This window comes from Hymenobacter segetis, assembly GCF_038448715.1.
GTDB classification, from domain to species: domain Bacteria; phylum Bacteroidota; class Bacteroidia; order Cytophagales; family Hymenobacteraceae; genus Hymenobacter; species Hymenobacter segetis.
On record NZ_JBCEVZ010000024.1, the window covers coordinates 1 to 56,367 of the forward strand.

50 protein-coding genes (1 of these 50 only partly in view) are annotated in these 56,367 nt (G+C 61.7%); 28 read left to right on the forward strand and 22 right to left on the reverse strand.

Annotated features, from left to right (window positions below):
- The 3 genes from AAFH49_RS11470 to AAFH49_RS11480 form a co-directional block, all read right to left on the reverse strand.
- The coding region (locus AAFH49_RS11470) for a hypothetical protein (RefSeq protein WP_342298223.1) at positions 1-257 on the reverse strand (257 nt) is incomplete at its 3' end.
- Between the two features lie 82 nt (positions 258-339).
- On the reverse strand, positions 340-570 hold the full coding sequence (locus AAFH49_RS11475; protein WP_342298224.1) for a hypothetical protein: 231 nt from the start codon (positions 568-570) through the stop codon (positions 340-342).
- 89 nt (positions 571-659) lie between these two features.
- Positions 660-2,078, reverse strand: a complete 1,419-nt coding sequence (locus AAFH49_RS11480) for a BON domain-containing protein (RefSeq protein WP_342298225.1) — start codon at positions 2,076-2,078, stop codon at positions 660-662.
- A gap of 462 nt (positions 2,079-2,540) precedes the next feature.
- On the opposite strand from AAFH49_RS11480, the gene AAFH49_RS11485 reads away from it, so the two are divergent.
- From AAFH49_RS11485 to AAFH49_RS11510, 6 genes are all read left to right on the forward strand, one after another.
- Positions 2,541-3,389 carry a hypothetical protein gene (locus tag AAFH49_RS11485; protein WP_342298226.1) on the forward strand — a complete coding sequence of 283 codons (849 nt, stop codon included), beginning with the start codon at positions 2,541-2,543 and terminating at the stop codon, positions 3,387-3,389.
- 253 nt (positions 3,390-3,642) lie between these two features.
- Positions 3,643-4,050, forward strand: coding sequence for a GlcG/HbpS family heme-binding protein (locus tag AAFH49_RS11490; RefSeq protein ID WP_342298227.1), 408 nt, complete (start codon positions 3,643-3,645; stop codon positions 4,048-4,050).
- A gap of 95 nt (positions 4,051-4,145) precedes the next feature.
- Entirely contained in the window at positions 4,146-4,490 is a 345-nt protein-coding gene (locus AAFH49_RS11495; protein WP_342298228.1) for an SMI1/KNR4 family protein, read from the forward strand.
- 75 nt (positions 4,491-4,565) lie between these two features.
- Entirely contained in the window at positions 4,566-7,985 is a 3,420-nt protein-coding gene (locus tag AAFH49_RS11500; RefSeq protein WP_342298229.1) for a methylmalonyl-CoA mutase family protein, read from the forward strand.
- Positions 7,986-8,088: 103 nt separating this feature from the next.
- Complete coding sequence (locus tag AAFH49_RS11505) at positions 8,089-8,802, forward strand: TRADD-N-associated membrane domain-containing protein (RefSeq protein ID WP_342298230.1); 714 nt, start codon at positions 8,089-8,091, stop codon at positions 8,800-8,802.
- Positions 8,803-9,101: 299 nt separating this feature from the next.
- Positions 9,102-10,103, forward strand: coding sequence for an NADP-dependent oxidoreductase (locus tag AAFH49_RS11510; RefSeq protein WP_342298232.1), 1,002 nt, complete (start codon positions 9,102-9,104; stop codon positions 10,101-10,103).
- Positions 10,104-10,373: 270 nt separating this feature from the next.
- Here AAFH49_RS11510 and AAFH49_RS11515 read toward each other — a convergent pair whose 3' ends face one another.
- Positions 10,374-10,892: an SgcJ/EcaC family oxidoreductase gene (locus tag AAFH49_RS11515; RefSeq protein WP_342298233.1), complete on the reverse strand. Its 519-nt coding sequence runs from the start codon at positions 10,890-10,892 to the stop codon at positions 10,374-10,376.
- Positions 10,893-11,722: 830 nt separating this feature from the next.
- Positions 11,723-12,637 (reverse strand): outer membrane beta-barrel protein, encoded by a 915-nt coding sequence (locus AAFH49_RS11520; protein ID WP_342298234.1) that lies wholly within the window; start codon positions 12,635-12,637, stop codon positions 11,723-11,725.
- 201 nt (positions 12,638-12,838) lie between these two features.
- On the opposite strand from AAFH49_RS11520, the gene AAFH49_RS11525 reads away from it, so the two are divergent.
- Positions 12,839-14,773, forward strand: a complete 1,935-nt coding sequence (locus AAFH49_RS11525) for an acyl-CoA synthetase (RefSeq protein ID WP_342298236.1) — start codon at positions 12,839-12,841, stop codon at positions 14,771-14,773.
- 89 nt (positions 14,774-14,862) lie between these two features.
- On the opposite strand, the gene AAFH49_RS11530 is transcribed toward AAFH49_RS11525, so the two are convergent.
- Positions 14,863-15,300, reverse strand: coding sequence for a hypothetical protein (locus AAFH49_RS11530; RefSeq protein ID WP_342298238.1), 438 nt, complete (start codon positions 15,298-15,300; stop codon positions 14,863-14,865).
- A gap of 70 nt (positions 15,301-15,370) precedes the next feature.
- A complete protein-coding gene (locus tag AAFH49_RS11535) occupies positions 15,371-16,459 on the reverse strand; it encodes an adenylate/guanylate cyclase domain-containing protein (RefSeq protein WP_342298240.1) in 1,089 nt (362 codons plus the stop codon).
- A gap of 214 nt (positions 16,460-16,673) precedes the next feature.
- Here AAFH49_RS11535 and AAFH49_RS11540 point away from each other — a divergent pair, with 214 nt between their 5' ends.
- The 7 genes from AAFH49_RS11540 to AAFH49_RS11570 all read left to right on the forward strand — a co-directional run bounded on the left by AAFH49_RS11540 (position 16,674) and on the right by AAFH49_RS11570 (position 23,446).
- Positions 16,674-17,549: an aldo/keto reductase gene (locus tag AAFH49_RS11540; RefSeq protein ID WP_342298242.1), complete on the forward strand. Its 876-nt coding sequence runs from the start codon at positions 16,674-16,676 to the stop codon at positions 17,547-17,549.
- A 178-nt stretch (positions 17,550-17,727) separates the two neighbouring features.
- Entirely contained in the window at positions 17,728-18,804 is a 1,077-nt protein-coding gene (locus AAFH49_RS11545) for an OmpA family protein (RefSeq protein ID WP_342298243.1), read from the forward strand.
- Positions 18,805-18,897: 93 nt separating this feature from the next.
- Entirely contained in the window at positions 18,898-19,461 is a 564-nt protein-coding gene (locus AAFH49_RS11550; RefSeq protein ID WP_342298244.1) for a pseudouridine synthase, read from the forward strand.
- A gap of 120 nt (positions 19,462-19,581) precedes the next feature.
- On the forward strand, positions 19,582-19,716 hold the full coding sequence (locus tag AAFH49_RS11555) for a hypothetical protein (RefSeq protein ID WP_262905905.1): 135 nt from the start codon (positions 19,582-19,584) through the stop codon (positions 19,714-19,716).
- A 237-nt stretch (positions 19,717-19,953) separates the two neighbouring features.
- Positions 19,954-20,586 (forward strand): BamJ family beta-barrel-assembly machinery protein, encoded by a 633-nt coding sequence (gene bamJ / locus AAFH49_RS11560; RefSeq protein ID WP_342298246.1) that lies wholly within the window; start codon positions 19,954-19,956, stop codon positions 20,584-20,586.
- 96 nt (positions 20,587-20,682) lie between these two features.
- Positions 20,683-21,372, forward strand: coding sequence for a hypothetical protein (locus AAFH49_RS11565; protein WP_342298247.1), 690 nt, complete (start codon positions 20,683-20,685; stop codon positions 21,370-21,372).
- A gap of 109 nt (positions 21,373-21,481) precedes the next feature.
- Complete coding sequence (locus AAFH49_RS11570) at positions 21,482-23,446, forward strand: KUP/HAK/KT family potassium transporter (RefSeq protein ID WP_342298248.1); 1,965 nt, start codon at positions 21,482-21,484, stop codon at positions 23,444-23,446.
- Positions 23,447-23,548: 102 nt separating this feature from the next.
- On the opposite strand, the gene AAFH49_RS11575 is transcribed toward AAFH49_RS11570, so the two are convergent.
- A complete protein-coding gene (locus tag AAFH49_RS11575; protein WP_342298249.1) occupies positions 23,549-25,363 on the reverse strand; it encodes a M61 family metallopeptidase in 1,815 nt (604 codons plus the stop codon).
- A 135-nt stretch (positions 25,364-25,498) separates the two neighbouring features.
- On the opposite strand from AAFH49_RS11575, the gene AAFH49_RS11580 reads away from it, so the two are divergent.
- From AAFH49_RS11580 to AAFH49_RS11590, 3 genes are all read left to right on the forward strand, one after another.
- Complete coding sequence (locus AAFH49_RS11580; protein WP_342298250.1) at positions 25,499-26,395, forward strand: C40 family peptidase; 897 nt, start codon at positions 25,499-25,501, stop codon at positions 26,393-26,395.
- 612 nt (positions 26,396-27,007) lie between these two features.
- Positions 27,008-27,448, forward strand: a complete 441-nt coding sequence (locus tag AAFH49_RS11585) for a DUF2147 domain-containing protein (protein WP_342298251.1) — start codon at positions 27,008-27,010, stop codon at positions 27,446-27,448.
- Positions 27,449-27,643: 195 nt separating this feature from the next.
- Positions 27,644-28,279 carry a hypothetical protein gene (locus tag AAFH49_RS11590; RefSeq protein WP_342298252.1) on the forward strand — a complete coding sequence of 212 codons (636 nt, stop codon included), beginning with the start codon at positions 27,644-27,646 and terminating at the stop codon, positions 28,277-28,279.
- A gap of 79 nt (positions 28,280-28,358) precedes the next feature.
- On the opposite strand, the gene AAFH49_RS11595 is transcribed toward AAFH49_RS11590, so the two are convergent.
- Complete coding sequence (locus tag AAFH49_RS11595; protein WP_342298253.1) at positions 28,359-30,431, reverse strand: M1 family aminopeptidase; 2,073 nt, start codon at positions 30,429-30,431, stop codon at positions 28,359-28,361.
- Between the two features lie 188 nt (positions 30,432-30,619).
- Between AAFH49_RS11595 and AAFH49_RS11600 the strand changes: the two genes are divergently transcribed.
- The gene (locus tag AAFH49_RS11600) at positions 30,620-32,914 is read left to right on the forward strand and encodes a T9SS type B sorting domain-containing protein (protein WP_342298254.1); all 2,295 of its coding nucleotides are present in this window, start codon (positions 30,620-30,622) and stop codon (positions 32,912-32,914) included.
- Between the two features lie 99 nt (positions 32,915-33,013).
- Here the strand turns inward: AAFH49_RS11600 and AAFH49_RS11605 are convergent, their stop codons facing one another.
- From AAFH49_RS11605 to AAFH49_RS11615, 3 genes are all read right to left on the reverse strand, one after another.
- Positions 33,014-33,667: a cytochrome c oxidase subunit 3 gene (locus AAFH49_RS11605; RefSeq protein ID WP_342298255.1), complete on the reverse strand. Its 654-nt coding sequence runs from the start codon at positions 33,665-33,667 to the stop codon at positions 33,014-33,016.
- An 85-nt stretch (positions 33,668-33,752) separates the two neighbouring features.
- Entirely contained in the window at positions 33,753-34,091 is a 339-nt protein-coding gene (locus AAFH49_RS11610) for a hypothetical protein (RefSeq protein WP_198068216.1), read from the reverse strand.
- Positions 34,084-34,329, reverse strand: coding sequence for a hypothetical protein (locus AAFH49_RS11615; protein WP_342298258.1), 246 nt, complete (start codon positions 34,327-34,329; stop codon positions 34,084-34,086). Before AAFH49_RS11615 ends, AAFH49_RS11610 begins: the two co-directional genes overlap by 8 nt.
- 180 nt (positions 34,330-34,509) lie before the next feature.
- Between AAFH49_RS11615 and AAFH49_RS11620 the strand changes: the two genes are divergently transcribed.
- The 4 genes from AAFH49_RS11620 (at position 34,510) to AAFH49_RS11635 (ending at position 38,027) form a co-directional block, all read left to right on the forward strand.
- Positions 34,510-35,043: a TapB family protein gene (locus tag AAFH49_RS11620; RefSeq protein ID WP_342298260.1), complete on the forward strand. Its 534-nt coding sequence runs from the start codon at positions 34,510-34,512 to the stop codon at positions 35,041-35,043.
- Between the two features lie 72 nt (positions 35,044-35,115).
- Positions 35,116-35,967: a hydroxymethylglutaryl-CoA lyase gene (locus tag AAFH49_RS11625; RefSeq protein ID WP_342298261.1), complete on the forward strand. Its 852-nt coding sequence runs from the start codon at positions 35,116-35,118 to the stop codon at positions 35,965-35,967.
- A gap of 12 nt (positions 35,968-35,979) precedes the next feature.
- Complete coding sequence (locus tag AAFH49_RS11630; protein WP_342298262.1) at positions 35,980-36,723, forward strand: (Fe-S)-binding protein; 744 nt, start codon at positions 35,980-35,982, stop codon at positions 36,721-36,723.
- A gap of 44 nt (positions 36,724-36,767) precedes the next feature.
- Entirely contained in the window at positions 36,768-38,027 is a 1,260-nt protein-coding gene (locus AAFH49_RS11635; protein WP_342298263.1) for an O-antigen ligase family protein, read from the forward strand.
- A 335-nt stretch (positions 38,028-38,362) separates the two neighbouring features.
- Here AAFH49_RS11635 and dapA read toward each other — a convergent pair whose 3' ends face one another.
- Complete coding sequence (dapA, locus tag AAFH49_RS11640) at positions 38,363-39,247, reverse strand: 4-hydroxy-tetrahydrodipicolinate synthase (protein WP_342298264.1); 885 nt, start codon at positions 39,245-39,247, stop codon at positions 38,363-38,365.
- Between the two features lie 238 nt (positions 39,248-39,485).
- On the opposite strand from dapA, the gene AAFH49_RS11645 reads away from it, so the two are divergent.
- Positions 39,486-40,421, forward strand: coding sequence for a polysaccharide deacetylase family protein (locus tag AAFH49_RS11645; RefSeq protein WP_342298266.1), 936 nt, complete (start codon positions 39,486-39,488; stop codon positions 40,419-40,421).
- A 163-nt stretch (positions 40,422-40,584) separates the two neighbouring features.
- Here AAFH49_RS11645 and AAFH49_RS11650 read toward each other — a convergent pair whose 3' ends face one another.
- The 6 genes from AAFH49_RS11650 to AAFH49_RS11675 all read right to left on the reverse strand — a co-directional run bounded on the left by AAFH49_RS11650 (position 40,585) and on the right by AAFH49_RS11675 (position 47,627).
- A complete protein-coding gene (locus AAFH49_RS11650) occupies positions 40,585-41,106 on the reverse strand; it encodes a hypothetical protein (RefSeq protein WP_342298268.1) in 522 nt (173 codons plus the stop codon).
- Positions 41,107-41,244: 138 nt separating this feature from the next.
- A complete protein-coding gene (ligA, locus tag AAFH49_RS11655; protein ID WP_342298270.1) occupies positions 41,245-43,368 on the reverse strand; it encodes an NAD-dependent DNA ligase LigA in 2,124 nt (707 codons plus the stop codon).
- A gap of 143 nt (positions 43,369-43,511) precedes the next feature.
- Positions 43,512-44,123, reverse strand: a complete 612-nt coding sequence (locus AAFH49_RS11660; protein WP_342298271.1) for a DUF4920 domain-containing protein — start codon at positions 44,121-44,123, stop codon at positions 43,512-43,514.
- A 91-nt stretch (positions 44,124-44,214) separates the two neighbouring features.
- Entirely contained in the window at positions 44,215-44,835 is a 621-nt protein-coding gene (locus AAFH49_RS11665; protein WP_342298272.1) for a hypothetical protein, read from the reverse strand.
- A gap of 243 nt (positions 44,836-45,078) precedes the next feature.
- Positions 45,079-45,771 carry a hypothetical protein gene (locus AAFH49_RS11670; protein WP_342298274.1) on the reverse strand — a complete coding sequence of 231 codons (693 nt, stop codon included), beginning with the start codon at positions 45,769-45,771 and terminating at the stop codon, positions 45,079-45,081.
- A gap of 59 nt (positions 45,772-45,830) precedes the next feature.
- Positions 45,831-47,627 (reverse strand): S8 family serine peptidase, encoded by a 1,797-nt coding sequence (locus AAFH49_RS11675; protein WP_342298276.1) that lies wholly within the window; start codon positions 47,625-47,627, stop codon positions 45,831-45,833.
- 164 nt (positions 47,628-47,791) lie between these two features.
- Between AAFH49_RS11675 and AAFH49_RS11680 the strand changes: the two genes are divergently transcribed.
- Positions 47,792-48,634 carry an OmpA family protein gene (locus tag AAFH49_RS11680; RefSeq protein WP_342298278.1) on the forward strand — a complete coding sequence of 281 codons (843 nt, stop codon included), beginning with the start codon at positions 47,792-47,794 and terminating at the stop codon, positions 48,632-48,634.
- Between the two features lie 80 nt (positions 48,635-48,714).
- Here AAFH49_RS11680 and AAFH49_RS11685 read toward each other — a convergent pair whose 3' ends face one another.
- Both AAFH49_RS11685 and AAFH49_RS11690 read right to left on the reverse strand, forming a co-directional pair.
- Positions 48,715-50,136, reverse strand: coding sequence for a M28 family peptidase (locus AAFH49_RS11685; RefSeq protein WP_342298279.1), 1,422 nt, complete (start codon positions 50,134-50,136; stop codon positions 48,715-48,717).
- 235 nt (positions 50,137-50,371) lie between these two features.
- Positions 50,372-50,992, reverse strand: a complete 621-nt coding sequence (locus tag AAFH49_RS11690) for a phosphoglycerate mutase family protein (protein WP_342298281.1) — start codon at positions 50,990-50,992, stop codon at positions 50,372-50,374.
- A 186-nt stretch (positions 50,993-51,178) separates the two neighbouring features.
- Between AAFH49_RS11690 and AAFH49_RS11695 the strand changes: the two genes are divergently transcribed.
- The 3 genes from AAFH49_RS11695 (at position 51,179) to AAFH49_RS11705 (ending at position 53,715) form a co-directional block, all read left to right on the forward strand.
- A complete protein-coding gene (locus AAFH49_RS11695) occupies positions 51,179-51,859 on the forward strand; it encodes a response regulator transcription factor (protein WP_198068200.1) in 681 nt (226 codons plus the stop codon).
- A gap of 185 nt (positions 51,860-52,044) precedes the next feature.
- Complete coding sequence (locus AAFH49_RS11700) at positions 52,045-53,424, forward strand: sensor histidine kinase (protein WP_342298283.1); 1,380 nt, start codon at positions 52,045-52,047, stop codon at positions 53,422-53,424.
- A gap of 36 nt (positions 53,425-53,460) precedes the next feature.
- Positions 53,461-53,715, forward strand: a complete 255-nt coding sequence (locus AAFH49_RS11705; protein WP_342298284.1) for a hypothetical protein — start codon at positions 53,461-53,463, stop codon at positions 53,713-53,715.
- A 30-nt stretch (positions 53,716-53,745) separates the two neighbouring features.
- Here AAFH49_RS11705 and surE read toward each other — a convergent pair whose 3' ends face one another.
- The gene (gene surE, locus AAFH49_RS11710; RefSeq protein WP_342298285.1) at positions 53,746-54,612 is read right to left on the reverse strand and encodes a 5'/3'-nucleotidase SurE; all 867 of its coding nucleotides are present in this window, start codon (positions 54,610-54,612) and stop codon (positions 53,746-53,748) included.
- Between the two features lie 299 nt (positions 54,613-54,911).
- Here surE and AAFH49_RS11715 point away from each other — a divergent pair, with 299 nt between their 5' ends.
- On the forward strand, positions 54,912-56,367 hold the 5' portion of the coding sequence (locus AAFH49_RS11715) for a M14 family metallopeptidase (RefSeq protein ID WP_342298286.1). 278 nt of this gene lie beyond the right edge of the window; the window shows 1,456 of its 1,734 coding nt (coding positions 1-1,456); it begins with the start codon at positions 54,912-54,914; its stop codon lies beyond the right edge, outside the window.

Here is a 56,367-nt window from a genome sequence, read left to right on the forward strand (position 1 = left end):
ACCGTAGCCGGCGTGTGGAGGTGCGCGGCCAGGTGGGCCAGCATGGCCTTGATGCCGGGCTCATCGGCCAGCTCCTGCCGCCGCCAGCTTTCCCCGGTGAAAATGTAGGGATCGAAGAAGGAAATGCGGTTGGCGTGCAGCAGCAGCAGGCGGCCATCTACGCCACCGGCCAGCTCGTCGGCATAAAGCACGGCGCGCTGTGCTTCGGGATAAAAGCTGGTTAGGACAATGAAGGAGAGTTTCCGGGCAGTTTTCATTGTGAGATGAAATAGTGAAGCAGTTTAGGAATTCGACAAGGCTGACGTCCTGAACAGCTTCATCACCACCGGCTATTCCGCATCAAAACGAACCGGCGTAAGCGCCCAGCACGCCCGGATTGCGGGCCATGCCGGCCTCCTCGGTCAGCGTATCGTCGAGGCGGTAGTCAAATTCAGTCAGGAGGCGGGGCTCCCAGTAGCGCTCCGGCGCCGGATGATACGGGAAAGCGGTGCGGCCGGAAGCAGGTGATTCAGCAGTGAGATGGGACTGAGAAATGGTTGGGAAAGCGGTTTTTTGGGTGGGCTGGGTCATAATTCAGAATGAGGTGGATTAACAAGTTTATCAGCAAGCTGTATTCGTATCATCATATGCATTACACACTACTAATGAGCCGCTTATTCTCAGTGCAGCGGCCGTAAATGATTGTTCACATCGCGGGCCCCGCAGTCGCGGGCATCGGCGGCGGCACGCTGCCGCTCCAGCCACGTATCCACGGTGCCGGTGAGGGTGGCGCGGCCGTTGGCCACACGCACCTCAATTTCCTGGTCGTGCAGCAGCGCCGACCAGTAGAAATGCAGCCGGATGCGCTGCTCCAGGGCCAGGTCGGCGGCGGGGCCTTCGAGGTCGGCTGTGTTGTCGTCATCGCCGGGCTGCGGCTGCGTTGGGGCCACGCGCACGTGGTTTTCCAGCTCTACTACCCCGTTGATGCCGCTGGCTACCTCGGCCGTACGCTGCTGGTCGAAGTGCGATTCGACGGAACCGCCCACCTGCACGCGGCCGTCCTCCACGCTCACCAGCAGGTGGTAGCCGGCCAGGTAGGCATCGGCGGCCAGGGCCGCTTTCACCTGCTGCTGAATCACGTCATCGTCCACCGGCTTGGCGGGGTGCACCTGGAGCTGGTTGTGCACATCTTTCACGCCCAGCACGTTGCGGGCATCCTGGCCGGCGGCGCGGCGGGCCCGCAGGTTGCTCACGGTGCCGGTCAGGGTCACGGTGCCGTGGTCGACCTGCACGGTGGGCGCATCGGGCTGGCAGCGTGGGTCGTAGCGCAGGGCATCGCGCACGGCCTGGGCCACGTCTGCGTCGGCTTTCGGGGCAAAGCGCTGGTGGCGCAGCATCTTATCCAGCGCCCACGGGGCCACTTGCAGCTGCGTGGCATCGACGCTGGTGGCCCCGGCCCGGTGGGCGGTGGCCAGCACGTGGTCATACTCGGCCGCCGTGCCCACGGTGCCGGTCAGGCGCACAGCGCCGTGGTCGGCGGCAACGTCCACGAGCGGGCTTTTCACGCGCAGGTCCCAGGCCAGGCAATTCTGAATGTGGGCGGCAATGTCCTCATCGGCAGCGGTTACCGGGCCGCCGTGCACCACCAGGCGGTTGTGCACGTGGCGCACACCGGGCACGCCGCGCAGGGCCCGCAGCACCAGCAGCTCCTCGGCCCAGGTTTGCACGGTGCCTTCCAGGATAACCTCGCCGTCGTTGGCGTAGCTGCGCACCTGGTAGCGGCGCACGGCGGGGTCGTTTTGCAGGGCCCGCGTCACCCGGCGCTGCAGCTCGGCATTGGGCACATCGGGCGTGCGGATGACCAGCTCGTTCACCACGCCGCGCACGCCGCGCACGGCTTTGGCCACTTCGGCCGCCCGCTCCCGCGCCAGCAGGTTGTCGGTGAAGCCGCTGAGGACCACAATGCCTTCGTGCGTGGCCACATCCACCAGGTGCGACGTGACGCCTTTCTTGAGCATAAACAGCAGCTCGATGGCCGCCGTGATGTCGGCATCGGCCAAATGCTCATCCGTGTGAAGCGTTGCGGGCTGGCTTTTCATGGCGAAGGGATGAAAACAATAAGGAGTACCCGGGCGCAGGCCGCGCTCGGTGCGCCGCCCCGGGAGGAGGCGAAGCAGGCCGCGCCGGGCGGCTTAGTAAGCCGGAAACTGAGGCGGGGCGGCAGCTCTTTGGCGTAGGCTAATCAGCAGAAAGCCAAGCACCAGCATCAGCGAAAACAGAAGCGAGGGCGTAACCATAACAGCGCTATTTAAAGGCCAGTAAACAGTTTCAATCGGTAGCTTACCAATTACTGCAAGTTGCACCCACCCACTGCCGCGAGTCCGTGACAACAATCATATATTTCCATGATTTTGATTATTCCTTCCCGACCCCCACGCCGGGATTCAAGCCGCCGGGGCCCTGCCCTGTGCGCCGGGCCTGCGTGGCGCGGCAGCGCAATTGCAGCCCAACTGCTTAGTTTTGCTGATTCCCCAATTTCGCCCGATTCAATTAAGCTGCCTATGCAACCGGAAACCGCTACTTATTCTTCCTTTAAAACCGACCGCCGCAAGTTCTACATCGTGGCCGCCAACGGCACGGCGCTGTATGTGCTGGCTTATTATCTGGTGTGGGGCCTGCACCAGATGGCCAAGCTGGCCGTGTCGCACCACTTTCAGCTGCGCGGCATCTGGGACCCCAGTACCATTCGCTACACCCTGGCCGACAACGAGTGGTGGCGCACGGCCATCATCGCGGTGTATGGCAGCGGGCCGGTGGTGTGCCTGATACTGGGGCTGGTGGCGTTTCGCTGGTTTTGGCGGGGCGAGCGGGCACGACGGGGGCAGTTTAAGCTATTGTTGCTGTGGGTGGCTTTTCACTCCTGCAACGCCGTGTTCGGGGCTTTGCTGGCCGATACGTTCACGCATTCGGGCTTCTGGTACGTGCCCGACTGGCTCTTGGGCCTTGGCAATGTGCTGAACGTGATACTGGCGCTGCTGGCCGGGCTGGTGCAGCTGGGCCTGGGCTATTTCGGGGCCATTGCCTTCCTGCAGGCCCATGACTCGCACACGGTGATGCGCTACGACAACCGCCAGCTTATGGTGGTGAGCACCCTCGTAGTGCCCTGGGTGGCGGGCAGCGTCTTCATTGCCCTCACCAAAATGCCCTACCTCAACGTGCAGGAAAGCCTGCACCTGGCCATGATGGGCCTGTTGGTGACCCCGCTGGCCCTGGGCTGCCTCAACGAAGTGTTTTCCGAAACCGTGAAGCGCCCCCAAGCCACGCGCGTGGCCTGGGGCCTGCTGGGCCTAGCCATTATGGTGGCCGTGGTGTGGCGGCTGGCTCTGAGCCCGCCGCTGACTTTCGGCTAATCTCACTCAAACCGAACACGAAAGCCCCGGCCAGCCGGGGCTTTTTTTATGCCTCGCTCCTACCCAAATAACCTGCCCTCAATGGCCTGGGTCAGCATTTCGTGCGTTTGCAGCCCTCGGGCAATTCGCGCAAATTGATTTACCATCATCGCAATTGCCGCGCCGGAGCCAACCAAATGGGTCGAAATCCGCTTAGAAAACCAACTAAGCATCGGCTTCAACACCATCTTTCACCCCAATCCACACCAGTTTTATGGGAATCACCCTGCAACAAGCCCAGGCCGCCATTCAGGCCGCCCACCAGAAATGCCTCGAAATGGGCGTAAAAATGAACATTGCCGTGGTCGATGCCGGAGCCAACCTCACGGCCTTCATCCGCATGGACGATGCCTGGCTGGGCTCGCTTGACATCTCCATCCGGAAGGCCAAAACGGCCCGCTACTTCGATATGCCCACCGGCGCAATCGGCGGCCTGTCGCAGCCCGGCGGCTCGCTTTTCGGCATCGAGCATTCCAACGGCGGCCTCATCACCTTCCCCGGCGGACTACCCATTAAGGATGCCGACGGCCACGTAATCGGGGCCATTGGCGTATCGGGCAGTACCGTGGAGGACGACCACGCCGTGGCCGAAGCCGGCATGAAGGCCATTGAGCACCAATAGAAACTGGCGCTGCTTAAGCTAATTTTAGACGCCCTGGCTATTTTGTCGGGGCGTTTTTCATAAGTAAAACTCAACTGAAAACACTTCAGCCCTTTATGCTCTCACAGTATCAGCAGGACTTTTTAGATACTCTTGGCTTTACGCCTCCACGGGAGTATTTGGCCTATTTACTTGATGCCGAAGGCACGTATGAATTTGGGGGAGCTTACCTGATTGAAATCGATGAATTGCTACAATTCAATAATGACTACAAAGCAGATGAGTTCTGTCCCGGCTATTTTCTAATTGGCTCTGACGGCGGCGGTGAGGCCTTTGCCATCGAGAAAACAACCGGCAATTTCATTCAAACACCTTTTATTGGCAACGATGAAGAAACTCCGATTGTAGTTGGCCGAACGTGGTCTGAATTTCTGGAATATCTGCAAACCGAATATTGCTAGCCCGTTTCCAACCCCGCCCCGGCCGCCCCGCCGGGGCGTTTTTCGTACCTTCGCGCACCCAAAAACGACTTTTCTATGCACCCCGCTCCCACCGCGCCCTACAAGCCTAAAAACCACGTTCGCATTGTCACCGCCGCCGCTTTGTTCGACGGGCACGATGCGGCCATTAACATCATGCGCCGCATCATCCAGAGCAGCGGCGCGGAGGTGATTCACCTCGGGCACAACCGCTCGGTGCAGGAAATCGTGGATTGCGCCATTCAGGAAGATGCCCAGGCCATTGCCATCACCAGCTACCAGGGCGGGCACAACGAGTACTTCAAGTACATGCACGACCTGCTGAAGGAGCGCGGCGCGGGCCACATCAAAATCTTCGGCGGCGGCGGCGGCGTGATTCTGCCTACCGAGATTGCCGAGTTGCAAGGCTACGGAATCACCCGCATCTACTCGCCCGATGATGGCCGCGCTATGGGCCTGCAAGGGATGATTAACAACCTGCTGGAGCAGGCGGATTTTCCGACCGGCGAGAATTTGAACGGCGAAGTGGGCCACGTGAAAGAGAAGGACGCCCGCAGCATCGGCCGCCTGATTTCGGCGGCGGAGAACTTCCCCGAGGAGTTTGAGCGCGTAAAGGGTGACCTGGTAGTTGCGTTTCAGACCAGTGAAAACGAGCAGAACCAGAATCTGAGCAACCGTCGCCCCGCGCCTATTCTGGGCATTACCGGCACGGGCGGCGCGGGCAAATCCAGCTTGGTGGATGAGCTGGTGCGGCGCTTTTTGATGGATTTTCCGGATAAGACCATTGCCATTATCTCCGTCGACCCCAGCAAGCGTAAGACCGGCGGGGCGCTGCTAGGCGACCGCATTCGGATGAATGCCATCAACTCGCCACGGGTGTACATGCGCAGCCTGGCCACGCGCCAGAGCAACCTGGCGTTGAGCAAGTATGTGCAGGACGCGGTAGACGTGGTGCGCGCCGCCAACTACGACCTGATTATCCTCGAAACCTCCGGCATCGGCCAATCCGACACCGAAATTATCGAGCACTCCGACGCCAGCCTGTATGTGATGACGCCCGAGTACGGCGCGGCCACCCAGTTGGAGAAAATCGACATGCTGGATTTCGCCGACGTTATAGCGCTGAACAAGTTTGATAAGCGCGGGGCGCTGGATGCGCTGCGCGACGTGCGCAAGCAGTACCAGCGCAACCACGGCCTCTGGGACACGCCCACGGACCAGATGCCGGTGTTCGGCACCATCGCCTCCCAGTTCAACGACCCGGGCATGAACCGGCTGTACCGGGCGGTACTGAAGATGCTGGAAACCAAGACGGGGGCCCTATTTGCTTCGCACCTGGAAACCAGCGCCGAGGACTCGGAGAAGATTTACATCATCCCGCCGCACCGCACGCGCTACCTCTCCGAGATTGCGGAGACGAACCGCGCCTACGACCAGCGCGTGCGTGAGCAGGCCAACATCGCGGAAGTGGCCGGGGCGTTTGCGAAGCTGGAACAGCACTACCGCGACGAGAAAAAGAGCAGCGACAGCATGGTGGGCGAGTTCGAAAAGAACAAGCAAACGCAGCTCCGCCGGCTCGATGCCGACAGCCAGGCCATTCTCGAAAACTGGGAAAACACGCTGCAGAACTACCGCAACCCGGAGTACGTGTACTCGGTGCGGGGCAAGGAAATCCGGGTGCAGACGCACACCAAGTCGCTCTCGGGGAATATGATTCCGAAGGTGGCGGTGCCGCGCTACACGGGCTGGGGCGACCGGCTGCGCTGGGCCATGCAGGAGAATTTCCCCGGCGAATTCCCCTACACGGCCGGCGTGTTCCCCTTCAAGCGCGAGGGCGAAGACCCGACGCGGATGTTTGCCGGTGAAGGCGGGCCGGAGCGAACAAACAGACGTTTTCACTACGTGAGCATGGGCCTGCCCGCCAAGCGCCTGAGCACGGCCTTTGACTCGGTGACGCTGTACGGCGAGGACCCGGATTTGCGGCCCGACATCTACGGCAAAATCGGCAACGCGGGCGTAAGCATCGCCTGCCTCGATGATGCCAAGAAACTGTATTCGGGCTTTAATCTGGCCAACCCCAGCACGTCGGTTTCGATGACCATTAATGGCCCGGCGGCTACGCTGGCGGCGTTTTTCATGAATGCGGCCATCGACCAGCAGTGTGAGCTATATATTAAGGAGCACGGGCTGACGGAGGAAGTCGATGCCAAAGTCGACCAGATTTTCGCGGCCAAGGGCCAGCCCCGTCCCCGCTACCAGGGCGAGCTGCCGGCCGGTAACGACGGTCTGGGCCTGCTGCTGCTCGGTGTGACGGGCGAAGACGTACTGCCGGCCGACGTGTACGCCGCCATCAAGGCCAAGACGCTGACGCAGGTGCGCGGCACCGTGCAGGCCGACATCCTGAAGGAAGACCAGGCGCAGAACACCTGCATTTTCAGCACCGAGTTTGCCCTGCGCCTGATGGGCGACGTGCAGGAGTATTTCATCACCGAGAAGGTGCGGAATTTCTACTCCGTGTCCATTTCGGGCTACCACATTGCTGAGGCGGGCGCCAACCCGATTACGCAGCTGGCCCTCACGCTGAGCAACGGCTTCACATTCGTGGAATATTACGTGAGCCGGGGCATGAGCGTGAACGACTTCGCGCCCAACCTGAGCTTCTTCTTCTCCAACGGCATCGACCCCGAATACGCCGTGATTGGGCGGGTGGCGCGCCGCATCTGGGCCAAGGCCATGAAGCTGAAGTACGGTGCCGACGCCCGCAGCCAGATGCTGAAGTACCACATCCAGACTTCGGGCCGCAGCCTGCATGCCCAGGAAATCGACTTCAACGACATCCGCACCACGTTGCAGGCGCTGTATGCCATTTACGACAACTGCAACTCGCTGCACACGAATGCCTATGACGAGGCCATCACCACGCCCACCGAGGAATCGGTGCGCCGGGCCATGGCCATTCAGCTCATCATCAACCGCGAGCTGGGGCTGGCCAAGAACGAGAACCCGCTGCAAGGCTCCTTCATCATCGAGGAGCTGACCGACCTGGTGGAAGAGGCGGTGCTGCTCGAATTCGACCGCATCACGGAGCGCGGCGGCGTGCTCGGGGCCATGGAAACCATGTACCAGCGCGGCAAAATCCAGGAGGAAAGCATGCACTACGAGATGCTGAAGCACACCGGCGAGTACCCCATCATCGGGGTGAATACCTTCCTCTCGTCGAAGGGCTCGCCCACGGTGGTGCCGGCCGAAGTTATCCGGGCCACGGAGGAGGAAAAGCAGTACCAAATCGACATGCTCCAGCTGCTGCACCAGCGCAACGCCGACCAGGCCCCGGCGCGCCTCAAGCAGCTCCAGCAAGTGGCCGTGGCCAACGGCAACCTCTTCGCCGAGCTGATGGAAACGGTGAAATACTGCTCGCTCGGCCAGATTACGAACGCGCTGTTTGAGGTCGGCGGGCAGTACCGGCGGAATATGTAGTTTGCATAAGATTCTTAACAAGCCAGTATGGTTCAAAAACGGAATCATACTGGCTTTTTCATTACAAACAAGTCATCATATGTCATCAACTCTCACCAGCATCGTGTTTGAAAAATTAGGCCAAGTTATATTTTTCAATAAAAAAATACGAAATGCAACATTGTTCATTAATTTATTGGCCATAGTTTCGGGCATAACTTTATTAATATATCTAACCTTATATGGAACCAAAGAACAGCTCAGCTATTATGTTAATTTTACCTCAATTTTCTTTTTTATAATACCTATAATCACAGCTTTCTCATTTATATCTTACTTAATTTCTTCCAGAAAAGGAGTAACTGAAATCGAGTTAGATAAGATACACCAGGAAAGGGAGGAAATAACCCAAAAAATAGAAGACAAAAACGACTTAGATATTTTCAACACCATCCAATTAAGCTTAAATCAGCTAAACGAATATTATGCTATCAATAAGGGGCAAGCCAGAAGCAGTTTCATGTTCAGCATATTCGCGATAGTAATTGGGTTGATAACAATATTAGGCGGTATTTGGCTTAAGTATTTTGAAGTAATAAAAATAGAAGTAACTTATTTAACAACAATTGCTGGCGTTATTTCAGAATTTATAGGAGCAGCCTATTTCTTCATGTACAAAAAAAGTATAGAGCAAGTTAATTTATTTTTTGGTCAATTAATAAAAATTCAAGACACAATGCTATCTATCAATCTTGCGAAAAACAATCCTAACGCAGAAAGAAGAAGCAATTTAGAGGAACGTATAATCTTGTCTCTGCTTGAAAGAAGCTTAAAGTAGAAATACTTATGACCAATAATAAATCTTGCCTTCTCTTAATTGGCAAGGGTTTAGTAGAAATGGAGACTTAACTTCAAATGCCACAAGGCAAAACTTCCGGAAAATCCCCCACACCCTGCCTTCCCCACCTCGGGAGGGCAGGGTGTGGTGCGTAAAGGCCCCTCGCCGCCCAGCCGGGCGCGGCGCAGCGACGCGGCCCGCTTCGGCAGCGGCTTTGGGGACGCGGGGCATTTATCCTACCTTGTGAGGGCTACATCTCGCGTCCGCTGGATGAGCGCACTCCCTCAACACTTCGCAACATGAAGGCATTTGTACTAACGCGTTACGGCAGCAACAAAGAGATACAGGCCGCCGAGATGCCGGAGCCGCTGGTAAGAGCGGATGATGTGTTGATTCAGGTCAAAGCGGCCAGCGTCAATCCGGTGGATTTTAAAATCAGGGACGGGCAACTCAAACAGGTGCTGCCACTGCGCTTTCCGCACATTTTGGGCAACGACGCGGCCGGCGTGGTGGCGCGGGTTGGGGCGAATGTGACGCAGTTTAAGCCCGGCGACGAGGTATATGCCCGGGTCGACGTGGACCGAATGGGGGCTTTTGCCGAATATGTGGCCGTGAACGAAGCGGCCGTGGCCCCCAAACCCACCAGCAGCACCATGGAAGAAGCCGCGGCCATGCCGCTGGTGGCCCTCACGGCCTGGCAAACGCTGCGCGACGTAGGCCAGCTGCAACCCGGGCAACGGGTATTCATTCACGCCGGCTCGGGCGGCGTGGGCACGGTGGCCATTCAACTGGCGAAACACTGGGGGGCTTTTGTGGCCACTACCACGAGCACGGCCAATGTGGATTGGGTGCAAAAGCTGGGGGCCGACCTGGTCATTGACTACAAAAAAGAGGCGTTTGAAAACGTATTGGCGGGGTACGACCTTGTGTTGGACACGCTGGGCGGGGACGCGCTGGATAAGTCTTTCCGGGTGCTGAAAGCCGGCGGCAAAGTCGTTTCCGTGGCCGGGCCGCCCGACCCGCAGTTTGCCAAAGACCAAGGCATGAACTGGTTTTTGCAGCAGGTGATACGGCTGCTCAGCTTCCGCATCCGCCGGCTTGCGAAAAAGCATCACGCCAGTTATTCCTTCCTGCTAATGCACCCAAGCGGCGCGCAGCTGCGCGAGCTTGGTTCGCTCATGGATGCCGGCATCGTTCGGCCGGTGGTGGACCGGGTGTTCCCGTTTGAGGCCACCAAGAAGGCGTTGGAATACCTTGAAACCGGACGGGCCAAGGGCAAAGTGGTGATTAAGCTGAGCTAAATTTTTACTCGAAACCGGCAAAGGTCAGGAGCTTTACCTGTTGCTTTCCCTGTCGGAAGCGAAGTCGTTGGGGTGCCGTTTTGCTATATTACCTGCACGCGGCCCGCTTCGGCAGCGGCTTGGGGCGCTTCCCAAGTGCCCGCCCCTACTCATTATAGCAAGAGCTTAGATAACCACAGGGAGCCAAACAAAAACCGCCCCGGCAGCTAGAGCAGCTACCGGGGCGGTTTTCATTGGGGATTGGCTGGCCAAATCTGACCAGCGGGAGGCTTACTTTTTGGCGCTGGCAACGGCATGGGTCTGTTTCATGGCCTTTTCGTCAATTGGGGTTACCTGGCCGGCCGCCGCCAGCCACTGGCCGCTTTTCTTCACCAGCACCATGGTTTCGATGGCCCGCCAGGGCGCTTGCTTGTTGGTGCCCCGGTCGACGCCATCCGGGGGGTAGGAAGTGCCGATGAGCATTTCCTCATTCGCCACCGCCACATCCGGCGCAATGGAGCGCACCGTCATGTTGGAGGGCTTGAAGGGCACCCCTTTGTACATCGAGCTGAAAAGCCCCGTATGGCCCTGTATCACCTGCTGCTGCCCACTCCAATGCATGCCAATCGGGGTGATGAAGCTGATATCCTTGGTGGTGTAGGTGGTCATTTCCTGAAAGTGGTGATTGTTCAGGTTGGCGTCCCAATGGCTGATGACCGCACGAATGGCCTTGTCGTCGGCGGGTGCTAGCTGGGCCGAAGCCAGGTGACTGGCCAACAATCCGACGATACCTAGTAATAACTTTTTCATGGCATTGGAGTGCGAAAAGTGAAAAGATGAATGTATCGGGGCAATGCTAACTGGCAAAAAAGGCCGGCGGGCATGGTCAATACCCACCTGCTGCCAGATATCGCAGCGAAGACAATCAAATATAGTAAATAATATATTTATAATATTATTTTACCCATTCCTTCTTACTCCCTAACTGCGGACTAAAAGCAGGGCGTTACGCTAGGCTTAAAATCGAACGGGTTCAAGCATAGCGGGTCGCACTCCGCACGGCTGACGTGAGTCCTGCCTTTGCCGCTCATCAAAACCATTGTGTTAAAGCGCCTAAACAGAAGTGTAGCTCGCCAAAATGCAGAAGGAAATAGTTTGGCCAGGCTGAACTTGCTGAACGCGCATGGCAAGGTGACGCAGCGCCTGAGGCAGTAGCCAGTCCCGCTGGTACTTGCGGCCCGGTGCCTACCTTCATTCAACTGCCCACTAATGCAGGCCCGGATACACATGCTGCGAACCACCCTCCTGATTAGGCTACTGGCCGGCCTTATCTCCTGCTCCCGAAATACGGCGCATACACTGGCGCGAGTTTAGGCGTAGCCGTAACTCGTGCCTACCATCCGGGCGAGGCTGCGCCTCGCAGCCGAACGACCCGGCAGCCCGTGACGGCGCGGTATGGCCTTGCCGCGTTGCGGCAGCGCAGGCGCAGCCTCCGCGTCAAGGGCAGTCACGAGTTACGGCTGCGCCTAAACTCGCGCCAGTTGGGGTGGCGTGAGCGGGGTAAGCAGCAATAAAAAAGGGGATGGCCTGCGCGCAGGCCATCCCCTTTTTTTGCTTTATGCGCGTGCTCCCGGCCGGCGCTAGAGGGCGCTGGCGGCTTTGGCGGGGCTGAAGAAGTAGGTGGCCGTGAGCTGGGCCACGCGCTGGCGGTAGGCCGTGGGCTCGGTGCTGAAGGCGGGGGCCTTGCCGGTTTGCTGGTTCACGAGGCCCAGGCCGTAGCCGAGCTGCACCTGCACAGCCCGGAAGCGGTAGCCGATGCCGGCATTGAGGCCGGCATCGAAGCGGCGGGCCACCACGGGGCCGCTGTTGGCGTCGTAGGGCGCGGGGTAAGTGTTAGCGTTGCTGCCGGTGCCTGTGCCCGTGACCGGAGCGCCGGGGTAGGTGTCGCGGTAGATGAAGAACGTGTTGCCGTAGTTGTAGTAGTTGTTGGTGCTGCTACTGCTGCCGCCGTTGTTGCTGGTGGAGTTGCCCTGGTTTTCAATCTCGGTGCGCCCGCCCATGCCAAACGCCACGTAGGGCCCGGCAAAGACCTGGAAGCCGTGGTCGCCGCCGGTGGTGTACACCAGGTTTACGGGGATTTCGAGGTAGTTGGCGCGGCTGGTGCTGTGCAGCTTCTCGGTGAGGGTGCTTTTGGAGAAGGGAGCGCCCCCAAACGAGTAGGTGGTCGTGGTGGTGGCATCGAGCGTTTGCTCCACCCCTTTTTGAGAGAACAGCACGGCCGGCTGCAGGGCCAGGTTGCCGAAGCGCACGTCCAGTACCGCGCCAAACTGCGGGGCAACGATGGCCTGGCGATTGTAGCTCTGCTGCGTGTTCGATACGATGGTGGCCGTGCCGCTGTTATTATTGCTGAACTGGTAGGCGGGGTCGTCGCCGGCACGGGTGGCCAGGTTGGCCCCGGCACGCAGGCCCAGGCTGATGGTGGTTTGGGCCCGGGCAGCGGGCGCGGCGGCCAGCAAAGCGGCCACGGTGGAGAGGGAAAGGAAGCGGAGCGTCATTAAAATGAGTAGTTGTTAAAAAAATGAAAAGGCAATGATTCCGGCGAAGGTAATGAGCGGTTCTTAACCGGGCAGGCCCACCCGGCCCAGCCGTAGCAAGCGCCTGGGTACGTACCCAGGGTGGCCGGGCGGCTTCCTGCCTACTTTTGATAAAAAACCGATTTTCTACGGCTTCTGCCAACTCTTCTCCCCCTCTTTTACATGCCGGGCTACCGCAACCTCGACGACATATTAACCATTGAGCAAACGCCGCTGGCCGCCCAGCCCGTGCCCGCCCACACCCTGGCCCTGCTCGAACGCGGCCGCGACCGCAACCCCGCCGCGCTGGCCCTGCGCTTCGTATTCAGCGGCGAGCGGCCCACCGAGTCGGTCGATTTCACCTACGCGCAGCTGGTGCAGCGCTGCTACCAGACCGCCAACATGCTGCACGAGCTGGGCGTGGGCCCCACCGACGTGGTATCGTACCTGCTGCCCAACCTGCCCGAAACCCACTTCACGCTCTGGGGCGGTCAGGCCGCCGGCATCGTGAACCCGCTGAACCCGCTGCTGGAGCCAGCCCAGATTGCCGAAATCCTGAACGCGGCCGGCACCAAGGTGCTCGTCACGCTCCGCGCCTTCCCCAAAACCGATATCTGGCAGAAGGTGGCGGCCGTGGCCCCGCTGGTGCCCACGCTGCGCACGGTGGTGACGGTGGATTTGCTCGATTATCTGCCGCCGACGCAGCGGCTGCTGGTTAGCGCAATGCGACTGGTGCAGCCCAAGCCCAGCCTGCCGGGCATTCAGGTGGTGGATTTCGCGCAGGCCAGCCGCCGCCAGCGCGGCAACCGGCTGGTATCGGCCCGGCACATTGCGCCCACGGATGTGGCCTGCTACTTCCACACCGGCGGCACCACGGGCACGCCCAAAATCGCGCCGCTCACGCATTATAATATCACGAGCACCACGTTTGCCTCCTCGCAATTGCTGGGCGGCGAGGCCGCGCCCGAGCGGCTGGTGTTCTTTTGCGGGCTGCCGCTGTTCCATGTGAATGGCGTGGTGGTGACGGGCAGCGTGCCGTGGCTGCTGGGCCACACGGTGGTGCTGGGCAGTCCGGCGGGCTACCGGGGCCCGGGCATTCTCGATAATTTCTGGCAGCTGGTGGCGCACTACCGCATCTCGCTGTTCAGCGGCGTGCCCACCATTTTCAGCAAGTTGCTCACGTTGCCGGTCGAGGGGCACGACTTAAGCTCGTTGCGCTACGCCATCTGCGGGGCCGCCCCGCTGCCGGTGGAGCTGCTGCGGGCGTTTGAAGAACGCACCAAGCTGCGGCTGGTGGAAGGCTACGGCTTCACCGAAGGCAGCTGCATCAGCGTGGTGGGGCCGCTGGCGGGCGCGCCCATGCCGGGCAGCATCGGCCTGCGCGTGCCGTATCAGGACGTGCGGATTGTGATTCTGGACGAGCTGACCGGCGAATTCCAGCGCTTCGCCGAAGCCGAAGAAAGCGGCGTAATGGTGGTACGGGGCAGCAATATCTTCCACGGCTACCTGCAGCCCGAGCACAACAAGGGCATCTGGGTGGACACCGGCGACGGCCAGGGCCCCTACTACAACACCGGCGACCTGGGCCGGATGGATGCGCAGGGCGGCTTCTACATCACGGGCCGCAAGAAGGAACTCATCATCCGGGGCGGCCACAACATCGACCCCAAAGTCATCGAGGATGCCCTGATGGCCCACCCCGCCGTGGCCCTGGCCGCCGCCATCGGCAGCCCCGACGCCCACGCCGGCGAGCTGCCCGTGGCCTACGTCACCCTCGCCCCCGGCCAGGAAGCCACCGAGGGTGAGCTACGCGCCTTCGCCGAAGCCAACATTCCCGAGCGCGCCGCCTGGCCTAAGCAGGTTTACACGGCGGCCGAATTGCCGCTCACGGCCATCGGCAAAATCTTCAAGCCGGCGCTTGCTAAGCAGGAAATCAGCCGGGTGTATCACCGCCACCTGGCAGTGGTGCCGGAGCTGACGGTGGATTCCATTACCGTGCGCGACGACAAGCAGCGCGGGCTGGTGGCGGAAATTTCGGTGAGCGGCGCGGCTGCGGATGAAGCTATTGTGCAGGCCCTGCTGGGGATGGCGGTGCCATATGACGTGCGGCGGGCATGAACGATGTAGGGGCGGGGCCTGTCCCCGCCCGCCCTTTCGCATCGTTGCAATGTATTCCGTTCAACGACGGGCGGGGGCAGGCCCCGCCCCTACGTCAGCAACCGGGCCTGGTGCGCGATGTTTATAAGTGCCGGCGCATTCTGGAGCGTGGCCAGCACCACTTCCTTGGCGGCCTGCTTCAGCTCGTCTTTGCTGATGTCGCGGGTTTCTTCCTGCACCAGCTCGGCCAAGGCCTGGAAGGCGTGTACCAAGGCTTCGCGGCGGGGGCACTCGGCGTGCAGCTCGGCGTAGACGGCGGTGAAGTGCTGCTTGATTTTCTTGCGCCGGATGCGGAAAACCGACTCTTTGCTCACTGAGGGCTGGATGGAATCGAGCAGCGCCACCAGGGGCAGCAGCTTGGTGGCGGTGGTAGCTACCGCGCCGGTGAGGCTGGGCCGGCGGGCTTTCTCGGTAGCGGCTTCAGGCATGCTGCCCTGGGGCGGCGACACCGCTTCGGGCTCGGCGAAATCATCGAAATAAGTAGCCATAAAAGCCTTTTCGGGTAAGCGGCATTGGTTGTGCAAAGGCGAAAATAACAGGCAATTGACTACCGCCCGTTCATTGGATTTCGGCCGAATACAATGCCACGGTGCCGGCCTTGCCTCGCAGCGGAAATGCGCCCAGGGCCTCAAACTTAAATTCGGGCGGGTGCGGAAGCGCCTCGTAGAGCGAGGCCGAGAGCAGTAGGCGGCTCTGCAGGGCGTTGCACTGGGCCTCGATGCGGGCGGTGGTATTGAGCACATCACCGTGAAAAACCAGCTCGGTTTTCACCGCGCCTACCTGGGTGGCCATCACCGGGCCGCCGTGCAGGCCGGCTTTGAAGGCGGGCACGGCCCCGTAGGTGCGCAGGTAGTAGTCGCGGCGGCGATTGATGGCTTCCTGCATGGCAAAGAAGCAGCGCACGCACCGGGCCTGCTCAATGCCGGGCCGCCACTCCCAGGTCACCACGATTTCATCGCCCACGTACTGGTAAATTTCGCCCCGGTGGGCCACGATGGGCGCGCCCATGTCGAAGAAAAAGTCGCGGATGAGGTGGCTGTACCGCTCGTTGCCCAACTCTTCGGCTAGCGCCGTGGAGCCCTTCACATCGACAAACAGGAAGATGCGCTGCTCGGCCACCGGGTGGTGGTAGCGCCCCAGAAACAGCCGCAACAGTGCGGGGCGGCCTATCTTATTACTAAGCTGATAGAGCAATGAGGTGAATAAGCTGAGGATGCCATAGCCCGTGAGCAAGCGCACGAAAGCCTTGCCCTCGGGCCGGATGGCCAGGGCGCGCCAGCTTTGGAACCCCTCGGCATCAAGCGCGGCCAGCAGGGTGTTGTCGACGGCATTGCCGAAGATGCGGCGGATGAGAAAGAGCATCAGCCAGAAACCGGCCAGGTAGAACAGCATGCCCAGGCCCAGCCGCGCCACCAGCCGCACCCGCGCAAACAGCTGCGGGTACACGTACACTTCGAGCGCGGCCACCAGCAGCCCCACCGGCCCGCCCACTTCCAGCGCCAGCCGCACATCGAGCCCCGAAAGTGTGCCGCGCACCAGCAGCACCAGCAGCAGCGTGCCCAGCACAAAAAACAGCGTGAGCGCCAGCACCGAATGCCAGTAGAACCGTTGCAGGGGCCGCCGCCAGGGCGAGGAAGTGAAAGCCATAGAGCGCGAATTACGCAGAAATTGCGCTGGTTAGCCCGTCATGCTGAGCGGAGTCGAAGCATCTCTACTGCGCGAGCAATTCATTTACTACTGCGGTAGAGATGCTTCGACTTCGCTCAGCATGAAGCCCAATTCCCGCTAATGGTCCGTTTTATATTTCAAACATCCCGGCCCGCCAACCGTCTTCTAACTACCTAACCCCTTAACACTGCTCATGCCCACCATCACCATTGCCCAAAACTCCGCCCAGCCGCTTACCGTCAACCGCCTCGGCTACGGCACCATGCGCCTCACCGGCCCCGAAATATGGGGCGAGCCCGCCGACCGGCCCCAGGCGCTGGCCATTCTGAAAAAAGCCGTTGACTCGGGCGTAAACTTCCTTGACACCGCGGACTACTACGGCGAGGACATTACCAACCGCCTCATCGCCGAGGCCCTGCACCCCTACCCGGCCGACCTGATTATCTGCACCAAAGTGGGGGCCACCCGCAAGCCCGACAAAAGCTGGGTGGCTTTTAACACCCCCGAAAATCTGCGCACTGCCATCGACAACAACCTGCGCACCCTGAAGCGCGAGCAGATTCAGCTGGTACACCTGCGGCTGATGGGCCACGGCGCGGTGCCGCTCGATGAGCAGCTCGGGGCCATGTTTGAGATGCAGCAGGAAGGAAAAATCCTGCACGTGGGCCTGAGCAACGTGAACCGCGAGGAGCTGGAAGCCGGCCTGAAGCTGGGCGAAATTGCCACCGTAGAGAATATGTACGGCTACGCCCAGCGCACTTCCCTGAGCGCGCCGTACGGCGAAACCCGGGGCGGCGAAGAAGTGCTGGCCCTGTGCGAGCAGCACGGCATTCCGCTCATCCCCTTCTTCTCGCTGGTGCACGGCCTGCCCAACGCCGGCAACAAGCTGGCCGAAATAGCCCGCAAGCACAACGCCACCGAGGCCCAGCTCAACATTGCCTGGCTGCTGCACAAGTCGCCCTGGATTCTGCCCATTCCCGGTACGTCGTCGCTGGCGCATTTCGAGGAAAACATCAAGGCGGCCGACATCAAGCTGAGCGCGGAAGACATGGCGTACCTAGCTAGATAGCGCCGATGGTGGAAGTAGCCCGGAAAATAAAGACCGGGCAGCAGGCCGCCTCCGACAGTAAGCAACATTGTCATTATCCCTGCTAAAAGGCTGCCAGAATGTGTTCCGGCAGCCTTTTTGTATGACCGGTGTCCATAACTCGTCCGACAAAATTCCTGGTCTATTTATTTCTGACGACATGAAACGCCGCTTTTGGTATGGCCTGGGGGCGCTACTGCTGGCCGCCCCGGTGCACGCCCAATCCCTGACGGGCATATGGCAGGGAGTCGAATCTGAAACCAGCAAGCCCAATGCCTACTGGCCCGCCGTGCTGCGCCTCCAGAAAAGCAAGGGCACCGATATATTCGGCGTGCTCTACCAGGAAGTGGGCGGCAACCCCGGTATTTCGGTCACCTTCCAGATGCAGGGCGGCCGCACCGCCACCGGCCTGCGCCTCGAACACGAGAGCAAGCTGAACGAAACCGGCCGCACCCCCACCAGCTACTGGTGCGACGGCTCCATCACTTTCACCTACGACCCCGCCCTAGAGAAGCTCACCGGCCACGCCACCTACCGCCCCGTGGGCGACTGCAGCGTGGGCACGTTCACCTTCTACCGCGTCAAGCTGAAATCGCCGGCCACCGTTCCGGCCGGCACCGAAAGCACCATCCGCGTATCGGGCCGCAACGTGCTCTGGTTCGCCGATGCCGAGCTACAGCAGCCCCTGGCCGCCGGCAACACCTACCGCACCAAGCTCAGCAAAACCACCACCTTCTACCTCAAGCAGGCCTATTACCCAACGGAGCAAAGCCCGGTAGTGCCCATCACCATTCAGGTAAGCGGGGCCAAACCGACCCCGGCACCCACGCCCCCGCCACCACCCACGCCGCCCGCCGACTCAGTCGCCAAAGCTCCGGCCGTGCCTGCGCCTATTCTGCCCGCCGCGCCAGCTCCAGTGGTGCTGCCCACCGTGCTTTTCCGGCTGGGAACGCCCGAGCTGATGCCCACCGCCGCCCCGGCCCTCGACCAGCTGGCCACCGAGCTCAAGGCCCGCCCTACCTTGCGGCTGCGCATTGCCGGCTACACCGATAAAATCGGCGAGCCCGACAAAAACCAGCTCCTCTCCGAGCAGCGCGCCGATGCCGTGAAAGATTACCTGGTAAAAGCCGGCATTGCGCCCGAGCGCCTCAGCACCATTGGCTACGGCGACTCGCACCCGCTCCACCCCTCGCCCGACGCCCGCAACCGGCGCGTGGAAGTGGAGGAAATAAAATAACTACCCCGTAGCGCGGACTCTGCGAGTCCGCGCCTGCCAACACAATCCGCCGCCCACGCGCAGACTCGCAGAGTCCGCGCTACTTCCCAAATCATGTCCCATCGCCACTTTCTCATTCACAAGCCCTACGGCTACCTCAGCCAGTTTGTGGGCGAAGCCAAGAAGAAAAAGCTGGGCGAGTTCCACGATTTCCCCGAAGGCATCATGGCCATCGGCCGCCTCGACGAAGACAGCGAAGGCCTGCTCCTGCTCACCACCGACGGCCAGATGAGCGAGTACGTACGCAGCAAAAAGGTCGAAAAGGAATACTATGCACAGGTCGACGGGCAAATGACCGAAGATGCTTTAAACCAGATGCAGGCCGGAGTCGAAATCGGCATCCACGGCGAGAAATTTCTCACCAGCCCCTGCGCCGCCCGCCGCCTCGACCCTGCTCCCAGCTTCGCCCCGCGCACCCGCAAAATCCGCGACGACCGGCACGGCCCCACTTCCTGGGTCAGCATTACCCTCACCGAAGGCAAATTTCGCCAGATTCGGAAGATGACGGCGGCCGTGGGCTTCCCCACGCTGCGGCTGTTTCGGGTGCGGGTGGGCGATATCTGGCTTGGTGACCTAGCTCCGGGCGCGGTAGTGGAAGTGCCGGACTTCGGTTTGTAAACCCCGCCAGCGTGGATTAGTCCATTATTAAATCATTATTTTATGCTGCATGCATAACATTTAACTTCGACTGTCGTATCTTTGCACCAGCATTCGACACTAGCCTTATGCCTTATTGATATGAAAAAAACCACTGCTTTCTCGTTTTCTTCGCTGCTGCTTCTGGGCGGCGTGACCTACCTGGCTGCCAAACTGGCCGACCTGGACCTGACGTTCTTCTTCCACGGCGACGACGACCAGCACCACTACTGCTAAGCCTTATTTTATCGTTACGCAGCATTCTATCAGTGTTATTACTGAAAAAGCCCGGCCCATTAGCCGGGCTTTTTTGTTATCGCATCGGCCAATGCGGCGGGCCCGGGCGGTTCGGCGCGGCTTTTGGAACCTTGCCCCGGCAACGGCGTAACCCGTTCAACACTTTTTTCACCGGCTGCCGGTGGTGGCCCTCGTGGCCGCAGCCGCGGCAGCTTCACCAATCCCCCTCCTGGTTTTATGAACCTCGATTCCCACCAAGCTCAGGTGAGCTACATCATTGGCCGCGACTTGGCCCGCAATTTTGCCCAGCAGGGCCTCGAATTGGACGTTGATACCTTGGCCGGCGCGCTGAAAGAAGGCCTCCAGGGCCTCCCCAGCCGCCTCACCCAGGAGCAGATGCAGGCCGCCATGCAGCAATTGCAGGAGCAAATGGGCGGTGCCGACGAAGACGATAATTCCCAAGACCCCGAATCCATGAAGAACAACAAAGCTGAAGGCGAAGCCTTCCTCGCCGAAAACGCCAAAAAGCCCGGCGTCACCACCCTGCCCAGCGGCCTGCAGTACGAGGTAATCACGCAGGGCACCGGCGCCAAGCCCACCCTGAAATCGTCGGTAACCACGCACTACCACGGCACCCTGATTAACGGCACCGTGTTCGACAGCAGCTACCAGCGCGGCCAGCCCGCCACCTTCCCCGTCAACGGCGTAATTGCCGGCTGGACAGAGGCCCTGCAGCTAATGAACGAAGGCTCGAAGTACCGCCTCTACATCCCCTCCGACCTGGCCTACGGCAAGCGCGGCGCAGGCCGCGACATCCCCGGCGACACCGCGTTGATTTTCGACGTGGAGCTGCTGAAAGTGAACAACTGAGCGAGCGTAGCGGCGGGGGCCTCCCCCGCCGCTACCCGCACGGCGGCCCCCGCCTGGAGCCGCCCCACCAGCACCATTCCGGCTGTTTCCAAGACCATGAATCCCTTTGAAGCTCAGCCCCCCGCTGACCAGCCCAACGTGGCCCCGGAACAACCTTCCGGGGCCTCTTTGCTGCCTACACCCGGCGCGGAAGCTGTGCCCGCGCCAGCCGCGCCCTACTACCAGCCCGCCCCGCCCCCCGAGCCACTGCCGGAACTGCCGCCCCTGCCCGAGGAGCGGTCCGCCGACGGCCGCGTAATTCTCACGGATAACAGCGTAACGGTGCGAGGCCGGCAATTCTCGCTGCGTGAGTTGGAACGGGCCGACATCACGCCCGTAAAGTGGATACTGTGGTATCTGCTGGGCGGCCTGGGCTTGGCCTTTGTGATGATTGCCTTTCTGCAAAACCAGCTGCGCACCGGCCCGGCCATGTTGGGCATGGTAACCACAGCGCTGCTGCTGGCCTACGGGCACCGCGGCACCAACCGCCTGCGCCTGCACCGCCTGGGCCGCGAGGTAGTGAACTTCGCCCTGCCCGGCGAAACCGCGCCCTGGCAGCGCCTCAGCGCCGAGCTGAACCGCCGCATCTTCCGCTTGCATGACTACGATGCCCGCCGGGCCGCCGCCGAGCTGGCCGCCCATGACGAAGCCATGCGCTTGGCCGCCCAGCAAGCGGCAGACGCCGCCGCAGGCTTCGCTGGTCCGGCAAGTCCTTATGACCCGACAGCTTACAATACTGGTGTCTGATTTAGCCGACTACCGGCGTACTGCCGTAAGGCTGCTGGCCGGAGCGCATCTGCTACCTTCGCGCCCCGTAAACCAATTGTAGCCCCCGATACCCGACCCTTACCCTACTATGAGTTCCGATACGAAACATTCGCACACCGCCATTTCTGGGGCGGGGCTGCTGATTGCCCTGGGCATCATTTACGGCGACATTGGCACTTCGCCGCTCTACGTGATGTCGTCCATCCTGAAAGGGGCCAAGGTGCCGGACATGATTGATGCCCATCTGGTGCTCGGCGGCATTTCCTGCGTGATTTGGACGCTCACCCTGCAAACCACCGTCAAGTACGTGTTGCTCACGCTGAACGCGGACAACAACGGCGAAGGTGGCATTTTTTCGCTCTACGCCCTGGTGCGGCGGCGCGGGGCCTGGCTCTCCGCCGTGGCCATTATCGGCGGCTCGGCCCTGCTGGCCGATGGCGTGATTACGCCGCCCATCTCGGTGTCATCGGCGATAGAAGGATTGAAAGCCGTGTATCCGGCCCTGACGCAGGACATTATTGTGTTCATCGTTATTGGCATCATCGCCGGCCTATTCTTACTGCAAAGCTTTGGTACCCAGATTGTAGGCAAGGCCTTTGGGCCGATAATGTTCCTGTGGTTCACCATGCTGGGCGTGCTGGGCATGAGCTGGATTATCCAGAACCCCATCATCCTCAAGGCCTTCAACCCCTACTACGCCTACGATTTGCTGGTGCACTACCCCAGTGGTTTCTGGCTGCTGGGCTCAGTTTTTCTCTGCACTACCGGGGCCGAAGCCCTGTATTCGGACTTGGGCCACTGCGGCAAGGGCAACATTCGCATCAGCTGGACTTTTGTCAAGACTACACTGCTACTCAACTATTTGGGCCAGGGCGCGTGGTTGCTGGGCCACCTGGACGAGAAGCTCGGCGGCCGCAACCCGTTCTATGAGCTGATGCCTTCATGGTTTCTGCTCATCGGGATTGGCATCGCCACCATCGCGGCCATCATTGCCTCGCAGGCCCTTATCACAGGCTCGTTTACGCTCGTGGCCGAGGCTATCCGCTTGAATATGTGGCCCAAAGTGAAGCTCAACTACCCCACCGACGTGAAGGGCCAGCTCTTCGTGCCCAGCATGAACCGCCTGCTACTGCTGGGCTGCATCGGGGTGGTTTGGTACTTCAAAAAGTCGGAAAACATGGAAGCCGCCTACGGCCTCGCCATCACCCTGACCATGCTGATGACCACCATCCTGCTCACTATGTGGCTGAGGATGAAGAAGGTGGCCCTGCCGCTCATCATTCTGTTCGCGGTGGTGTATGGCATTATCGAAGGCTCGTTCCTGATTGCCAACATGATTAAGTTTCCGCACGGCGGCTGGGTTTCGCTGGCCATCGGCGGCACGCTCATGGCCGTGATGTACGTGTGGCTCAAGGCTTTCTACATCAAGCGTCGCCTCACGGAATTCGTGCGATTGGAGCCTTATGTGGATGCTCTCAAGCAGCTCAGCGACGATGATTCCATCCCGAAATACTCGACTCACCTCGTATTCCTGACTTCGGCCGAGCGCAGCACCGAAATCGAGCAGAAAATCATCTATTCCATTTTCCAGAAGCGCCCCAAGCGGGCGGATATCTACTGGTTCATCCACGTCGATACCACCGACGAGCCTTATACGATGGAGTACAAAGTGACCGAAGTGGCTAAGGACGACGTGTTCCGCATCAATTTCCGGCTCGGATTCCGGGTGCAGCAGCGCATCAACCTCTACTTCCGCAAGGTGATTGAGGACCTGGTGCGTAACAAGGAAGTGGACATCACCTCGCGCTACGAGTCCTTGAGCAAGCAGCACGTCACCGGCGATTTCCGCTTCGTAGTGCTGGAAAAATTCCTCAGCATCGAGAATGACTTCCCGACCGTGGAGAAACTGGTGATGCAGGCCTACTTCTACATCCGCCAATTCATCGCCTCTGAGGACCAATATTTTGGCCTCGACACTTCTTCCGTGAAGGTGGAAAAGGTGCCGCTGGTAATTGCGCCGGTGCGCGAAGTGGCACTAAAGCGGATTAAGTAACCGACCATTTGATTCAACAAAAAAGCCCTGTGCATGCACAGGGCTTTTTTGTTGCGAATAACTTCTAGTGAGTTGCCAACGGACAATCCGTGTGTTCGCTCACTATTTCCCCAGCCACTTAGCCAGCACTTTCTGCTGGGCAGCGGTGGGACTGGCCACCGGCTGCACCGTGAACTTGCGGTCCGGGTTGGGCAGCGCCTTCAAGGTAATGTCGCGGGTGAGGCCGTCGCGGCGCACCTGCAGCTTCACTTCGGTGCCCACGGGGCTGCTGATGAGGGTTTTCACCGTTTCATCGCTGGGTGCGGCACCGTTGATGAGCAGCACTTCGTCGGTGGCGCTGAGGCCGGTGTTCCAGGCGGCACCGTCACGAATTACGCTGGCCACGAGCAATTTGCCGGTGCGATTCGAGAAGTTGGCTCCGAGCGTGCCATCAGTGCTCAGCGGCGCGCTGGTCAGCGTGAGGCCGGCGTAGCCGAGGGCGGTGGCGAAGTCGATGGGCTTGGTGCCGTACACGCTGTTCTGGAAGAACTCGTCGAAGCGGCGGCCGGCCACGGTGGCCACGGCATCCTGGTATTCCTGGTCGGTAAAGCCGCGTTTGGCTTTCAGATAATACGTGTCGTAGAGCAGACGCATCACGTCGTCGAGGTGCTTCGCGCCGTTGGTGGCCTGCGCGATGTTCAAGTCGAGCCAGGTGCCAATCAGGTCGCCCTTGGAATAGTAGCTAATTTGGGTATTGTTGGCATTTTCATTGGGCCGGTAATACTTAATCCAGGCATCAAAGCTGGACTCGGCGGCCGATTGAATGCGGTTGCCGGGCGTGTTTTCCACCTCCGTAATAGCATTACCCAGCTTGCCCAGGTACTCTTCCTTGCTAAGCACACCGGCGCGTTCCAGAATCTGTTTGGAATAATACTCGGTCATTCCCTCGCTCACCCAGAGCATGTGGGTGTAGTTTTCCTGGTCGTAGTTGAACGGCCCCAGCGCCACGGGCCGGATGCGCTTCACGTTCCAGAGGTGGAAATACTCGTGCGCCACCAGGCCCAGAAAGGATTTCATACCAGCATCGGTACCATAGGCGGCGCGGCTCACCTCTAGGGTGGTCGAATACAGGTGCTCCAGGCCGCCGCCGCCACGCTCCAGGTTGTGCACGATGAATACGTAATGGTCGAGCGGATTCTGGCCCACCACGCGGTGCGCTTCTTCGCATACGCGCTTCATGTCGGCCACCAGCTTGGTATCGTCGGTAGTGTAGGTGCCGTACATGGCCACCTGGTGCGGGGTACCGTTGGCGGTGAATTCCAATACTTTCTGGTTACCGATTTCAATCGGCGAATCAGCCAGCTCGTCGTAGCTCGCGGCTTTGTAAGTGAACTTGCCGGGGCCGGGGCGCAGGGCCGTGCTCACTTTCTCCCAGCCGGCGGCGGGCTGCACAGTCAGCGTGCTGCCCAACATCTTGTTATCGGCCGGGTACATGAACACGCTGCTGCCGTTGAGGTAGCCGTGGTCGGCGTCGATAAACGACGTGCGCACGCTTAGCTCAAACGCGTAAACCCGGTAGCTCACCCGGAAGCTTGCCTGCTTGGGGTGGCGCACCCGCCAGGTATTCTTGTTGATTTTCTCCACTGCCAGGGCCTGCCCGCCGCTGGTCTGGGCCTCGAAGCCCTCCACGTTCTTGGCGTATTCGCGCACCAGGTACGAGCCGGGCGCCCACACGGGCATTTTCACATCGGTATAGTCGGCCGAAAAGCCGCCCAATTCCATCTTCACCTCGAAGTAGTGGGACTGCGGCAGCGGCATAGCCAGCGTGTAGCGGAGCGTGGGCACCACGGCGGCCGGGCGCGCGTTAACACCCTCAGTTGCCAACAGCAGTCCCGCCAAAGCAGCGGTGCGAAGTAGTACGTTTGAATTTCTAAGCATTCGAAAAATGTCTAAATGGGAAGCAAGGGCACAAAGTAAGCCCCACGGGTTGCCTCCAACCTAGCGGGCAGCCCCGCCGTTAGGAGCTAGCGTGGCGCTTTTCCGGCGGCCCCGCTCCTTTTGCCGGAATTTTGTATGCGATATATCTGGATGATTTTTGTAGGGCTGCTGCTGGCAATGGTGGCCATCCTGCCGCGCTTGGGCAAGCACAAGCCCGCCCAACCCGCCACGGCAACCGGGCTGGCCGACGCCGACCTGCGCGCCCAGCCGGCCTCCCTGCGCACCGCCGCCACCGCCGCCCTCCCGCCCCGCGCCGATAGCATCGTGGCCTTCGGGCTGGCCCAGCGCGGCACGCCCTACGTGTACGCCGGCACCTCGCCGCTCACCGGGTTCGACTGCTCGGGGTTCATCATGTACACGTTTGCCCATTTCGGGGTGCCGGTGCCGCATTCCACGGCGCTGCTCATTGACGTGGGCCGGCCCGTAGCCCGCGCCGAGGCCCAGCCCGGCGACATCGTCGTATTCACCGGCACGGCTACTACCAGCACCACGCCGGGCCACGCCGGCATCGTGATATCGAGGCGGGGCGAGCTGCCGTTGCGCTTCGTGCACGCCTCATCATCGCGCCGCGAGCCCTTTGTGAAAGTGAGTCAGGTAGAGAACTCCGACTACGAACGGCGCTTCATGCAGGTGCGGCGGGTACTGGGGCCGGGCACCGGCATCGTAGCCACGGCGCGGCCGAAGCTGCTGTCGGCCCCAGCGAGCACACCACGCGTAGCCGTTCTGCCTCCCCGCCGAGTGGCCGTGGCAGAAGTGGCCGTGCCCGTACCCGCGCTTCCCCAGCGGCTGGCGACGAAGAAATACGCAGCGTCTTCAACCACCGTGTGGAAGAAGGCGGTGGTGAAGAAAGCGCATGCTAAAACCACCGTGGCGGCTAAAAAGAACTCGACTTCCACCGCGAAACGCAAGCTGCCGGCCAAGCCAGCTCATACAGCTGCCAGGAAGCGCCCGGCCAGTAAGGTCAGCAAGTAAGCCAGCCAGATTCCATTAAACGCAGCGATGCCCGGCCTGCCTTTGCCGTCCCACTAAAGGGCGGCTGGGCAAACCGGGCATCTAATCCTTCAAATCTTACCAAGCGGCGAAACTGGGGTGCAGTTCCGGCGTCTTTCAGATAAGACCTGGCCGAATGTGGGCAGCCTTAGGAGCTACCCCACGAAGCTGTTGTTAGGCGCGTACTGCGGTGAAGCGTACGACATTCGACAGGCTTGGCAGGATTTGTTTGGGACTACTAGACATTTTGTACCTCCTTTCTTTACGTTCGAAATAGCCTCATTTGCGCAGCCCAGCACCTTGGGGCCGCTTAAATGGGGTCGTAGCACTCACTACTGAGCGGTAAAGTTAATAGCGGGGGCTAAGGTTCAAAATCTGCCTGGCTTTTTTGGGGCGATACCGCTCAAAAAGCGGCTTTAAGACTGATTAACAGCGGTATTATTTTTCCAGACAATCCTTGATTTTCTCCCGGTTGGCCCATCGCACAAACTTGGCCGTAAACTTGCCATACCAATAATGTGCGGCCAGCTGGCTTGGCCTCTGAATTTTTTGCTTACCTTTTCCCCTCAAACCCACCTCATCCATTCTTCAGAAATGAAAAAAACCTTGCTCTTACTGGTTGCCCTCGTGCTGGGCCTCGCTGGCATGGCCTCCGCCCAAACCATGTCGCCGCTGGGCATCTGGACCAATTCGGAGAAGAAAGCCACCTTTGAAATCTACAAGTGCGGCGACAAGCTGTGCGGCAAAATTGTGAGCCTGACCATTCCCAATGACCCCGCTACCGGCAAGCCCAAAACCGACTCGCAAAACCCCGACCCCAAGCTGCGCAGCCGCCCCCGCCTGGGCTTGGTGTTCATGCAGGGCTTCAAGTACGACAGCGACAACAAGTGGGACGATGGCAAAATCTACGACCCCGAAACCGGCAAAACCTACTCCTGCTACATGAAAATGGAAAGCCAGAACACGATGGAAGTGAAAGGCTACATCGGCTTCTCGCTCATCGGCAAGTCGCAGACCTGGACGCGGGTGAAATAACCCCAGCAACCTCCTCCTGCCCCGCTAGTGCTCCGGCCGGCTTTCTACCCAGAAGGCCGGCCGTTTTTTGTGGCATGGTATCGGCTTTGCGGCTGCCAATTGGGCTTATTTGAGCATATTTGAAGGTTCAAGCCGCCCGCCGCGCCTAAACTATTTGCCCAAGCCGGTGTTTCGACTCCACTAACGTCCCCTGTTTTGTTCGATTTCATTCAGCAGCTGTTCCGCCCCAAAGCGGCCGCCCCGGCGGCCTGGCACGCCGTCGCCCTCACGGCGGCGCAGGCCCGGCGGCACGCCCGCTGGGTAGAGCAGCGCGTGTTTCTGAACTGGCTGGAACCCTACTACAAAGCCTACCACCTGCGCAAAGGCGGGGCCGGCGGCAGCCGGGGCCTGCAAGTGCAAATCATGCACGAGGCGGGCCGCCAGGGGGCCATGTTTTTCTTCGACCCCACCATCGGGCCGGGCAATTTCCGGCATTTTTATGAGCACCTGGGCGAGCGACTGCTCGGCCTGGGCTACCACCGCGCCTGCGCTGACCAATGCACCCAGCGCAAGCAGCACCTGCGTGAAACCGTCCTCAAGCAGCTCTTCAAGCCCAACCCCACCGACTGCCCCGAAACGGGCAATTGTAATCAGCGATTCGGCTTGGTAACCATTGATTTGGTGGCGGTAAACGGGCAGCCCATGTTCATCCGCATCACCAGCAACGCGGTGCTGCAACCCGGTTTCACGCCCGCCAGCTCCTTCGATGAGCTGCTCCAGCACCTGCTCGATGCGCCGCCGCCCACGCCGGCCACCCAGGCACTGATTTCAGAGTATCATAGCCAGTTCTAATGGCTCGGAGCCATTGTATTAAAGCCCAAAAAAGGCCGCCCCAATCCGGAAGCGGCCTTTTTTGGGCTAAAACGAAAAGCTAATCCCGCACGAATTGCCCCCGGCCCAGCATGTCGCCACCGGAGCCGAGCAGGCGCAGATAGTATAGGCCCGGGGCCAGGGCGTGGGTATCGAGCTGGGGCTGGGCGGTGCGCAGGGCCTGGCGCAGCACCACGCGGCCGGTGGCATCCACCACTTCGGCGCGGGCGGTGGTGGCGGGCACGGCGGCAAGCTGTAGCTGGTCGTGGCAGGGCACGGGGAATAGGGTGAGCGGGGCCACGCCAGCGGTGGCGCGGGTGGCCAGGGCGAGGCTGTTGTCGCGCACGGGCGCGGGGGCGGGCAGGTCCAGAATCCACTGGTCGGGGTCGACGGCGATGCTGGATGCCATGCCGGTAGCTGTAAACTGGAACGTCTGGGTGGCTTGCGACTGGCGCAGGCGCACCGTCTGCGTGGTGCCGTTGGTGAAGGTGAGGCGGTAGTCAACCTGAGTGTCGAAAAACGGCGTGACGGCGGGCACCGAGGCCGTTTCGGTCACGCGGAGCACGACGGTGCTACCCACTTGGTTCCACCGGCCATTGAAGGTGGGGTAGCCATTGCCCCGAAACCACTGCTGAAAGAAATAGGTGAGCGAGAAGCCGGCTTCGGCCTCGAAGATGCGCTGCAAATCGGCGGTATGCGCCGTGGACCCTCGGTAAGTGGTCTGGTACGTGCGCAGGGCGCGGAAAAACTTCACGTCATCGTTCAGCAGGTAGCGCAGCATGTGGATGACGGCCGCACCCTTCTTGTACGTCAGGGCAGTGCTGAAAATGCGGCCGACGTTGGTGGTATCGGCCACGTACACGCTGCCGGAGTTTTGCTGGGCCATAGCGTGGGCATTGTCCATCCAGGTGCGGGCATTAGCGGCCGTGGCAAAGGTCTGATACGAAAGGTATTCGCCGTAGGAAGCAAAGCCTTCGTTCAGCCAGATGTCCTCCCACGAAGCGCAGGTCACGTTGTCGCCGAACCACTGGTGAAACAGCTCGTGGGCGGTGAGGTTGAAGAAAAACCCGTCCTGTGTCGTCATGGTCTGATGCTCCATGCCGCCGCCCAGGCCCAGCGGGGCCATGCTGTGGCCATACTTTTCGTTGGCAAACGGATAGAGGCCCACCAGATTGGAGTAGTTTTCGATGAAGGCGGGCGTCCGGTCAATTTCGAACTGGTAATACGTCAGCGCATCCTGGTTATACAGGTAGTTGACGATGGGCACCGTCGGCCCGCCCGTGGGATGGGCGTAGTTCACATACTCCACGTAGGGCGCTACCGACACCGAAATGAGGTAATAATCAATCGGATGGCGCGATTTCCACTCGTAGCGGACCTTGTTGTTGGGCAGGCTCACGGTGCGCGCCAGCACGCCGTTGGAGCCCACTTTATTAGGCAGCGTGGTGGTCACCCACACGTCGCTGGAGTCGGCTTTATCAGTGAGCACCTGCTTGCACGGGAACCACTCGTGGGCCGAAAACGGCTCCGACAGACTGTAGGTGATGTTGTAGGGAATAACGTTGTTGAAGCCAATCTGGCCCTCGGTGCGGTTGCTCAGGCCGTTGCCAATGGCGGCCGAGTTGCCGCTCGGGGCCGTGCCGTGGTAGTAGATGCGGGCATCGGCCAGGGCATTGGCGGGGGCCACCTGGGCCAGCTTCGCGTTCACGTCCTGCCCCACCCGCCGGATGCCGGGCGAGCGTTTCCCGTTCACCACCACCGAGTCGATGAGCAGCGTGGCCGTGCCGGCCGGCGAACCCGCCGGGGCCTGGTACAGCTCAAACGCCAGCGAATCAAGCGCCTGACTGCCCACCCGCACCCGCATCAGCACCGAGCCGGCCACGTTCAGCGAGGTATTTTCCAGGGCCAGGTCGAGCTTGTAATACTTGACATCGTAGCGGTTCATCTTGGCGCGGTGCGCCACCGATGAAGTAGCAGTGCGCTGGGCATTGGCAATGCGGCCCGCCGCACAGACCAATCCGGCATCCGGACCGGCCAAAATTTGCCGGGGCGCGGTGGGCGCAGATTGCGCCAGCAGCGGCGCGGGAATACTGAGCAAGCAACTGGTAACTAGCGCGTAGAGGTGACGGTGCATAGGGAAATAAGGTGGAAAATTAAGGAAATCGAATCCGGTCTGCGCCGGTTGAGCATTGAGTATCCGAAGGTACGTTGGCTATGGGCAAAATGGCTTGGCCGGCACCGGCCACCGCCCGGCTTACTATTGCCCTGAGCGGGCGTATATTTCGGCTTTATCAGGATTTAATTTGCTTTTTCCCGTTTGGCATGCTCTACCGCCCCCGCCTGCTCCAGCCCTTTTCATTTGGTTTTCTGCTATTTATACTGGGCTGGCTGGGGTTGGCGGGGCCGGCAAAAGCGACGCATATAGTCGGGGGTGAGATGGAGCTGGTGCACAATTCCGGCGACTCGTACACCCTCCTGCTCAACCTTTACTTTGACGCCTACAACGGCAGTCCCAGCGCCCTCGATGCCGACCTGACGGCCAGTATTTTCGACAAAGCCACCAACAACCGGATGATGAATGTGCTGCTGCCTCTCACCAGCAACACCTTCGTCAGTTACACCAACCCAGCCTGCGCCAAGCCCACGCTCAGCACCCGCCGGCTGGTGTATAGCAAGGTAATTTCGCTCCCGGCCGGCACGTACAATGGCCCCCAGGGCTACTACGCGGCCGTGGAGCGATGCTGCCGCAACAACTCCATCAGCAACATTGTGGACCCCGGCGGGGCAGCCCAAACCTTCTACCTCGAATTTCCATCAGTGGTGCGGCGCGGCCAGCCTTTTTACGATTCCACCCCGCGCATTTTCCCGCCCCTGGCCGACTACGCCTGCCGCAACGAGCTGTTTTACTACGATTTCGGCGGCCAGGATGCCGATAAAGACTCGCTGGTGTACGAGTTGGTGACCCCACTCAACGGGCATTCCAACGCCAACCAGCCCAAGCCGGCCGTAGCCTCGCCGGGTCCCTATTCCCCCATCACCTGGCAGCAGCCGGCCCCGGCGCTGCCCGGCCAGCCCGCGCTGCCGCCTTTGGGCACGCTTAATCAGATTCCGGGCACACCCACACTGCAAATCAACCGCTTTACGGGGCGGCTCACGGTGCGGCCCAGCAACCTGGGCTTGTTCGTGTTTGGCGTGAGCTGCTCGGAATACCGCAAGGGCGAAAAAATTGGCGAGTCGCGCCGCGACTTCCAGCTGATGGTCCTCAACTGCCCCACCAACACCAAGCCCAGCATGGTGCTGCTGCCGGCCACCGCCAGCAACGTCCCCTACCGGCCGGGCCGCGACACCCTGCACCTGGTGCCGGGCGGCAACCATTGCGTGCGCCTGCGCTTCACCGACCCCGACCCCAACTCGCGCCTCACGCTGTCGCTGAGTCCGGTCAATTTTTCGGGCCTGCTACCGGCATTCACCACGGCCACCAGCGGCGCGGTGCGCAGTCCCGGCCTGCCCGATACGCTCACGGCCACCCTCTGCTTTCCTGACTGCATCAACACCCACGGCAAGGTTTTCCTGCTGGACGTGGTGGTAGGCGACGACGGCTGTAGCCTGCCCAAGCGCGATACCGTGCGCGTGGCCTTCACCTCGGTGCCCCCGCCCAACTCGCCGCCCACGCTCACTACCACGGCCGGGCCATCCCTGCCCTTGCACGTGCGCGTGGGCGACCTGGTGACCTTCAACCTGACGGGAGCCGACCCTGATAACGACCCCATTCAGCTGGAAATGACCGGGCAGGGATTTTCGCCCGGCAGCCTGGGGGCTACCCTCACGCAAGCCCCGGCCGGCAACCAGCAGCTGGGGCGCTTCAGCTGGCGCGTGGACTGCCGGGCCGTGGGTCCGGATTCGTTGCTGGTATTCCAGTTTGCGGCGGCCACTACGCCCTGTGAGGCGCGGCAGGCGACCACGGTTTCGGTGCCTATCATCGTCCGCTACGCCAATACCCCGCCCGTGCTCACAGCCAGCCCGCTTTTCCCACTGCCGGCGGGCCCCGGGGTCCTTCCTTTAGTGCGGCTGCCGCTGGGGGCCACCTTCACCACCGCGCTGGCCGGGTTTGATGCCGACCGCGACGGCCTGACGCTGACTGCTACCAGCGAAAACTTTTCGCTGGCCGAAGCCGGCATGCGCTTCACGGCCCAGAACGGCGTGGGCGTGGCCGCCGGCACTTTCCGCTGGGATGTGAGCTGCGATGCCGTGGTGCTGCACCGCCCGCTGGATGTGACCTTCCAACTGGTGGATGCCACCTGCCGGCCCGCCGCCCAAAAGCAGACCGTGCGCTTCGAGGTCATCCGGCCCGACTCGCCGGAGCTTAAGCTCTACAACATCATCACCCCGAACGGTGACCGGATAAACGATGAGTTCCGTCTGCCGGAATTGCCGCTCAACTTCTGCGATGAGCAGTTTGCCAGCGTCCGGATTTTCTCGCGCTGGGGGCAGCAACTGTTTGAGTCGCATGACCGGGAATTCCGCTGGCCCGGCCAGGGCAGCGGCGGGCTGTACTACTATCTGGTGACCTACACTGATGGCCGCTCGTTCAAGGGCTGGCTGGAGGTGAAGCCGTAATCGGGCTCAATACCAACCCATTTTCAACGCGAAGGGCCGCTCCAGATGGAGCGGCCCTTCGCGTTGAAAATCAACAGTCAATGCCCGGCAATTTCAATTTCAATACATGAAAAGAAAGACGGCAAACAGCGCAACCCACAGCACGTCGATGAAGTGCCAGTAGGTGCCCATGAGTTGTAATTGTCGGCGATGATAGGGGTTGCGAATGAACACAAGCGAGCGCACAGCGTCACGGTCGGCGTGGGTTACGCGCAGCAGTAGCGCCAGCAAAAAGAGCATTCCGCCCAGCAGGTGGGCTACGTGCAGGGCCGAAATGAGGTAGATAAACTGGCCGCTGCTGGTGCTGGTAAGGCCCTGAAAGAACACACCCTGGGTCATCAAATCGCGCCAACCCAGCACTTGCAGGCCGGCAAATACGCAGCCCAGCAGCAGCGTGGCCCCTAGGCAGCGGGCCAGGCTGCCCAGGTCGTCCTGGGCGTAGAGGCGCCGGGCCTGGCCCATGGTGTAGCTGCTCAGGAGCAGCACAATGGTACTGAGCGAAAAGTAACGGGGCAGCGCGTGCAGCCCGGTGGGCACCCCGCTGCGCAGGCGGGTGGTCACGTAGGCCGCCACCAGCATCAGGAACATGATGGCGATGGCGACCATGGCCAGGTAGCCCGCCACCAGCAGCGGCGGCAGGCGCTCAATCCGGCCAAACGACGACGGGTTTCGTCGCGCTCCAACCTGCTTATTGCGTTCGAATTCGGAGTTCATGGGGTAGCACCAAAGGGGATACTACCAAAACTAACGCCGTGATAATTAGTTGCACAACCAGCCGGATTTGCCCGAAAGTTGCGCCCTACTTGAAGAACGAGCCAATCTTGCCCAGCACGGCATTGAGCGTGATTTTGGGGGTGCGCTGCACGCCGAAGGTCACGTAGGTTTTGCCGCCCACGCGCAGGTCAAGCACCCAGCCCAGCTGCCGGGCCAGGTCGTTGATTTGCTGGAGCGGGTCGGGGCCGCTGGATTTGGGAGCTTTGGGGGTGCCCGGCGGCTTGGGCGGGCCGGCCGTGAGCTCGTCGAGCACCTGCTGGCTGGGGATGTTCAGGATGAGGTAGGTACCGGCGGCGGCCAGCTGCAAGGCGTGGCCATTCCAGTTGATGACCAGCTGGGCTTCGATTTCGAGCGTGCTAGGCACCGGGATTGGGGGTGCTGCTGGTGGGCAATTGCGGCGCCGAGGCAGGCTGGTCGCCTCGCGTGCGGATGCGCAGCGAGCCGTTCAGCTTCCAAGTGGCGGCGGGGGCGTTGGGGTTTTGTGGGTTGGGCACTTGCAGCTCCATCTGGTCGAAGGCGCAGCTTAGCTCGACGCCGCCGGAGAGCTTGCCGAGCAGCGAGGCGGCCATATCGGCCCAGTTGGGAGAGGAGGAATCAGGCATAAAAACAGCAGATGGATGGTGAAAACCGAGGGGTCAAAACGCCCGTTAAAGCGGGCTGGCCGGCCGAAAGTACGACCTTTGCCCCTGCTAACGCAATGCGCAGGCCAGAGTTGCTACTTCATCCGCCGCGCTGGAATCCTGCGTAAAGCCCCTCCGACTGCTATCATTATTTCTCGTCCAATGCGTTTTCCAATTATCCGCGCCCTGCCCGCGGTGGCCATTTCGCTGTTGATTTCGGCTCCCGCCCAGGCCCAGCTTTCCAAAGAAGCCACTCGCTTTCCCCGCATCGCCGACATTGCCGACCTGACGTTTGAGCCCAGTGGCCCATTTGCCGGCGATGCTTCTGCGACGAGCCTGCCCGAAGGCCGGAATCTTCAATATGAGCTGCTTGATGCGGAGGGCAAAGCCACCGCTGCCCCGGCCGGGGCAGTAGCCCAGCTGGGCAGCGCGGCGAAGGCCAAACTGGACGCCACACTTATGCAAGTCCGGAAAGACCTGGCCCCGACGCTGGTGACGGTGCCGGCCGGCACGTTCAGCTGCTATCCGGTGGCGAGCCAATACGTGCAATCTACCACGCCGCAGCCCGGCCTGAAGGTGAAAAGCAGCGGCAGGCAGGTCGATTACTACGACCCCGCCGTCGGCCTTATCAAAACCGATTATTATGATAGCCACGGCCAGCTGCTGCAAAGCCGGGTGCTGAGCAAACTGCGGTAGCGTACGGCCCACGGCGGCGTGGGCGACTACCTTTGGGGCCTCCCCAAATCCGCCCCCTCACTCCTGCTGCCCATGAAGCTAATTGAATGCCCGCGCGATGCCATGCAGGGCCTGCCCGACTTCATTCCCACCACCACCAAAACCGCCTACCTCAACACCCTGCTGCAAGTGGGGTTTGATACGCTGGACTTTGGCTCCTTCGTGTCGCCCAAAGCCATTCCGCAGCTGCGCGACACGGCCGAAGTGCTGGCCGGCCTCGACCTGAGCGCCACCCGCACCAAGCTGCTGGCCATCGTGGCCAACCTGCGCGGAGCCGATGCAGCCCTGCAACATCCAGAAATCAGCTACTTAGGCTTTCCGCTTTCCGTTTCTGAAACCTTCCAGCGACGCAACACCAATCAGAGCCCGGCCGAAGCACTGGCCGAGGTAGCCGCCATGCACGAGCGCTGCGAGCAGCATGGCAAAACGCTGGTTACCTACCTCTCCATGGGCTTCGGCAATCCCTACGGCGATGCCTGGAACCCGGAAATCGTGACCGATTTCACCAGTAAGCTGGCGGCGCTGGGTATTCGCATCGTGGCGCTGTCCGATACCATTGGGGCCAGCACGGCGGCTACTATTGAGCCGCTGTTTTCAGCCCTGATTCCGGCCTTCCCAGCCATTGAGTTCGGGGCGCATTTGCATACCACGCCCACCAGCTGGCACGAGAAAGTGGCCGCCGCCTATGCGGCTGGATGCCGCCGTTTCGATGGCGCGATTGGCGGCATCGGGGGCTGCCCGATGGCGGCCGATGAGCTGACAGGCAACATGGCTACTGAGAATTTATTGGCTTTTCTGGCCGAAAAGGGAGTAGATTCGGGACTGGACCTGGCGGCGTTTGGGGAGGCCCGGGCGGCCGCAGGTCAGGTCTTTGGGTTTCATTAAAACTTCGTGCTGATGCCGACCACCGTCGATATTTTCATCCCCTGCTTCGTCGACCAGCTTTACCCGGCCACGGCCATGCACATGGTGCGCGTGCTGGAGCGGGTGGGCGTGAAAGTCAACTACAATCCCAACCAAACCTGCTGCGGCCAGCCGGCCTACAACGCCGGCTACGTGGACCAGAGCCGCGCTGTGGCCGACAAGTTCCTCACCGACTTCGCCGCCCCCGCCACCGACCAGCAGCGCTACATCGTGAGCCCCTCGGCCTCGTGCGTGGGCATGGTGCGCAACAGCTACACCGATTTGTACGCGGGCCGGCCCGAGCAGGCTGCCTGCCAGGGCGTGCAGGGCCGCGTGTACGAGCTGACCGAATTCCTGGTCGATGTGCTGGGCATCACGGCCGTGCCGGGGGCGCGGCTGGCCGGCAAGTACACCTACCACGACTCCTGCTCGGGCTTGCGCGAGTGCGGCCTGCGGGCCCAGCCACGCCAGCTGCTGGATGCCGTGGCCGGCCTGGAGCGCCTCGAAATGGCCGAAACCACCACTTGCTGCGGCTTCGGCGGCACATTTGCGGTGAAGTTTGAAGCCATTTCGGTGGCCATGGCCCAGCAGAAAGTGGAGCACGCCCTCGACACCGGGGCCGACTTCATTGTGAGCACCGACGTGAGCTGCCTCATGCACCTCGAATCCTATATTAAAAAGGAGAAGCTGCCGTTGAAGTGCCTGCACGTGGCCGATGTGCTGGCCAGCGGCTGGTAATTGGTCCTTAGCATTATCCCTGTTTCCTTCTCCTTATCTCTTTCGTGCAGCATTATTTATCCGGCCGGCTCTCGCAGTATCTGCTGCTGCTGGCTTGTTTGGCGGGCATTGCGGGCCTGCTGGCTTCCCGGGCTTTGATTGCCATTGCGCCCATTGTGGGCGTGGTGGCGGCCCTGGCCAACCCGCAGCTGCGGCAGGCCATCCCCGGCTATTTCCGGAACGGGGCGGCCATGCGGGCGGCGGCCGTGGTGGTTTTTCTGCTGATAAGTGGCTTTTACACCACGGAGCTGCTGGTGTGGCGGCACGAGTTGTTCCGCGACCTGACCTGGCTGGCGGTGCCGCTGGCCTTCACGCTGGCCGTGCCCCTCACGCGGGGGCAGCGCCTGGCGGTGGGCAGCACGTTTGTACTGGGCGTGGCGGCCCTGGGGCTGGTTACCGTGGTGCAATACTGGCAAAACCCTACCTCGGCCAACGAGGACATCATTTTTGGGAAGAACATGCCGACTTTCACCCACATTTTCCACATCTCGTTTGGGGTGATGCTGGCCCTGGGCTGCTACTGGGGGCTGCTGCTACGCCGCGAGGCGCTGGCGGGGCGGCTGCTGCGCGGGGCGCTGCTGGCGGCGGCGGCGACTGCAGTTATCACGTTGCACGTACTGGCCTACCGCACGGGCCTGCTGGTTTTCTACACGGCTTTATTTGCCGTGGTGGTGCGCCTGTTGCTGCGCCGCCACCTGGCACTGGGCCTAGGCCTGTTGGCGCTGCTGGTGCTGGGGCCGTGGGCGGCGCACCACGGGCTGAAATCGGTGCAGCAGCGGGTACAGGCCACGCAATGGGACATTGAACAGTTCACCCAGGGGCACGACATCAACGAGTATTCGTTGTCGCGCCGGCTGGCGGCCATCGAAACGGCGGGCCACGTCATTGCCCAGCACTGGCTGGTGGGCGTGGCCCCGGCCGATGCCCGCGCCGCCATGATGAACCAGTACGACTGGCAGGGCTTCGGCCTACGGCCTGAAAACCGCATCGAGGTGCACAACCAATTTCTGCAAGCCATGGTGGGCGGCGGCATCGTGGGCCTGGCCCTGCTGCTAGCCGTGATGGGCTGGCCCCTCACCCGGCCCTGGGCACGGCGGCAGCCCGCCATCGGGCTCTTCATGCTGATGCAGGCCACCAGCATGCTGGTCGATGCGCCACTGGACTTACAATTGGGCCTGAACCTGTTCGTCTTCGGCTACGGCTTCCTAGTGGTGGCCGGCGAGCGCCGCGCCACCGAATCCCTTGCCGGGCCGGAGGTGCGGTAAACGGACGGAACTTTGTATCGCAACTATTCCCCGCTGTATCGTGGGCACGGCGCGGTGTATCCTTTAACAGGCCCGATGTATAGCAGGAACTACTCGCTGTCCTAATTTTGAATCCCGGTGTATAGTGGGAACTAATCGCTGTCCTGATTTTGAACCATGATGTATTGTTGCACCAAGACGCTGTTCGCATTTCAGAATACTGTGTATAGCTGCACCGAGGCGTTGTCCTATTTTTGAACCCCTGTGTATCGTTGCACGTCGGTACTGTCCTGTTTCTGAATTCCGCTGTATCGTTGCACGCCCGTGCCGGGGCTTCGAGGGCCCCGGCACGGGCCTTACAGCGCCTTCCGAATCCGGTCTTTCAGGCCCTCGGTGGCTTCCAGCAGCGGCAGGCGCACGGCCGCGCCGCACACGCCCAGGGCTTCGAGCACGGCTTTCACACCCACGGGGTTGCTTTCCTCATACATGAGCGGGTTGAGGGGCAGCAGGTGGAACAGGCCCTCGCGGGCGGCGGCAAAATCGCCGGCCAGCGCAGCGCGGGTGAGGTCGGCGAAGCGTTTGGGGAAGGCGTTGGCGAGCACCGAAATGATGCCTTCGCCGCCGCAGGCAATGAGGGCGGGCGTAAGCATGTCATCGCCGGAGAGCAGCAGAAAGTCCTTCGGCTTGCGGGCCGCGATGGCCATGCACTGCTCCATAAAGCCACTGGCTTCCTTGATGCCGATGATGTTGGGGTGCTGGGCGAGGCGCAGCGTGGTTTCGGCGGTGAGGTTGGAAGCCGTGCGGCCGGGCACGTTGTAGAGGATGATGGGCAGCGGGCTGGCATCGGCCAGGCGCGTGTAGTGGGCAATGATGCCGGCCTGACTGGGCTTGTTATAAGCCGGGCTGGCCGAGAGGATGGCGGCCACGCCGCTGAGGTTGGTGGTGCGCAGAGCTTCTTCGGCGGCGGCCGTGTCGTTGCTGCCAATGCCGTAGACCAGCGGCACGCGGCCGGCCACGTGCTCAACGGCTACGCGCAGCAGCTCAACTTTTTCGGCAGCCGTGGTGGTGGGCGACTCGCCGGTGGTGCCGTTCACCACGAGGTACTCAACGCCACCCTCGATGCAGAAATCGAGCAGGCGGCGCCAGCCGGCATAGTCCACGGCCTGTTCCGGGGTGAAGGGGGTGACCAGGGCCACGCCCGTGCCATGAAACGCGGGAAGACGGGAGCCAGATTTGTTCATGCCGGGAGTTTGGGAGTTAGTTTTGTGGGCTGCAAAAGTAGCAGGTAGGGCTGCTATTCGGCGCTGGCATTGTTTCGGTATTGTTTACAGGAACGTCATGCAGAGCGCAGCGAAACATCTTGCCCGCTTCGTTGCGCTCTGCATGACGTGCTTACTGCATGATGTGCTGTGCTTACCCTAAATTGAATTCATCCCCTTATTCCCCCAAGTTGCGAAGCCCGGCTTCGTGCGTGTTACAATGAAATTCTCTTCTGCTTCCCTCCTGCTGGCAGCCCTCGCCGTGGCCGCCTGCGATTCTAAAACCGCCACCACCGGCGAAGCTGCCAACAGCAACGCCACGGTTTCGGCCGCTCCCGCCGACTCGGCCGCCGACCCCGCCGCCGCCGAAACCTCCGGCACCCGCGCCACCGCTACCGACGAGGCCAACGCCACGCCCGCCCCGGCCCCCAGCTCCATCCCGGCCAGCAAGGCTGGCGACGCAGCTGCCATTCTGGCCCGGCCGCAGGTGCCCATCCTCTGCTACCACCAGATTCGGGACTGGACGGCCCGCGACTCGAAGGGTGCCAAGGACTACATCACGCCCATTGCCACCTTCAAGGCCCACATCAAGATGCTGGCCGACTCGGGCTACCACACCATTTCGCCCGACCAGCTTTACGCCTACATGACCACCGGGGCCAAGCTGCCGAGCAAGCCCATCATGCTCACGTTTGATGACACTGACCTCGACCAGTTCACCATTGCCCGGCCCACGCTGGAGCAGTACGGCTACAAGGCCATGTACTTCGTGATGACCGTGAGCCTGGGCCGCCCCCACTACATGACCAAAGCCATGGTGAAGCAGCTTTCCGACGAAGGCAACATCATCGGCTCGCACACCTGGGACCACCACAACGTGAAGAAATACCAGGGCAAAGACTGGGAAACCCAAATCGACAAGCCCACCAAAACGCTGGAAGAAATCACGGGCAAGAAAATCAACTACTTCGCCTATCCCTTCGGCCTGTGGAACACCCAGGCCTTCCCCGAGCTGAAGAAGCGCGGCTTCGTGGCCGCCTTCTCGCTGGCCGAAAAGCGCGACCAGCAGGACCCCATGTTCACCATCCGCCGCATCATCGCCAGCGGCTACTGGAGCCCCAAGACGCTGCGCAATAACATCGTGCAGTCGTTCTAAGCGAGCTGGATTACCCAACAAAAAAAGCCCCGTCAATTGCTGACGGGGCTTTTTTGTGATTAAACGAAGTAGGGTGCGGGGCTTGCCCCCGCCCGTCGTTGAATGGAATCGTTGGAACGGTGCGACCGACGGGCGGGGGCAAGCCCCGCACCCTACATAAAACTCACGGAGCTTTCACGCCGCCGGTGCCGCTGGCGGCGGGCGGCATACCGGGCGGCACCTGGTGCACCACTATCACGAAGGGAAATTCGCCCTTCATCTGGCTGTAGATGGTGGCTTCGAAGTCGGGACCCTGATAGCGCACGGCTTCGCAGCTGGGGCAGGTTACGGGCTGGGCGGTGAGCTTGCGGCTTTTGAGCTCGCGGTTCAGCTCGCGCACGCAGCTGGCCTGGGTGGTTTTCAACACCACGTCCTGGCCGGGGCGCTGGGCGCGCATTTGCAGGCGGGCCGAGGGGGCGGTGCTGCCGGAGGGCACGAATGTCCAGGCCGCCTCACGCACGGTGGCGGTAGGGCCGACGTACGTCCACTCGAAAGTGAGGTGGTCCGTCACCACTTTGGGCGACGTTAGAGCCGTCGGCTCGGCTCCAATGGCCAGCAGGTCGGCCAGCGAAACACACTGCGCCCGCAATGCAGGGGCACAAATGGCCTGGCCCAAGAGGAATGCAAAAAGAAGAAGTGCGCGCATGGATGGGAAAATGGAGGTCAAAGGTCGGTATTTCAGCCCATAGACAAAAACTTAGCCGAATTATTTGCATCGAACCAAGCTGAATATACGGGTTTCGGTCTTCCTACTGCTTTTTACTAATTTCCCCGGCCGCTCGGGCTAGAACAGGGAGCCCTGCTGACCCGGCCCCGCCGCAGCGGGCGCGGGCGGCACCAGTGCTTCGGTAGCGGCGGCAGCTTCTTCGGGCGCTCCAGCATCGGCGGCGGGCAGCATGCCCATCAGGTCGGTTTCGGAGATGATGGGGACTTTAAAGCCCAGGGCTTTTTCGCGCTTGGCGGGGCCCATGTTGTCGCCGGCCACGAGGTAGCTCAGCTTCTTGCTGATGGAACCCGTGATTTTGCCGCCGTTGGAGGTGATGAGGTGCTGCAATTCCTCGCGGCTGTGCTGCTCGAACACGCCCGAGATGACGAACGTGAGGCCGGCCAGTCGGTCGGAAGCGGGCACGGGGGCTTCGCCGGTTACTTCCAGCTGCACGCCGGCCTGGCGCAGACGCTCCACCAGCTCCCGGTTTTCGGGCTGCTGAAACCAGTGCGCGGCGGCCACGGCAATCACACCTCCCACTTCGGGCACAGCGGCCATGTCCTCGGCGGTGGCGGCCATCAGCGCATCAATGCTGCGGTAGTGGGCGGCCAGCTTCTGGGCCACGGTTTCGCCCACGTAACGAATGCCCATCCCAAACAGCACGCGCGGAAACGGCACCAGCTTGCTGGCTTCGATGCCGGCAATGAGGTTGTCGATGCTCTTTTCGCCGAGGCGCTCCAGCGTCACCAATTCGGGCCGGCGGGCGGGCAGGTCGTAGATGTCAGCGGGGGTTTTCACCATGCCTAAATCGAATAGACGGCCCACGGTTTCGGCTCCGAGCCCATCGATATTAAGCGCTTTACGCGACACGTAATGCTCCAACCGGGCCTTGAGCTGAGGCGGGCAGCCACGCTCGTTGGGGCAGCGGAAATGGGCTTCGCCCTCGGGCCGCACCAGCGGCGTGCCGCAGGCCGGGCACGCCGTAGGGTACTGGATGGGCACGGCATCGGCGGGCCGGGAAGCGAGGTCCACGCCGGTGATTTTGGGGATGATTTCGCCGCCCTTCTCCACGTAAACCAGGTCGCCGAGGCGCAGGTCGAGCAGCTCAATCTGGTTGGCGTTGTGCAGGGTGGCGCGCTTCACCACGGTGCCAGCAAGCGGCACGGGCGTGAGCACGGCCACTGGCGTCACGGCCCCGGTGCGGCCCACGTTGTAGAGCACGTCGTTGAGGCGGGTGCGGGCGGCCTCGGCGGGGTACTTGTAGGCGATGGCCCAGCGCGGGCTTTTAGCGGTGTAGCCCAGTTGGTCCTGCTGGCGCAGGTTGTCAACTTTGATGACGATGCCGTCGGTGGCTACGGGAAGGTCGAAACGCTTTTTGGACCAGTAGTGCACGAAATCCAGCACTTCCTCGATGTTGGAGGCCCGACGCCATGTGTCAGAAACGGGCAGGCCGTATTGAGTTAGCGCTTCCAGGGCGGCGCTGTGGCTAGCGAAATGGCGGCCGGGCGTGAGTAGCGAGTAGGCATAAAACCGCAGCTTTCGTGCCGCCACCTGGGCCGAGTTCTGGAGCTTGAGGGTGCCGCTGGCGGCATTGCGGGGGTTGGCAAACAGGGCTTCGCCATTTTGCTCGCGCTCGGCGTTCAGCTCCTCGAATACCGGCAGCGGCAGAAAAACTTCGCCGCGCACTTCGAAGTCGTCGGGCTGGTCGGGGCCGGGGCGCAGGGCCAGTGGCAGGGTTCTGATGGTACGCACGTTGGCCGTCACCACGTCGCCGCGGGTGCCGTCACCGCGCGTCACACCCTGGGTCAGCTGGCCGTGCTCGTAGCGCAGGCTCATGGCCACGCCGTCAATTTTCAGCTCGCAGACGTAAGCGTAGGGCGCGCCCTCCAAGCCCTTTTGCACCCGCTCGTCGAACTCGCGCAAGTCGTCTTCGGAATAGGTATTGCCCAAGCTGAGCATGGGGAAGCGGTGCACCGCCGTGGGAAACTGCTTGGTGATGGTGCCGCCCACGCGCCGGGTGGGCGAGTTGGGCAGGGCCAGGTCGGGGTGCGCGGCTTCGAGCTGCTGCAATTCCGCCAGCAACTGGTCGAATTCCTGGTCGGGAATTTCGGAAATATCGAGCTGGTAATACTGGTGGTTGAGGTAGTGCAGCTGCTCGGTGAGGGCCTGAATGCGGTGCTGAATGGCGGGAGTATCGGGCATGGCGGGAGTGCCGGACGCGGCAAATCGAAGTCAATTATAACAAGACACGCAAGCTACGGCGGCGCGCCAAAACAAGCGATAAAACAGAAAAAGCCGCCCGACTGGGCAGCTTTTCTACTGTTATCAGGGTCAGGGACTAACCGCTAATTCTGCACCAGAACACCGTCGGCCATAAAGTTCAGCTCCTGTTTGGGCTGGGTGATGGCGGCGATTTCCGACTCGGGCTTGCCGGCATCGCGCAGGTAGTGCTGCTGGTCGGCCACGCTCACCGTTTCGCGGTGCGCCCAGCCGCTTACCACTACGGTGTGGCCGCTGAGGTCTTTGGGCACGAAAAAGGCGTAGTCGCGGAAACGGACGCGCATCTGCTGGCCGTCGGCAGTGGGTAAGGTCATCCAGCAGCCTTTGGCTTGGCACACGGCGGTGGCCTTGCCCACCACCTTCACCTGCGCCGAATCGCGGCTGCCGAGAGCAGTAGCGAGGGCGCTCATGGGCAACGCGCCGGCAGGCGTGATGGCCGCACCGTAGGTCTGGCCGGGAGTGGCCGGGGCAATGCTGGTGTTACCGGGGGCTTCGCCGTCCTCCTCTTCGCCCTCGCCCTCGGCACCCGCGCCTTTGGGCACTTCAGAATCGTGGCCGTTTACTTCCTGCTGGCCCTGGGGCACGGGCAGCACGGGGTTAATGGGAGCCGAAGGAAAGAATTTCAGCAACAGCAGAATGGCGACCAGTACGCCAGCAAAAGAAAGAAGGAATTTCATGATTCAAGTAATGGGAAATTGAAGCAGATGGGAGGCCGCCGTACTAAATGGCTCGGCGGCTAGCCGAAGCACAGCATTAGGACAATACCTATTACTGACTAATAACCACGGCTTTGCGTAACTTACGAACGTAGGCCATGCGGCGCTCGGCCCCGCCCGCGCCGGTATAGTCGAAGCCCACGGTGGCAGGGTCTTCGCGCAGGGCCGACCAGGTTTTGGCATCTACCTCAGCGGGCTGCTCGCTGCCGGCCGGGATAGCCGGCTGCATGAAATGCGCATCGGCAAAGAAGTTATTCATGCCCTGCAAAATGGCGATTTCCTGGTCGCGCACACTGGCCGATTGTGGGTCGGCAATGTCGGTGTGGCTAAGCAGGGCGCGGGCGGGCAGCACCTCGTGGCGCAACGTATCGCCGGTGCTGCTGGTCACGATGAGGTGGGCCTGGGCCGTGAGCACGCGGGGGCCGCGCAGCTGCAAAATAAAATTATCCTTGGTGGCCGGGTCCGAAAACGAGTGGGTGGCGCTCACGGTGTTGAGCACCGTTTTGCCGCTCACGCGCACGCGGCTGCCAGCGGGCGGCGGCGTGTAAGTAGAACGGGGGTCGGTGGCAGCGCTGCTCACCTCGCGCTCGGTGCTCACGCAGGAGGCCAGCTGGAGCGTGAAACCGGCGGCCAGCAGCGCCAGGGCAGAAAGTCGAAGATGTTTGATTTTCATAAAATGGAGCATGACCGAAGGAGGCCCAATGCACGAAGGTAAGATGGAAAATGAAGCCGATGCTATATAGAAAACCTACACGGGCGGCCAGCGTGGGGGATTTTACGGCAAATACGCAGCAATGGGTTTGACTTCGGCCTTTTGGAGCACTATCAGTCATTCCGACGCAGGAGGAATCTGACGATAACCGTTGTACGAATTCACTCAGATTCCTCCTGCGTCGGAATGACAGCGGCACATTGCTCAGAACAAGCCCACTTCAACCCCCAGCGTCCAGCGGGGCAATTCGGGCCAGGCCGCGTAGCCGGGCCCAAACACCGACGACAGCCGGTAGCGCGCCGTGAGGGCGTAGCGGTCGACGCCCACGCGCCCGCCCACCCCGCCCCACCAGCGCCGCAGGTAAGGCAGGCCATGCTCGGTGGTTTCGACGGAGCCGATGCCTGGAGCGGGTTCGTCTTCGGTGCTGTGGGAGGTGGCGGCCACCCAGCCGCCGCCGGCCAGCAGGTCGAAGTAGCGGCCCACGGCATTGCCACGGCGGCCGTAGTTCAGACGCAGGCTGAGCTCGGAATACAGCTGGTGCAGGGCCAGGCTTTCTTCGCGGTGCAGGCTGGGGCTTGGCACGAGTTTTTGACCGTTCTGCGCCAGGTTATAGCGTTGGTAAGTATAGCCCAAATCGGCATTGAAGGCCAATGCCTGACTAAACCGAAACTTGAGCCGCCCGCCGCCACGCAGCTCGGCCGAGCCCAGCCCGTAGCGCACGGCCGCACCTGCTCTGGCCGGGCCGGCCAGCAAGCCGTAGCCGAAATACGCGTGGCCAAAGTAGCGCCGGTTGGGACCAAAAGTCGTTTTCACGGTGTCATCGGCCACGTTGGCCTGCACCAGCACCTGCTGGGCGCGGGCGGCGGGCAACGCGCCGGCCAGCAAGCCCAGCAGCATTAGCCCGCGGCGCTTCGCTCCTGCCGGTTTCAATTGACTGTTCAATTTCGCGGGCTGCATTATTCTGAATACGTGGCCGTATAGCCTTTGAAATGAACGCGCAGCACGTTGCCCCCGCTGAAGAAGCGGCGCGGCACCTGCACCACCAGCCGCTGCGTGACGGCCCGGGTTTCGTAGCGACGCAATACCCCGCGCCGGTCGGCCAGGTTCCAGTAGAGGTAGGCCGGGTAGTTGGGCTCGGGCAGCGGCGCGGGGCTGGGAGCCACGGGCTGCTCGCGGCCCACGCGGGGCACGTTGTCGGCGGGGCTTTTGGCTTCCGGAGTGGGCGTGGCGGCGGGTAGTACGGGTTCGCTTTGGTCGGCCATGAGGGGCAGCATTTCGGCCGACCGCAGCGCAGCCTCGGGACGAATGATGACGGCAATCAGGCTATCACGGGGCACAAAATCGAACGTGGGCACAGTAGAAACTGCCGCATGCGCAGGCGCAAAGTGCGCAAAACGGGGCCGCCCAAAGCCATGAGCGTAATCAAAATAAGGATACAGCTCGGCCGATTTTTCCAGCCCCTGAAACACCTGCATGGCCGTGAGTTCCCGGTGCTGCTGCCACAGGCAGGCCGCAAAGCCCGCTACCAGCGGCGAGGCGAACGAGGTGCCTTCCAGCCGCTCGTAGCCGCCCCCCGGCGTGGTGGTGAGCACGATGCCAAACGCCGCCAGATTAGGCTTAGGCCGGCGGTCGGCGGTGGGGCCGTAGGAGCTGAAATCGACGTGCAGGCCGGTTTCGGGGTCGAGGCCGCCGATGGCCAGCACCGAGTCCGCATCAGCGGGCGTGCCGATGCGGACCCAGTCGTCGTCGCCGTCGTTGCCGGCGGCGCTCACCACCAGCACGCCCTTGCGGGCGGCCAGGTTGGCGGCGCGGGCAATGAGGCTGCGGTGGCCGTCCATCTGCTCGGGGAAATAGCGCTGCTCGGTGTAGGCCAGCGAGGAATTGATGATGTCGGCCCCGAGGCGGTCGGCCCATTCCACGGCGGCCAGCCAGGCTTCTTCCTCGGCGTAGCTCTCGCGGTGCAGCTGCTCGGTACGGGCCAGCAGGTATTCCGCATCCGGCGCAAGGCCCAGCGCGAGACCGGGTGAACCGCTGAAGCCGCTGGGCAGGCGGCCGGCCAGGCAGCCCATCACCTCGGTGCCGTGGCTGCCGCCGATGAATACGTCGTCGCGGTTTCTCAGAAAGTCATGGGTGGCCACGATGCGCTTGCCCGCCATCAGCTCCCGAAACGCCGGATGCTCCGGCAGCCCCCGAAAGCCCACGTCGAACACGGCAATCCGCATCCCGTGCCCGGCCAGGCCGGCGGCTCGCAGCGCCGCCCCGTCGAGGTGGGCCGTTTGGCGGCGGGCCAGCAGGTAGTCGTTGGCCGTAATGGGCTTGGGCGAGCTGGCGGGCAGGAGGACTGATGAGTTGGTGGAGTAATGAGCGGCTATTTCAACGTTGCGCAGCGGCCATTCCTCAACGTTGGCCACGCCGGGCAACGCCCGCAGCGCGGCGGCCTGCGCGGGCGTAGCACGGCAGGCTACAGCATTAAACCAGCGGCTGACCAGCGTCACGGTATCCACCCGCGCCGTGATGGCGGCCACGTAATCGGGCCGCACGGGCAGGTCAGTGGCATCAAAAGCCGGTAAGTGCTGGCGGGTGCGGCGGGCCAACGCGGCGGGCGAAAAGTACCGCGCCGGGTCGAAGCGCACGCCGCTTTTGTCGCGCAGCGTCACCCAGTAGCGCTCCGAGGGGTGTTGATTTTCAGGCAGCGAAGTACCGGGCTGGCCCATAGCAGCCACCGGCCCGGTCGCGCCCAGCAGGGAGAGCACCAGTCTGGCAGCCCGGCGGCTTGGCCCCATCCGCTTCCAAACGGTAGTAACTAAAGGAGAAAAGTGCATAGTATTTCGCCAAAGATAACCCTTGCCAGCGGGCTCCGTTTTAAGGCTGGACCATTTTGAGGTCTAATTGACTTCTTTACTTTTCTTTCGCTCTTATGAATTTTCGCCTCTTCCCCACCCTGCTACTAGGTGCCACGCTGCTGGCTCTGCCCGGCTGCAACCAGAAAGAAATTGCGGCCCTGCAACAGCAGAACTCCGAGCTCACCAAATCGCGCGACCAGCTCGCGATGGAAAAAAGTGCCCTGGCCTCGGCCAAAGCCCGCAACGAGGAAGAGTTGCGCAACTCGCTGCTCAACAAAAACCAGCAGGTCAACCAGCTGAACCAGAACCTGGGCGATGCCGAAACCGACATCAAAAACAAAAATGCCGACCTGCAAAGCAAAGAGGCCGACCTGCAAAGCAAAACTGCCCGCATCGCCGAGCTTCAGAATGCCTTGGCTCAGAAAGACGCCGCCACCAAAGCCCTCCGCCAGCGCGTTTCGGACGCGCTGCTGGGCTTCAACGCCCAAGATTTGCAGGTGAGCGTGAAAAACGGCAAAGTGTATGTGTCGCTCTCCGAGCAGCTGCTCTTCAAATCGGGCTCGACCAAAGTAGACCCCAAGGGCCAGGATGCCCTGCGCAAGCTGGCCACCGCCCTCAAGGACAATAAAGACGTGAATGTGCTGGTGGAAGGCCACACCGACAACGTGCCCATCAAAGGCACCACCGCCAGCGGGGCCCGCGACAACTGGGACCTGAGCGTGATGCGCGCCACCGAAATCACCCGCCTGCTCACCTCCGCCGGCATGGACCCCGCCCAGGTCACGCCCTCGGGCCGGGCCGAGTTCCTGCCCCTGGCCGCCAACGACACTCCCGCCAACAAGGCCCTGAACCGCCGCACCGACATCATCCTGACGCCCAAGCTGGACGAGCTGTTCTCGATTCTGAATCAGAATTAAGCTTGATTATCAGCCTAACGAAACGGCCCCACCTGCTTGCGCGGGTGGGGCCGTTTCGTTGGGCTGTCCCTTAGTGTCTGTTACAAGCCGTACTTGCTCAGAAGGTAAATTAAGGAAGCCATGCTGGCCCCGCCCAGCTCCAGCTCGCGGCGGTTCACTTTATCAAAGGTGTCGGCAGCCGTGTGGTGGATGTCGAAGTAGCGCTGCGAGTCGCACTTGTATCCGATGAGGGCTTTGGGATGCACGGCGGCTTGCAGGGGCTCGATGTCGGTGCCGGAGTGGCCGGCCGTTACGTCGGCAGCGTGGTAAGGTACCAGCAGTGGCGCCAGCCGGGCCAGCTTGGCCACGGTGGCGGGGTCGCCCTCCACGGTGAAGCCGCGCGGCGTGAACCCGCCCCCGTCCGACTCGATGGCAGCGAGGTGGGTTTCCTTATTCTGGGCGGCGAGGCGGGCGTATTCGTTGCCGCCGCGAGTGCCGTTTTCCTCATTCATGAAGAGCACGGCGCGTAGCGTGCGCTCGGGCTTGAAGCCGGCGGCGCGGAGCAGGCGCAGAGCCTCAATGCTTTGTACGCAGCCGGTGCCATCGTCGTGCGCGCCCTGGGCGAGGTCCCAGGAGTCGAGGTGGCCGCCCACGGTGATGATTTCCTGCGGGAATTTGCTGCCCTTGATTTCGCCCACTACGTTATAGCTTTTTTCCTCGGGCAGGGTGATGCACTCCATTTCCAACTCGAATTGCAGGTCAGGGTTGGCCTTGAGGAGCTGGCTGAGCTTGTCGGCGGCGTTGGTGCTGAGGGCCGCGCCGGGCACTTTGGTCACGCCCTCGGCGTAGCGCATAGTGCCGGTGTGTGGGTTGTCGTCGCGGGCGCTGGTCATGGAGCGCACTAGGGCGCCCACGGCCCCGCGCTTGGCGGCTTCGATGGCCCCGTTGGCGCGCTGGTCCACGGCCCCGCCGTAGGCCGCGCCCGGCTCGATGAGGGCATCGTTGAAGGGACGGTTATAGAACACGAACTTGCCTTTCACAGCCGCTTCGGGCAGGCTTTTCACTTCCTCCAGGCTGTGCACTTCCACCACGCCGGCTTTCAGCTTGCCCCCAGTGCTCACCGAGCCGCCCAGGGCGCACACCGGCACCCGCACGCCTTTGTCCTTATTACCAATGATTTCGCCGCGCTCCTTGCCGCCGCGCACCCAGTGCGGCACCATCACCTCCTGCAAATACACGCGGTCGAAACCGGCTTTTTCCATGGTGGCCTTGCCCCACTCCACGGCCATCTGGGCCTGCGGCGAGCCCGACAAACGCGGCCCGATATTGCCGGTGAGGTAGCGCAAATTTTCGTAGCTCTCGCCGCGCAGCAGGGCTTCATCGAAGATTTTGCGCAGCGCCAGCGAGTCGGTCTGGTCGGATTTTGCCGCAGCAACGGACGCGGGTACCGCCTTGTTCTTTCTGTGCGACTGCGCTTCACTTGGAGCGTTGATTACCAACAATGCGCCGGCCAAAACCAGCATTTTTTTAACGTGACAATGCATAGAGCGACGACCTGAAGCCGCGACCGTAGTGGCCGGGCGTGGGCGAAAGTACGGCAGCGGGCCATTGTGGGGTGCGGCACCGGTTATTTTAAGCCGGAGAAACGCTGTGGCGGCCGTACCAGCCGCCAATAACTAACAAGGCCGTAACTCCTCCCGCAACGCGGCGAAGGATTACGGCCTTGCTCATTTTTACCGATTCGGTTATTGGCGATGGCTATTTAACCGGCGTGGCCGGCACCATGGGTGCAGCCTTGCCCAGTTTGATGCCCGGACGGCGCTCGGGGCCGTAGCCGCGCATGTCCACGGTGGGCATGAGGCCTTCCGCCACGCGCACCGTGAATAGGTATTCGTAGTCGTGCTCGCCGATTTCTTCCACCGGCGGGGTGGCCCCGAAATCATCAATGAGTGATAAAACCGTGTTGGAGTGGCCCACGATAACCACCGATTTGCCGGCGTATTCTTTTAGGATGCGGTCGGCGAGGTCGCGGCCCCGTTTGGGGTCGTAGGTCTGCGGCTCCAGTTTCAGGGCTTCGGCCAGCGGGGCCAGGGTGGCGCGGGTGCGCTTGGTGTCGGTGGTGAACAGGGCGGCGGGGTGGTGGCGCAGCAGCGTCTGGCGCAGGGCCAGGGCGCGGGTCTGGCCCAGGGGCGAGAGCGTGGGGTCGGCGCGGTCGGAGGTCGAATCTTTTTCGGCGTGCCGCACAATATATATCGTGGTTACCACGGGCTTGATTTTGGTTTTGACTTTGGTCGCGGCCGGGGCCTGAGCGGCGGAAGGGCCGGCGAAAGCGGCCAGGCCGGCCATCAGCCACATTAATAAGGAGAAACGCTGAGTCATTGGAAAGGAAAAAGACGGTGAATGTGCTCAGCAAATTACGCCGTAATTGGGAATAAGGGTTGAATTTGGGACGGCTTCATGTGCTGTTCAGACGGCTATGCCGTATGTTGCTGACGGAATCCGGACCTTTCGGCCGCTCGCCGCCGCAAAGCCCTTCTCCCCGCACCTCAACCCCCAATCCCCTTCATGCACGTTCTGCTCATCGAAGACGAAAAAAGCCTGCACCAGGAAATGCGGCAGTTTCTGCTGCAAGCCCAGTACCTGGTCGACTCGGCCTACACCTACGCCGAGGCGTCGGAAAAACTGTACGTGAGCAGCTACGACTTCGTGCTGCTCGACCTGGGCCTGCCCGGCGGCGACGGCCTCGACCTGCTCCGCGAAGCCCGGCTGAATGAAAACCAGGAGGCCTCGTTCATCATCCTCACCGCGCGCGGCGCGCTCGACGACCGCATTCGCGGCCTCGACCTCGGGGCCGACGACTACCTGCCCAAGCCCTTCTCGCTGCTGGAACTCACCAGCCGGATGCAGGCCATCACGCGCCGCAAGTTCAACCTCAAGCGCCCGGAAATTACCTTCGGCCAAGGCTTTAGCATGGACCCCAATGCCCGCATCGTGCGCCACGGCGGCCAGGAAGTGCCCCTCACCAAAAAGGAGTTCGACCTGCTGCACTACCTGCTGCTGCACCGGGGCCGTGTGCTCACGCGCCTGCAGCTCGGCGAGCACCTATGGGGCAACGTGCTCGAAGACGATTCCGACTCGAACTACATCGACGTGCACATCAAAAACGTGCGCAAGAAGCTGGCCCAGTTCGCCTCGGCTGATTTTCTGGAGACGGTGCGCGGGATTGGGTACCGGGCAGCGGAGTAAAATTAAACGCCTGTCATTGCGAGCGGAGCGAAGCAATCCGTCCTTTTCTCAGCGACCAACCAAATAATGTGACAAGCCCCGGCACCGCACAGTTCCGGGGCTTGTCGTTTTCAGAAAGTGTCTGACTTTTACAGGACGGATTGCCGCGTTCCGCTGCGCTCCACTCGCAATGACAACCGAAAACCATGCGTCTCGAAGCCAAGCTTGCCCTGTTCAATGCCCTGTCCAAGCTGCTGCTGGTGCTGCTGGGGGCGCTGGTGATTCCGCCCATCGTGCAGCGCGTAGCCGTGGCGCACACCGACCTGCACCTGCGCGCCAAAAAGCAGCAGGTGCTGGCCCTCATTGCTCGCGATGGCCTGCAGGCGTTCGAACGCGGCGAGCGGGCCGAGACTTACGCCGACTACAACATCTTCAAGCAGGAATACATCACCCTCACGCCGCTGCCCGCCGGCAAGGCCCTGCCGCCCGAGCACATTTTTGAGGAGCCCCGGCAGGTGGACCAGCAGGTGGAGGATTTTCGGATTCTGAGCTTTGCGCGGCCCGCCCAGGCCCCGAATCAGCCCGCGTTTCGGGTTGAGATTGGCTCATCGCTGGAGACGGTGGAACTGCTGACGGGCACGCTGCGCAACCTGGCCTTGTGGGTACTGGTGGCGGCCTCGCTGCTCACCGTGCTGTCCGATGCGGCCTTTGCCCACTACCTGCTGGAGCCTTTGCGCGAGCTGACTATTCGCAAGCTGCGGGGCATTCGTCAGCCGTCGGATTTTCAGTTTGAACCCATTGATACTGATACTACTGACTTTCGTCGGCTCGATGACCGGTTGAACTCGCTGATGCGGCAGGTGCAGTCGGCTTTCGCCAAGGAGCGGGAGTTTATGAGCAACGTGAGCCACGAGCTGCTCACACCGGCCAGCATCCTGCAATCGCGCTTCGAGAACATGCTGCAGGACCCCACCCTGCCCGAGGCGCACGCCCAGCAAATCGTGGAATCGCAGCGCACGCTCTACCGCCTGCGCAATACCGTGCGCACCCTGCTGCTCATCGCCAACATCGAAAACGAGCAGTACCTGCGCAACGAATCCGTACGCCTGAGCACCGTCGTGGCCGAGGTAGCCGAGGAACTGGACGACCGCCGCCAGCAGCGCGACATCACCCTAGAAGTGGACATCACCGGCGACGACACCCGCCCCCAGGCCAACGCCAGCCTGCTGCACACGCTGCTGCGCAACCTGCTCTCCAACGCCATCAAGTACAACCGCGAGGGCGGCAGCATCCGAGTGCTGGGCCGGCCCCTGCCCACCGGCGGCTACACGCTGCGGGTGGAAGATTCCGGCCCCGGCATCTCGCCGGAAAACCTTCCGTACCTGTTCGACCGGTTTCGGCGCTTCAATTCCAACGCGCCCGGCTCGCCGGAGGGCTACGGCCTAGGGCTGCCCATTGCCCAGACCATTGCGGGCTTCCACGGGGCCACGCTGCGGGCCGAGTCGGAAGTGGGCCGGGGCACGGCGTTTATTCTCGATTTTCAGCCCGCCGCCAACTTGCCGGTGGGGTTCATGCCGGCTTCATAGGGGTACTAGTAGTTTCGGGCAGTTATTCAACTTTCCGTGCGTACTCTGCTCAAACTCCTGCTTGGTAGCCTGCTGCTGGTGCTAATAGTAGCTCTGGGAACTGAGGTAGTGGCCCTGCACCGCAGCGCCCTGCCCCTGCCCACCCAAACCACCTCGCCGGTGGTGGTGCGCAAATCGACCACCGCGCCCATGCCGCCCAAAATGGTGCGGCCGGTAGCGGACCACCGGCCTCCACCCACCAAACTGCGCAAAGCCGCACTACCCGTTCATGACAAAGCCCCGGCTAATTAGCCGGGGCTTTGTTATTTAAAATGGGCTTGGCTACTCTTGGTTGGCCACGCCGTAGTCTTCCGAGGGCACGGGCTGGGGCGGCGTGGCCACCACCTGCGTTTCGGGCAGCGGCAATTGCCACCGCTCGCTGAGGTGGTCCAGGCCGTGGGCGGCGGTGAGGTCGAACTTGCAGGGCACGATGGATACGTAGTTGTTGGCCAGGGCCCACTCGTCGGTATCGGTGCCGGGGTCGAGGTTCACGAACTGGCCCACCAGCCAGTAGTACGGGCGCTGGTAGGGATCGAGGCGGCGGTCGAACTCCTCCTGCCACTTGGCGCGGGCCTGGCGGGCCAGGCGCAGGCCGGCAATGGGCGTATCAGAGTTTTTGGGGATGTTCACGTTGAGGGCCGTGCCGGCGGGAATGCCGTGGTCGAGGGCGTGGCGGCACACCTGGGTCACCCACTCGCCGACGTGCGAGAAATCGGCGTTCGGGCCGTACTCGCAGAGGGAGAAGCCCACGGCGGGGAGCCCTTCAATCGCAGCTTCAATGGCGGCCGACATCGTGCCTGAGTACAGCACGTTTACCGAGGCGTTGGAGCCGTGGTTGATGCCGGACACCACGAGGTCGGGCGTGCGGTCTTTAAGCACGTAATGCTTGGCAATTTTCACGCAGTCGGCTGGGGTGCCGGAGCACTCGTATGCATCTACTTCGGGCCCAAAAACCGGATTTTTGGTGAGGCGCAGGGCGTGGCCGATGGTGATGGCGTGGCCCATGCCGGACTGCGGCGAATCGGGGGCAACAACGACAACTTCGGCCCCGAGGGCCACCATGGCTTCGACGAGGTGGCGGATGCCGGGGGCGGTGATGCCGTCGTCGTTGGAGACGAGGATGAGGGGGCGCGGGAGGGCGGCGGACATAGGCAAAGGGTGTTTGGGGTTGGGCAAAGGTAGGTGGAGGGAGAAACTGGGCGAAAAAACTCCCCTCCTTACCAAGGAGGGGATGTTCGCGCGAAGCGCGGACGGGAGTGGTTGGGGCGTTGAACGACGGGCGGCGGGTTTCGTTCGGGTTTCGTTCGAGCGTATTCCAACGCCTACAACCACCCCAGCTTGCGCTTCGCGCAAGCGTCCCCTCCTTGGTAAGGAAGGGAGTTTTGTTCTCACGTCCCCGTTCTAACCGTTCCTTTGCAGCTATGTTCGCCTTTCTCCTTGCTTCGCTCATGACCCTCGCTCCCACCCTGCCCGCGCCCGCCCCGGCCTGGCGCACGCCGTTTGAAAACGACCCAGCCGGCAACACCACGGCCACCTACGCCGAGTGCCTCGCCTACTACCAGAAGCTGGCCGCCGCCTATCCCACCCACCTGCACCTGGCCGAGGCCGGCCCGACCGACGCGGGCCTGCCGCTGCACGAAGTAGTGCTGAGCGCCGACGGCGATGCCGACCCGGCCAGCACCCGCCGCAAAAACCGCCGCATTCTGTTCATCCAGAACGGCATTCACCCCGGCGAGCCGGAGGGCATCGACGCGAGCATGATGCTGGCGCGGGATATGATGCAGCAGAAGTCGCTGGCGAAGCTGCTGGAACAGGTGACGGTGGTCATCGTGCCGGTGTATAACATTGATGGGATGCTGAACCGCAACTCCACCACCCGCGTGAACCAGAACGGGCCGGCCGCCTACGGCTTCCGGGGCAATGCGCGGCACCTGGATTTGAACCGCGACTACATCAAGCAGGAATCGCGCAACGCGCAGTCCTTCGCGGCGCTGTTTCAGAAGTGGCAGCCCGATGTGTTTGTGGAAACGCACACGTCGAATGGGGCCGACTACCAGTACACCATGACGCTCATTGCCACCCAGCACAGCAAGCTGGCCCCGGCGCTGGGCACTTATCTGCAGGGGCAGATGCTGCCTGCTTTGTATAAGAGTATGGAGAAAAAGAAGTGGCCGATGACGCCCTACGTCGACTTTGAAGGCCAGACCCCGGAGAGCGGCCTGCGGGCTTTCCTCGAAACGCCGCGCTACTCCACCGGCTACGCGGCGCTGTTCAACACCATCGGCTTCATGCCCGAGACGCACATGCTCAAGGCTTTCGCGCCCCGCGTGCATTCCACCTATGATTTCCTGCTGACCATGCTCGAAACTGTGGGGCAGCAGGCCCCCGCCCTGGCCGCCGCCCGCGCCAAAGCCACCGCCGACATGGCCACCCAAACCGCCTTCCCCCTCACCTGGGCGCTGGATGAAAGCACGCCCGAAACCGTGCAGTTCCGGGGCTACGAGGGCAAGATGAAGCCCAGCGAAGTGAGCGGCCAGCCGCGCCTGTACTACGACCGCGCCGCGCCCTTCACCCGGCCGGTGCAGTACTTCAATACCTTCAAACCCACCACCACCGCCAGCCGGCCCACCGCCTACATCATCCCCAAAGCCTGGACCGAGGTGGCCGAGCGCCTGCGCCGCAACGGGGCCACGCTGGAGCCGCTGGCCCGCGAGGTGACCGCGCCAGTGGAAGTCTATTATTTCGAGGATTTCAAAACCACGCCCCGGCCCTTCGAGGGCCATTACGTGCACAGCCAGGTGCGCCTGCAAACCCGGCCAGAAACCGTCACTTTCCACCCCGGCGATTTGGTGGTTTATTTGAATGAAGCCGCGCCCACCCGCTACCTCATGGAGACCCTGGAGC

What these genes read in the sequence shown, in the direction of transcription:
- AAFH49_RS11475 (WP_342298224.1), bottom strand. Translation starts at nt 570, where the DNA reads ATGACCCAGCCCACCCAAAAAACCGCTTTCCCAACCATTTCTCAGTCC.
- AAFH49_RS11480 (WP_342298225.1), bottom strand. Translation starts at nt 2,078, where the DNA reads ATGAAAAGCCAGCCCGCAACGCTTCACACGGATGAGCATTTGGCCGAT.
- AAFH49_RS11485 (WP_342298226.1), top strand. Translation starts at nt 2,541, where the DNA reads ATGCAACCGGAAACCGCTACTTATTCTTCCTTTAAAACCGACCGCCGC.
- AAFH49_RS11490 (WP_342298227.1), top strand. Translation starts at nt 3,643, where the DNA reads ATGGGAATCACCCTGCAACAAGCCCAGGCCGCCATTCAGGCCGCCCAC.
- AAFH49_RS11495 (WP_342298228.1), top strand. Translation starts at nt 4,146, where the DNA reads ATGCTCTCACAGTATCAGCAGGACTTTTTAGATACTCTTGGCTTTACG.
- AAFH49_RS11500 (WP_342298229.1), top strand. Translation starts at nt 4,566, where the DNA reads ATGCACCCCGCTCCCACCGCGCCCTACAAGCCTAAAAACCACGTTCGC.
- AAFH49_RS11510 (WP_342298232.1), top strand. Translation starts at nt 9,102, where the DNA reads ATGAAGGCATTTGTACTAACGCGTTACGGCAGCAACAAAGAGATACAG.
- AAFH49_RS11515 (WP_342298233.1), bottom strand. Translation starts at nt 10,892, where the DNA reads ATGAAAAAGTTATTACTAGGTATCGTCGGATTGTTGGCCAGTCACCTG.
- AAFH49_RS11520 (WP_342298234.1), bottom strand. Translation starts at nt 12,637, where the DNA reads ATGACGCTCCGCTTCCTTTCCCTCTCCACCGTGGCCGCTTTGCTGGCC.
- AAFH49_RS11525 (WP_342298236.1), top strand. Translation starts at nt 12,839, where the DNA reads ATGCCGGGCTACCGCAACCTCGACGACATATTAACCATTGAGCAAACG.
- AAFH49_RS11530 (WP_342298238.1), bottom strand. Translation starts at nt 15,300, where the DNA reads ATGGCTACTTATTTCGATGATTTCGCCGAGCCCGAAGCGGTGTCGCCG.
- AAFH49_RS11535 (WP_342298240.1), bottom strand. Translation starts at nt 16,459, where the DNA reads ATGGCTTTCACTTCCTCGCCCTGGCGGCGGCCCCTGCAACGGTTCTAC.
- AAFH49_RS11540 (WP_342298242.1), top strand. Translation starts at nt 16,674, where the DNA reads ATGCCCACCATCACCATTGCCCAAAACTCCGCCCAGCCGCTTACCGTC.
- AAFH49_RS11545 (WP_342298243.1), top strand. Translation starts at nt 17,728, where the DNA reads ATGAAACGCCGCTTTTGGTATGGCCTGGGGGCGCTACTGCTGGCCGCC.
- AAFH49_RS11550 (WP_342298244.1), top strand. Translation starts at nt 18,898, where the DNA reads ATGTCCCATCGCCACTTTCTCATTCACAAGCCCTACGGCTACCTCAGC.
- AAFH49_RS11555 (WP_262905905.1), top strand. Translation starts at nt 19,582, where the DNA reads ATGAAAAAAACCACTGCTTTCTCGTTTTCTTCGCTGCTGCTTCTGGGC.
- bamJ (WP_342298246.1), top strand. Translation starts at nt 19,954, where the DNA reads ATGAACCTCGATTCCCACCAAGCTCAGGTGAGCTACATCATTGGCCGC.
- AAFH49_RS11565 (WP_342298247.1), top strand. Translation starts at nt 20,683, where the DNA reads ATGAATCCCTTTGAAGCTCAGCCCCCCGCTGACCAGCCCAACGTGGCC.
- AAFH49_RS11570 (WP_342298248.1), top strand. Translation starts at nt 21,482, where the DNA reads ATGAGTTCCGATACGAAACATTCGCACACCGCCATTTCTGGGGCGGGG.
- AAFH49_RS11575 (WP_342298249.1), bottom strand. Translation starts at nt 25,363, where the DNA reads ATGCTTAGAAATTCAAACGTACTACTTCGCACCGCTGCTTTGGCGGGA.
- AAFH49_RS11580 (WP_342298250.1), top strand. Translation starts at nt 25,499, where the DNA reads ATGCGATATATCTGGATGATTTTTGTAGGGCTGCTGCTGGCAATGGTG.
- AAFH49_RS11585 (WP_342298251.1), top strand. Translation starts at nt 27,008, where the DNA reads ATGAAAAAAACCTTGCTCTTACTGGTTGCCCTCGTGCTGGGCCTCGCT.
- AAFH49_RS11595 (WP_342298253.1), bottom strand. Translation starts at nt 30,431, where the DNA reads ATGCACCGTCACCTCTACGCGCTAGTTACCAGTTGCTTGCTCAGTATT.
- AAFH49_RS11600 (WP_342298254.1), top strand. Translation starts at nt 30,620, where the DNA reads ATGCTCTACCGCCCCCGCCTGCTCCAGCCCTTTTCATTTGGTTTTCTG.
- AAFH49_RS11605 (WP_342298255.1), bottom strand. Translation starts at nt 33,667, where the DNA reads ATGAACTCCGAATTCGAACGCAATAAGCAGGTTGGAGCGCGACGAAAC.
- AAFH49_RS11615 (WP_342298258.1), bottom strand. Translation starts at nt 34,329, where the DNA reads ATGCCTGATTCCTCCTCTCCCAACTGGGCCGATATGGCCGCCTCGCTG.
- AAFH49_RS11620 (WP_342298260.1), top strand. Translation starts at nt 34,510, where the DNA reads ATGCGTTTTCCAATTATCCGCGCCCTGCCCGCGGTGGCCATTTCGCTG.
- AAFH49_RS11625 (WP_342298261.1), top strand. Translation starts at nt 35,116, where the DNA reads ATGAAGCTAATTGAATGCCCGCGCGATGCCATGCAGGGCCTGCCCGAC.
- AAFH49_RS11630 (WP_342298262.1), top strand. Translation starts at nt 35,980, where the DNA reads ATGCCGACCACCGTCGATATTTTCATCCCCTGCTTCGTCGACCAGCTT.
- dapA (WP_342298264.1), bottom strand. Translation starts at nt 39,247, where the DNA reads ATGAACAAATCTGGCTCCCGTCTTCCCGCGTTTCATGGCACGGGCGTG.
- AAFH49_RS11645 (WP_342298266.1), top strand. Translation starts at nt 39,486, where the DNA reads ATGAAATTCTCTTCTGCTTCCCTCCTGCTGGCAGCCCTCGCCGTGGCC.
- AAFH49_RS11650 (WP_342298268.1), bottom strand. Translation starts at nt 41,106, where the DNA reads ATGCGCGCACTTCTTCTTTTTGCATTCCTCTTGGGCCAGGCCATTTGT.
- ligA (WP_342298270.1), bottom strand. Translation starts at nt 43,368, where the DNA reads ATGCCCGATACTCCCGCCATTCAGCACCGCATTCAGGCCCTCACCGAG.
- AAFH49_RS11660 (WP_342298271.1), bottom strand. Translation starts at nt 44,123, where the DNA reads ATGAAATTCCTTCTTTCTTTTGCTGGCGTACTGGTCGCCATTCTGCTG.
- AAFH49_RS11665 (WP_342298272.1), bottom strand. Translation starts at nt 44,835, where the DNA reads ATGAAAATCAAACATCTTCGACTTTCTGCCCTGGCGCTGCTGGCCGCC.
- AAFH49_RS11670 (WP_342298274.1), bottom strand. Translation starts at nt 45,771, where the DNA reads ATGCTGCTGGGCTTGCTGGCCGGCGCGTTGCCCGCCGCCCGCGCCCAG.
- AAFH49_RS11680 (WP_342298278.1), top strand. Translation starts at nt 47,792, where the DNA reads ATGAATTTTCGCCTCTTCCCCACCCTGCTACTAGGTGCCACGCTGCTG.
- AAFH49_RS11685 (WP_342298279.1), bottom strand. Translation starts at nt 50,136, where the DNA reads ATGCTGGTTTTGGCCGGCGCATTGTTGGTAATCAACGCTCCAAGTGAA.
- AAFH49_RS11690 (WP_342298281.1), bottom strand. Translation starts at nt 50,992, where the DNA reads ATGACTCAGCGTTTCTCCTTATTAATGTGGCTGATGGCCGGCCTGGCC.
- AAFH49_RS11695 (WP_198068200.1), top strand. Translation starts at nt 51,179, where the DNA reads ATGCACGTTCTGCTCATCGAAGACGAAAAAAGCCTGCACCAGGAAATG.
- AAFH49_RS11700 (WP_342298283.1), top strand. Translation starts at nt 52,045, where the DNA reads ATGCGTCTCGAAGCCAAGCTTGCCCTGTTCAATGCCCTGTCCAAGCTG.
- surE (WP_342298285.1), bottom strand. Translation starts at nt 54,612, where the DNA reads ATGTCCGCCGCCCTCCCGCGCCCCCTCATCCTCGTCTCCAACGACGAC.